The sequence below is a fragment of the Kitasatospora sp. NPDC089509 genome, assembly GCF_044749365.1.
Taxonomy (GTDB): domain Bacteria; phylum Actinomycetota; class Actinomycetes; order Streptomycetales; family Streptomycetaceae; genus Kitasatospora.
The window spans coordinates 83,519-140,138 of the sequence record NZ_JBIVHS010000027.1 but is presented as its reverse complement, the minus strand read 5'-3'; the positions used below and the strand labels follow the sequence as shown (position 1 = coordinate 140,138).

Annotated in this window: 49 protein-coding genes (1 of these 49 only partly in view); 20 read left to right on the top strand and 29 right to left on the bottom strand. The window is 74.5% G+C overall.

Annotated elements, in window-relative coordinates; translation table 11 throughout:
• A protein-coding gene (locus tag ACIP4P_RS37430) for a G1 family glutamic endopeptidase (protein ID WP_400926562.1) crosses the window boundary here: on the top strand, positions 1-305 show its final stretch. It extends 445 nt beyond the left edge of the window; only the last 305 of its 750 coding nucleotides appear in the window; its start codon lies beyond the left edge, outside the window; its stop codon occupies positions 303-305.
• A 34-nt stretch (positions 306-339) separates the two neighbouring features.
• On the opposite strand, the gene ACIP4P_RS37425 is transcribed toward ACIP4P_RS37430, so the two are convergent.
• Both ACIP4P_RS37425 and ACIP4P_RS37420 read right to left on the bottom strand, forming a co-directional pair.
• The gene (locus tag ACIP4P_RS37425) at positions 340-975 is read right to left on the bottom strand and encodes a hypothetical protein (RefSeq protein WP_400926559.1); all 636 of its coding nucleotides are present in this window, start codon (positions 973-975) and stop codon (positions 340-342) included.
• 60 nt (positions 976-1,035) lie between these two features.
• Positions 1,036-1,623 (bottom strand): TetR/AcrR family transcriptional regulator, encoded by a 588-nt coding sequence (locus ACIP4P_RS37420; protein ID WP_400926556.1) that lies wholly within the window; start codon positions 1,621-1,623, stop codon positions 1,036-1,038.
• A gap of 184 nt (positions 1,624-1,807) precedes the next feature.
• Between ACIP4P_RS37420 and ACIP4P_RS37415 the strand changes: the two genes are divergently transcribed.
• The 3 genes from ACIP4P_RS37415 to ACIP4P_RS37405 all read left to right on the top strand — a co-directional run bounded on the left by ACIP4P_RS37415 (position 1,808) and on the right by ACIP4P_RS37405 (position 6,626).
• Positions 1,808-2,902, top strand: a complete 1,095-nt coding sequence (locus ACIP4P_RS37415) for a MerR family transcriptional regulator (RefSeq protein ID WP_400926553.1) — start codon at positions 1,808-1,810, stop codon at positions 2,900-2,902.
• Between the two features lie 237 nt (positions 2,903-3,139).
• Positions 3,140-5,281, top strand: coding sequence for a trehalose-6-phosphate synthase (locus ACIP4P_RS37410; RefSeq protein ID WP_400926550.1), 2,142 nt, complete (start codon positions 3,140-3,142; stop codon positions 5,279-5,281).
• A 217-nt stretch (positions 5,282-5,498) separates the two neighbouring features.
• On the top strand, positions 5,499-6,626 hold the full coding sequence (locus ACIP4P_RS37405) for an NADH:flavin oxidoreductase (protein ID WP_400926547.1): 1,128 nt from the start codon (positions 5,499-5,501) through the stop codon (positions 6,624-6,626).
• A gap of 99 nt (positions 6,627-6,725) precedes the next feature.
• Here ACIP4P_RS37405 and ACIP4P_RS37400 read toward each other — a convergent pair whose 3' ends face one another.
• The 3 genes from ACIP4P_RS37400 to ACIP4P_RS37390 all read right to left on the bottom strand — a co-directional run bounded on the left by ACIP4P_RS37400 (position 6,726) and on the right by ACIP4P_RS37390 (position 11,421).
• Positions 6,726-7,178: a peptidoglycan-binding protein gene (locus ACIP4P_RS37400; RefSeq protein ID WP_400926544.1), complete on the bottom strand. Its 453-nt coding sequence runs from the start codon at positions 7,176-7,178 to the stop codon at positions 6,726-6,728.
• A 548-nt stretch (positions 7,179-7,726) separates the two neighbouring features.
• The gene (locus tag ACIP4P_RS37395; protein WP_400926541.1) at positions 7,727-9,505 is read right to left on the bottom strand and encodes an ABC transporter ATP-binding protein; all 1,779 of its coding nucleotides are present in this window, start codon (positions 9,503-9,505) and stop codon (positions 7,727-7,729) included.
• Positions 9,502-11,421, bottom strand: coding sequence for an ABC transporter transmembrane domain-containing protein (locus ACIP4P_RS37390; protein ID WP_400926538.1), 1,920 nt, complete (start codon positions 11,419-11,421; stop codon positions 9,502-9,504). The genes ACIP4P_RS37395 and ACIP4P_RS37390 overlap by 4 nt, the downstream gene beginning before the upstream one ends.
• A gap of 159 nt (positions 11,422-11,580) precedes the next feature.
• Between ACIP4P_RS37390 and ACIP4P_RS37385 the strand changes: the two genes are divergently transcribed.
• Positions 11,581-12,606, top strand: coding sequence for an NAD(P)-dependent oxidoreductase (locus ACIP4P_RS37385; protein ID WP_400926535.1), 1,026 nt, complete (start codon positions 11,581-11,583; stop codon positions 12,604-12,606).
• Between the two features lie 335 nt (positions 12,607-12,941).
• On the opposite strand, the gene ACIP4P_RS37380 is transcribed toward ACIP4P_RS37385, so the two are convergent.
• From ACIP4P_RS37380 to ACIP4P_RS37370, 3 genes are all read right to left on the bottom strand, one after another.
• Positions 12,942-14,075, bottom strand: coding sequence for an SPFH domain-containing protein (locus ACIP4P_RS37380; RefSeq protein WP_350518446.1), 1,134 nt, complete (start codon positions 14,073-14,075; stop codon positions 12,942-12,944).
• A 12-nt stretch (positions 14,076-14,087) separates the two neighbouring features.
• Positions 14,088-14,342 (bottom strand): hypothetical protein, encoded by a 255-nt coding sequence (locus ACIP4P_RS37375; protein ID WP_350518445.1) that lies wholly within the window; start codon positions 14,340-14,342, stop codon positions 14,088-14,090.
• A gap of 229 nt (positions 14,343-14,571) precedes the next feature.
• Entirely contained in the window at positions 14,572-15,912 is a 1,341-nt protein-coding gene (locus tag ACIP4P_RS37370) for a GH1 family beta-glucosidase (RefSeq protein WP_400926530.1), read from the bottom strand.
• Positions 15,913-16,192: 280 nt separating this feature from the next.
• On the opposite strand from ACIP4P_RS37370, the gene ACIP4P_RS37365 reads away from it, so the two are divergent.
• On the top strand, positions 16,193-17,239 hold the full coding sequence (locus ACIP4P_RS37365; protein ID WP_400926527.1) for an alcohol dehydrogenase catalytic domain-containing protein: 1,047 nt from the start codon (positions 16,193-16,195) through the stop codon (positions 17,237-17,239).
• 73 nt (positions 17,240-17,312) lie between these two features.
• Here the strand turns inward: ACIP4P_RS37365 and ACIP4P_RS37360 are convergent, their stop codons facing one another.
• A complete protein-coding gene (locus ACIP4P_RS37360; RefSeq protein WP_400926524.1) occupies positions 17,313-18,371 on the bottom strand; it encodes a LacI family DNA-binding transcriptional regulator in 1,059 nt (352 codons plus the stop codon).
• Positions 18,372-18,573: 202 nt separating this feature from the next.
• Here ACIP4P_RS37360 and ACIP4P_RS37355 point away from each other — a divergent pair, with 202 nt between their 5' ends.
• Together ACIP4P_RS37355 and ACIP4P_RS37350 are read left to right on the top strand one after the other, a co-directional pair.
• Positions 18,574-19,281, top strand: coding sequence for an alpha/beta fold hydrolase (locus ACIP4P_RS37355; RefSeq protein WP_400926521.1), 708 nt, complete (start codon positions 18,574-18,576; stop codon positions 19,279-19,281).
• A gap of 36 nt (positions 19,282-19,317) precedes the next feature.
• Positions 19,318-21,909 (top strand): beta-glucosidase, encoded by a 2,592-nt coding sequence (locus ACIP4P_RS37350; protein WP_400926518.1) that lies wholly within the window; start codon positions 19,318-19,320, stop codon positions 21,907-21,909.
• Between the two features lie 69 nt (positions 21,910-21,978).
• Here the strand turns inward: ACIP4P_RS37350 and ACIP4P_RS37345 are convergent, their stop codons facing one another.
• Entirely contained in the window at positions 21,979-23,190 is a 1,212-nt protein-coding gene (locus ACIP4P_RS37345; RefSeq protein WP_400926515.1) for a hypothetical protein, read from the bottom strand.
• Positions 23,191-23,260: 70 nt separating this feature from the next.
• Positions 23,261-23,902, bottom strand: coding sequence for an SMI1/KNR4 family protein (locus ACIP4P_RS37340; protein WP_400926512.1), 642 nt, complete (start codon positions 23,900-23,902; stop codon positions 23,261-23,263).
• 191 nt (positions 23,903-24,093) lie between these two features.
• Between ACIP4P_RS37340 and ACIP4P_RS37335 the strand changes: the two genes are divergently transcribed.
• The gene (locus tag ACIP4P_RS37335; RefSeq protein ID WP_400926509.1) at positions 24,094-24,528 is read left to right on the top strand and encodes a fic family toxin-antitoxin system, toxin component; all 435 of its coding nucleotides are present in this window, start codon (positions 24,094-24,096) and stop codon (positions 24,526-24,528) included.
• A 13-nt stretch (positions 24,529-24,541) separates the two neighbouring features.
• Here the strand turns inward: ACIP4P_RS37335 and ACIP4P_RS37330 are convergent, their stop codons facing one another.
• The gene (locus ACIP4P_RS37330; protein ID WP_400926506.1) at positions 24,542-24,748 is read right to left on the bottom strand and encodes a hypothetical protein; all 207 of its coding nucleotides are present in this window, start codon (positions 24,746-24,748) and stop codon (positions 24,542-24,544) included.
• A 475-nt stretch (positions 24,749-25,223) separates the two neighbouring features.
• On the opposite strand from ACIP4P_RS37330, the gene ACIP4P_RS37325 reads away from it, so the two are divergent.
• The gene (locus ACIP4P_RS37325; RefSeq protein WP_400926503.1) at positions 25,224-25,787 is read left to right on the top strand and encodes a restriction endonuclease; all 564 of its coding nucleotides are present in this window, start codon (positions 25,224-25,226) and stop codon (positions 25,785-25,787) included.
• A 51-nt stretch (positions 25,788-25,838) separates the two neighbouring features.
• On the opposite strand, the gene ACIP4P_RS37320 is transcribed toward ACIP4P_RS37325, so the two are convergent.
• The 8 genes from ACIP4P_RS37320 to ACIP4P_RS37285 form a co-directional block, all read right to left on the bottom strand.
• Positions 25,839-26,537: an alpha/beta fold hydrolase gene (locus tag ACIP4P_RS37320; protein WP_400926500.1), complete on the bottom strand. Its 699-nt coding sequence runs from the start codon at positions 26,535-26,537 to the stop codon at positions 25,839-25,841.
• A gap of 47 nt (positions 26,538-26,584) precedes the next feature.
• Entirely contained in the window at positions 26,585-27,352 is a 768-nt protein-coding gene (locus ACIP4P_RS37315) for a methyltransferase domain-containing protein (RefSeq protein WP_400926497.1), read from the bottom strand.
• Positions 27,353-27,355: 3 nt separating this feature from the next.
• Positions 27,356-28,123, bottom strand: coding sequence for an SDR family oxidoreductase (locus ACIP4P_RS37310; protein ID WP_400926494.1), 768 nt, complete (start codon positions 28,121-28,123; stop codon positions 27,356-27,358).
• On the bottom strand, positions 28,111-28,980 hold the full coding sequence (locus ACIP4P_RS37305) for a TauD/TfdA family dioxygenase (RefSeq protein WP_400926491.1): 870 nt from the start codon (positions 28,978-28,980) through the stop codon (positions 28,111-28,113). The genes ACIP4P_RS37310 and ACIP4P_RS37305 overlap by 13 nt, the downstream gene beginning before the upstream one ends.
• Entirely contained in the window at positions 28,977-30,278 is a 1,302-nt protein-coding gene (locus ACIP4P_RS37300) for an aspartate aminotransferase family protein (protein WP_400926488.1), read from the bottom strand. Before ACIP4P_RS37300 ends, ACIP4P_RS37305 begins: the two co-directional genes overlap by 4 nt.
• Positions 30,279-30,390: 112 nt before the next feature.
• Positions 30,391-34,653 carry an AMP-binding protein gene (locus tag ACIP4P_RS37295; RefSeq protein WP_400926485.1) on the bottom strand — a complete coding sequence of 1,421 codons (4,263 nt, stop codon included), beginning with the start codon at positions 34,651-34,653 and terminating at the stop codon, positions 30,391-30,393.
• Positions 34,650-35,225 carry a DUF6309 family protein gene (locus tag ACIP4P_RS37290; RefSeq protein ID WP_400926482.1) on the bottom strand — a complete coding sequence of 192 codons (576 nt, stop codon included), beginning with the start codon at positions 35,223-35,225 and terminating at the stop codon, positions 34,650-34,652. Before ACIP4P_RS37290 ends, ACIP4P_RS37295 begins: the two co-directional genes overlap by 4 nt.
• A 111-nt stretch (positions 35,226-35,336) precedes the next feature.
• Positions 35,337-36,137 (bottom strand): phytanoyl-CoA dioxygenase family protein, encoded by an 801-nt coding sequence (locus tag ACIP4P_RS37285; protein WP_400926479.1) that lies wholly within the window; start codon positions 36,135-36,137, stop codon positions 35,337-35,339.
• Positions 36,138-36,567: 430 nt separating this feature from the next.
• Here ACIP4P_RS37285 and ACIP4P_RS37280 point away from each other — a divergent pair, with 430 nt between their 5' ends.
• From ACIP4P_RS37280 to ACIP4P_RS37270, 3 genes are all read left to right on the top strand, one after another.
• Positions 36,568-37,239 (top strand): TetR/AcrR family transcriptional regulator, encoded by a 672-nt coding sequence (locus ACIP4P_RS37280; protein ID WP_400926476.1) that lies wholly within the window; start codon positions 36,568-36,570, stop codon positions 37,237-37,239.
• A 108-nt stretch (positions 37,240-37,347) separates the two neighbouring features.
• A complete protein-coding gene (locus ACIP4P_RS37275) occupies positions 37,348-37,542 on the top strand; it encodes a DUF1918 domain-containing protein (RefSeq protein WP_400926473.1) in 195 nt (64 codons plus the stop codon).
• A gap of 41 nt (positions 37,543-37,583) precedes the next feature.
• Positions 37,584-38,261: a DedA family protein gene (locus ACIP4P_RS37270; RefSeq protein WP_400926470.1), complete on the top strand. Its 678-nt coding sequence runs from the start codon at positions 37,584-37,586 to the stop codon at positions 38,259-38,261.
• On the opposite strand, the gene ACIP4P_RS37265 is transcribed toward ACIP4P_RS37270, so the two are convergent.
• Entirely contained in the window at positions 38,258-39,016 is a 759-nt protein-coding gene (locus tag ACIP4P_RS37265) for a PIG-L deacetylase family protein (protein WP_400926467.1), read from the bottom strand. The genes ACIP4P_RS37270 and ACIP4P_RS37265 overlap by 4 nt on opposite strands.
• Positions 39,017-39,251: 235 nt before the next feature.
• Between ACIP4P_RS37265 and ACIP4P_RS37260 the strand changes: the two genes are divergently transcribed.
• Together ACIP4P_RS37260 and ACIP4P_RS37255 are read left to right on the top strand one after the other, a co-directional pair.
• The gene (locus ACIP4P_RS37260) at positions 39,252-40,271 is read left to right on the top strand and encodes an MDR family NADP-dependent oxidoreductase (RefSeq protein ID WP_400926464.1); all 1,020 of its coding nucleotides are present in this window, start codon (positions 39,252-39,254) and stop codon (positions 40,269-40,271) included.
• Positions 40,272-40,326: 55 nt separating this feature from the next.
• The gene (locus ACIP4P_RS37255; RefSeq protein WP_400926461.1) at positions 40,327-40,719 is read left to right on the top strand and encodes a MerR family transcriptional regulator; all 393 of its coding nucleotides are present in this window, start codon (positions 40,327-40,329) and stop codon (positions 40,717-40,719) included.
• Positions 40,720-40,726: 7 nt separating this feature from the next.
• Here ACIP4P_RS37255 and ACIP4P_RS37250 read toward each other — a convergent pair whose 3' ends face one another.
• The 5 genes from ACIP4P_RS37250 to ACIP4P_RS37230 form a co-directional block, all read right to left on the bottom strand.
• The gene (locus ACIP4P_RS37250) at positions 40,727-41,980 is read right to left on the bottom strand and encodes an MFS transporter (protein ID WP_400926583.1); all 1,254 of its coding nucleotides are present in this window, start codon (positions 41,978-41,980) and stop codon (positions 40,727-40,729) included.
• Between the two features lie 5 nt (positions 41,981-41,985).
• A complete protein-coding gene (locus tag ACIP4P_RS37245) occupies positions 41,986-42,546 on the bottom strand; it encodes a GNAT family N-acetyltransferase (RefSeq protein WP_400926458.1) in 561 nt (186 codons plus the stop codon).
• The gene (locus ACIP4P_RS37240) at positions 42,543-43,763 is read right to left on the bottom strand and encodes a type III PLP-dependent enzyme (RefSeq protein WP_400926580.1); all 1,221 of its coding nucleotides are present in this window, start codon (positions 43,761-43,763) and stop codon (positions 42,543-42,545) included. Before ACIP4P_RS37240 ends, ACIP4P_RS37245 begins: the two co-directional genes overlap by 4 nt.
• A 140-nt stretch (positions 43,764-43,903) precedes the next feature.
• Complete coding sequence (locus tag ACIP4P_RS37235) at positions 43,904-45,217, bottom strand: DUF6271 family protein (RefSeq protein WP_400926455.1); 1,314 nt, start codon at positions 45,215-45,217, stop codon at positions 43,904-43,906.
• A complete protein-coding gene (locus ACIP4P_RS37230; RefSeq protein ID WP_350518275.1) occupies positions 45,199-46,275 on the bottom strand; it encodes a phytanoyl-CoA dioxygenase family protein in 1,077 nt (358 codons plus the stop codon). Before ACIP4P_RS37230 ends, ACIP4P_RS37235 begins: the two co-directional genes overlap by 19 nt.
• Positions 46,276-46,709: 434 nt before the next feature.
• Here ACIP4P_RS37230 and ACIP4P_RS37225 point away from each other — a divergent pair, with 434 nt between their 5' ends.
• Positions 46,710-48,692: an FUSC family protein gene (locus ACIP4P_RS37225; protein WP_400926451.1), complete on the top strand. Its 1,983-nt coding sequence runs from the start codon at positions 46,710-46,712 to the stop codon at positions 48,690-48,692.
• 59 nt (positions 48,693-48,751) lie between these two features.
• Here the strand turns inward: ACIP4P_RS37225 and ACIP4P_RS37220 are convergent, their stop codons facing one another.
• Complete coding sequence (locus ACIP4P_RS37220; RefSeq protein WP_400926448.1) at positions 48,752-50,155, bottom strand: amidase; 1,404 nt, start codon at positions 50,153-50,155, stop codon at positions 48,752-48,754.
• Positions 50,156-50,436: 281 nt separating this feature from the next.
• Here ACIP4P_RS37220 and ACIP4P_RS37215 point away from each other — a divergent pair, with 281 nt between their 5' ends.
• Complete coding sequence (locus ACIP4P_RS37215) at positions 50,437-51,786, top strand: cytochrome P450 (protein WP_400926445.1); 1,350 nt, start codon at positions 50,437-50,439, stop codon at positions 51,784-51,786.
• Positions 51,787-51,933: 147 nt separating this feature from the next.
• Positions 51,934-52,653, top strand: coding sequence for a rhomboid-like protein (locus ACIP4P_RS37210; RefSeq protein WP_350518279.1), 720 nt, complete (start codon positions 51,934-51,936; stop codon positions 52,651-52,653).
• 64 nt (positions 52,654-52,717) lie between these two features.
• Here the strand turns inward: ACIP4P_RS37210 and ACIP4P_RS37205 are convergent, their stop codons facing one another.
• Both ACIP4P_RS37205 and ACIP4P_RS37200 read right to left on the bottom strand, forming a co-directional pair.
• Positions 52,718-53,299 carry a DUF421 domain-containing protein gene (locus ACIP4P_RS37205; RefSeq protein ID WP_400926441.1) on the bottom strand — a complete coding sequence of 194 codons (582 nt, stop codon included), beginning with the start codon at positions 53,297-53,299 and terminating at the stop codon, positions 52,718-52,720.
• A 60-nt stretch (positions 53,300-53,359) separates the two neighbouring features.
• A complete protein-coding gene (locus tag ACIP4P_RS37200) occupies positions 53,360-54,196 on the bottom strand; it encodes a LysR family substrate-binding domain-containing protein (protein ID WP_400926438.1) in 837 nt (278 codons plus the stop codon).
• 57 nt (positions 54,197-54,253) lie between these two features.
• Here ACIP4P_RS37200 and ACIP4P_RS37195 point away from each other — a divergent pair, with 57 nt between their 5' ends.
• Together ACIP4P_RS37195 and ACIP4P_RS37190 are read left to right on the top strand one after the other, a co-directional pair.
• Entirely contained in the window at positions 54,254-54,673 is a 420-nt protein-coding gene (locus tag ACIP4P_RS37195; protein ID WP_350518686.1) for a DUF5997 family protein, read from the top strand.
• Positions 54,674-54,800: 127 nt separating this feature from the next.
• Positions 54,801-56,495, top strand: a complete 1,695-nt coding sequence (locus tag ACIP4P_RS37190; RefSeq protein ID WP_400926434.1) for a DUF885 domain-containing protein — start codon at positions 54,801-54,803, stop codon at positions 56,493-56,495.
• Positions 56,496-56,620 lie beyond the last annotated feature (125 nt).

The following is a 56,620-nucleotide window of genomic DNA, read 5'->3' as shown; positions in this document are numbered from 1 at the left end:
ACGGCTCCTTCACCCTCACCATCCGCAACACCACCGCGGGCTGGAGCCACAGCGTCAACAAGTCCCTGAGGAACGCGGCCCTGGCCTCCGCCGAAGTGATCGCCGAGGCTCCGTCCACCACCTCCGGTGTCCTTCCGCTGGCCGACTTCGGCACCGTCGGCTTCACCAACGCCTCGGTCAACGGCAAGGCCCTCAGCGCTTCGAACCCTTCGGTCATCGACATGGCCACCAGCAAGGTCACCAAGGCCACCACCTCGGAGATCACCGATGGCACCGACTTCTCGGTGACCTGGCACCACAGCTGACCGATCCCCCGGCGGCGCCCGACCGGCAGGACGGTCAGGCGCCGCCGGCCTGTCGGCGGCCCTGCTCCAGGAAGTCCAGCAGGGCCGCCACGCCGCCGAGTTCGCGGATCGTCCGGGCGGCGCCGAAGGGGGCGTTCCAGAACTCCCCCTGCCGCGGCGTGTGCGGGCCGACGTACGCGTAGGGCTCCGGCTGGTAGGCGTCGCCGGGCGAGACGCCGTAGTTCACCGCGCCGGCCGTCACCCCGAGGTCGAAGTGCTCCGGCCAGATCACCGGGGTCTCGGCCGGGAACAGCGCGTCGAGCGCGGCCTCGCCGAGCGCGAAGCAGTCCGCGATCCGGCCGGCCGCCTCCCGGTCCACCTCGATCGCGTGGTCGGCGGCGACGCCCGGCCCGTCCCGGTACAGCCCTTCCGGTGCGCCGACGGGGAACCCGAGGGCCTCGCCGAGGGCGGCGCAGCTGGTCCGTTCGAGGGACAGCACCCGCCCCGGTGCGACCAGCTCCGCACCGATCACCCGCAACCTCGGCTCAACCGTGGTCGCGAAGCCGCCGGGGCAGGGCCGCAGCCGGATCGTCCCGCTCGCCCGGTACTGCGGGCCGGCCAGAACCAGCTCGGCCACCGCGTGCAGGGAGCGGCGGGTCCGTACGAAGGTCTCGGTGGTCCGGCTGTCCATGGGGGCATGGTCCCCCAGGTGCCCGGTCCGCGCACGGTGTTCCGGGGAACCGCCCGGGGCTCAGGGGTCGATCAGGGTGCGGATCATCAGCTCCACCTGCTCGCGCAGCTCGTCCCTGGTCGGTGGGTGCGTCCGCCCGGCCCCCGCCGCCATGTGGAAGAGGACGCCGTCGCACCAGGCCATCAGGTACAGCGCGCGCCGCTCGCCGTCGGGGCTGCCCGCTGCGGTGAGCAGAGCTGCGGCGAACCCCCGGAACCCGCTGCCGAGTTCGTCGTAACGGGCGCGCAGTGCCTGGTCCCGGTTGGCTTCGAGGGCGAGCTCCAGGCGAGCCAGGGTGAGGTTGCGGCTCGCCTGGAGCCGTACGTGGAGGTCCTCGGCGAGCAGGTTGACGAGCACGTCGCGGGCCGCCTGGCGGCTCAGCGAGGCGCTGACCGCCTGCAGCGGGCGCAGCGGGTCGGCGTCCACCTCGGTGATCCGCTCCAGGGCGAGGGTCAGCAGCACGGCCCGGGTGCGGGCCAGGTTGGAGGTGGAGCCGAGCGGCAGGCCGGCCGCCTCGTCCACCGCACGGTGGGTCAGGCCCCGCACCCCGCGCTCGGCGAGCAGCGTGACGGCGGTGTCGGCGATCAGGACGGCGCGTGGCGAGGTCATGGTCCCAGCATGCCGTTTCGCCCTTCCTCTGTCACTACGCTGGTAGTACGCTGAACTACATTCGCAGTGCCCGATTCACTCACGCGCACGCTGCGCGAGGCCCCGACCGTGCCGGCCCGCGCCCACCACGCCTCCTCACCACGCCTCCTCCCACCGGCAGTTGCCCGAGTCGACAGGAACGCCCGTGACCGCCTTGCTGATCCTGAACTTCGCCGTGGCCGCCCCGCAGCGCGCGGCCACCCACCGCCGGACCGCGGCGCCCCTGCCCGGCCGGTCCGTGCCCGGCCAGCCCGGATCGGGCAGCGGCGAGCTGCTGGCCAGTACGAACGGGACCGTCCGCCTCCACCCGGGCGGGCGCCCAACGGGTGGCACCCACACCGTCGTGCTGCGCTTCCGCGACGCCCAACACGCCCGCGCCGACTACGAATCGGAGCGCTACCGGGAGTTACTGGAGAAACGGTTCACCGCCTCCGTGCCCTTCTCCGCCGTGATCGTGCCGGAGCTGCCGGCGGCACCGGGCCGGGCCCCCGCGGCGGGCCCGCGCGCCAAGTCGGCCGCCGGAGCGGCCGCACCCGGCCCGACCGCCCTCCGGATGGACATCGCCGATTTCACCGCCCGGGCCGGACTGTCGGCCCGGAGCGTCCGGGCCTACCACGCACGCGGGCTGCTGCCCCCGGCCGAACGCGTCGGCAAGCGGGTCTTCTACGGTCCGGAACACGTCCGGCGCATCGCCTCCATCCAGTACCTCCAGCGCCGCGGCCTCAACCTCGAAGCCATCCTGACCCTCGCCGAGCTCGACCCCCCGGCCGAGCACGGAGGCAGGCACGCCCTCCCGACCTCCCAGGACCCGTTCCAGATCGTCGCCGAGGTGCTCGACCGCCCCCACGGGAGCGCCGACGAACTCGCCCAGGACCTGGGGACGCGGATCGCCGAGTCCATCGAGGCGCTGACCCGGGGCGCGTGCCCACCGAGCGATGTCACGGGGGCTCCACGCCGGTTCGGCCCCGCGATGACGGCCCTCCTGAGGGAGGCCTTCCAGGCCGTGCTCACCGCCGACGGCGCGCACCGGTTCCACCCCGGCCCTGCGGATCCGGACGCGGCGAGGACCGCGCGCTGTCGGCAGCGCTCCCTCCCGCAACCGTCCACCGAGCCGCAGTTCGTCGCGGCAGCCGGTGCTGCCACGAGGTCTCCGGCACACTCCCGCGCTCCCGGCACTCCCGGCGGTGCGCAGCGCCGGTGCTCGCCGGATGCGGACGAGCGAGTCGGTACCTCCGTGTGAAGTCCTGGTGGCGGGACCGTACTTCACGGACCTGGTGTTCCACGGCCTGCCGCGGCCGGTGCGGCCGGGCCTGGCCAGTGCCGGCAGAAGGGGACACGCCCGCGACACTCGACGCCCCGGCCGTCCGGGCCGGGCTCCAGCGCGGCCCCGCACGCCGCGGAGCTCGGCCGAACCAGGTTGGTATCAGCTTGAGTTGAACGCTTCAGAACCCGTGGTGACCGTGTTAGCGTCCCCCGGATGTCGAGATATCTGGTCACCGATCTGGACGGCACTCTGCTCGGCGGCTCCCTGGACGACCGACGTCGGCTGCGGGACGCCCTGGCCCGTCATCCCGAGGTGATTGTGGTCTTCGCCACCGGACGCGGCTCGGCCTCGATCCGGGACGTGCTGCGCGACCCGCTCGTCCCGCGCCCCCGGTGGATCATCGCCGACGTCGGCGCCACCGTCCTGGACGGCACGGACTTCACCCCCGTCGACCCGATCCAGGAGCAGCTGCGGACCGGCTGGCCGGGACCGGAGCGGGTCCGCGCCGCGTTACGCCGCTTCCCGCAGCTCGGCTACCAGCACGACGTGGTCCAGGACGGGCGCTGCTCCTACCACCTCGCCCCCGACCGGCTCACCGCGGAACTCACCGCGGCCGTCGAGTCCCTCGGCTGCGCCTGGGTGTACTCGGCGGACCGCTACTTCGACGTCCTGCCGCCGCAGGCCTCCAAAGGCAACGCACTACGGGCGCTGACCGGGAAGCTGGGCTGGCGGCCCGAGGAGACGCTGGTCGCCGGCGACTCGCTCAACGACCTCTCGCTGTTCCGGCTCGGCACCCGTGCGGTGGTCGTCGGCGGGGCCGAGCCCGCCCTGCTCGCCGCCCTCGCCGGGGACCCACTGGTCCACCGCCCCGAGCACATCGGCGCGGCCGGCATCCACGCGGCGCTCAGGGACCTCGGGTGGGTCTCCCCCACGGCCGGGCCCGAGCACCCCGCCACCACCCCACGCGCCGCTGCCGGCCCGCACTCCGTCGTGGTCGCCTACCACCGTCCGCCGTTGCACTGGAACGGCGAGAGCTGGCAGCCCCCCACCAGTCCCAATGGCATCCTGCCGACCCTGACCAGCGCCTTCGCCGACGGCCTGCCCGGGATCTGGGTCACCGCCGGGACCGGGTCGGACGGACCGACCCCGCCCCCGGCCGGCCCCCCGCTCGCCGCCGTACCCGTGGACCGGGCCACCTGGAGCGGCTACTTCCACCGCACCTGCAAGGAGACCCTCTGGCCCGTCCTGATGTCCGAACCCGACCGCTCGGTCTTCGACCCGGCCGCCTGGAGCGACTACCGTACGGTCAACTCCCGCTTCGCGGAGCTGATCAGCGCCCAGGCCGCGCCCGGCGCGGCCGTCTGGCTCCACGACTACAACCTCTGGCTCGTCCCCGGACTGCTGCGCCGCCTCCGGCCCGACCTCAGGACCGGGCTCTTCCACCACACCCCGTTCCCCGCCCCGGAGACCTTCGCCACCCTCCCGGTCGCCGCCGAACTGCGCCGCTCGCTGGCCCGGCTGGACTGGGCCGGCTTCCACACCGAGGACTTCGCCGCCCGCTTCCGCGCCACCCTGGCCGGTACGGACGACCCGGTCGGCCGACCCGACCGGCCCCGCACGCGCACCGCCGTCCACCCGCTCGGCATCGACCGGTCGGCCGTCGAACGGCTCGCCCGCCTCCGCGCACCGCACCGCCGCCCGGCCCCCGGGCGCGTGGTGCTCTCGGTCGAACGCCTCGACTACGCCAAGGCCCCGGTCCAGAAGGTCGACGCCGTCGACCTCCTGCTCGCCCGCCGGCCCGACCTGCGCGGCTCGCTCACCTTCCGGCTCGTCTGTCCGCCGCCCGAGCCCGGCATCACCGCCTACGACACCACCCGCCGCCGACTCGAAAGGCGCATCCAGGAGGTCAACACCCGTTGGGGACAGCCGGGTTGGCGGCCCGTCGACTACCGGCCCGAACGCCTCGGCACCACCGGCGTGGTCGACGCCTACCTGGCGGCCGAGGTGCTCTGGGTCACCTCCCTCCAGGACGGGATGAACCTGACCGCCAAGGAGTTCGTCGCCGCCCGGGCCGCGCTGCCCCACCTCTCGGACCCCGGCGTCCTGGTGCTCTCCCGCCACGCCGGCGCCGCCGCCGAACTCGGTGCGGCCGCCCTGCTCACCGACCCCCGTACCCCCGGGGACCTCAGCACCGTCCTCGGCCGCGCCCTCGACCTCGCCCCGGCCGAGCGCCGGACCCGGATGGCCCTGCTCTCCCGACTCCTCGGCCACCGGCGGCCCGCGGACTGGGCGGCCCGCATCATCGACGAGATCCGCGGCGACGACGACACCGGCGCGCCGGGGCCCGTCCGGTAGCCCCTGCCACCACTGGCCCTGGCCCTGGCCCTGGCCCTGGCCCTGGCCCTGGCCCTGGCCCTGGCCCTGGCCCTGCCGGATGATCGCCACGGGGAGCACCGTGGCGCAGATCACAGCGGGTTCGGTGCGGGAGACGAAATGTGCGGACCACCGGGGTGGTTGGCACGGGCAACCGTTTCCGTCTCGGCGCACACCACCGCCACCCGCGAGGACTTCCATGACCGTCATCGAGAACCCGGCCTCCCGCGCGGCCGGGATCCTGTCCCGACCCGTCACGATCAACGGGCTGACCGTGCCCAACCGCATCGTGATGGCGCCGATGACCCGCCAGTTCTCCCCGGGCGGCGTGCCCGGCGAGGACGTGCGCTCGTACTACGCCCGGCGCGCCGCCGCCGGCGTCGGCCTGATCGTCACCGAGGGAACCTACGTCGGCCACGAGTCCGCGGGGCAGAGCGACAACATCCCGCGCTTCCACGGCGAGGAGCAGTTGGCCGGTTGGGGCCGGGTCGTCGAGGACGTCCACGCGGCGGGCGGCACCATCGTGCCGCAGCTCTGGCACATCGGCATGGTGCGCAAGCAGGGCGACCCGCCGTTCGCCGACGCCCCCGCCATCGGCCCGTCCGGCATCCGGCTGGACGGCACCGAGGGGACGGGCCGGGCGATGACCCCGGCCGACCTGGACGCCGTCATCGGCGCCTTCGCCGAGGCCGCCGCGGCCGCCGAGCGGATCGGCTTCGACGGCGTCGAACTGCACGGCGCCCACGGCTACCTGCTCGACCAGTTCCTCTGGGCGGGCACCAACCGCCGCACCGACGCCTACGGCGGCGACCTGCTCGCCCGGACCAGGTTCACGGCCGAGCTGGTCGGCGCGGTGCGTGCGGCGGTCTCCCCGGAGTTCCCGGTGATCTTCCGCTACTCGCAGTGGAAGTCGGAGAACTACGACGCCCGCCTCGCCGAGACCCCCCAGGAGCTGGAGGCGATCCTCACCCCGCTCGCCGAGGCCGGGGTGGACGCCTTCCACGCCTCGACCCGCCGCTACTGGGTGCCCGAGTTCGACGGCTCCGACCTCAACCTGGCCGGCTGGACCAGGAAGCTCACCGGCCGTCCCACCATCACCGTCGGCTCGGTCGGCCTGGACGGGGACTTCGTCGGCGCCTTCCGCGGCGAGGGCTCCGCGGTCCAGGGCATCGACAACCTGCTGGACCGGCTGGAGCGTGACGAGTTCGACCTGGTCGCCGTCGGCCGGGCCCTCCTCCAGGACCCGGAGTGGGCCGCCAAGGTCCTCGCCGGCCGCTTCACCGACCTCCACCCGTACGACGCCGCCTCGCTCCGCACCCTGAGCTGACCAGCGGGCACGGCGCCCCTGTCGCTCCGCTCCCGTCAGTCCGCCCCCGTCGCTCCACTCAGAGCGACGGGGGCGGTTTCGGAAGCGGTCCGGGGTGCCTCAGCAGCCCGTGTTGTTGTAGTTCCAGAACGCGCCCTTGGTCTGCGGGCCCGCGATCCCGTCGACGGTACCGGCGTTGAAGCCGACGGCGTTCAGGAACCGCTGCAGCGCGGCGATCGTGTTGGGTCCGACGGACCCGTCGACGGTACCGGCGTTGTAGCCGTTGGCGTTCAGGAACCGCTGCGCCGCCGACCAGCTGTTGGGGCCGAGGGACCCGTCGAAGGAACCGGGGTTGTAGCCGAAGGCGTTCAGGCAGCTCTGCCAGTTCTTGGCGTGGGCCGTGTCCAGGCCGAGGTTGTTCACCGCGAGGATGGAGATGCGCGGGCTGCTGACCGCGGCCTGCGCGGCGGGCTGGGTGGCCGCCAGGCTCGCGCTCGCGCCGGCGAGGCTTCCGGCGGCGATCCCGACCACGGCCGCCGCGCCGACGAACACCCTTGCCAGAGAAGATCGCATTGCTTCCCCCTTTTTCGAATATTTCGAACGGATTTCGCAGGGCTGACGGCGCGTCCTCCGTCACCGGCCGGCCGCGCCGGAACCAAGGTTTGCCGGACACCCCGGTCCGGCGCCAGTACGAACATCGTCCGCAGCCGTGTTTCCCCCGGATTCAGGCCAAGGACTCCCACCCGACGTGTCCCGGCCCATCCCGCCCCGGAACGAATTCCACCGCATCGATCCGCCCGCATTTCCGGAGAAACGGTTCCGGAAAACGGCGATCGGCTCCCGGTGCCGGTCGGACGAGGCCGCGGGCCCGCCGCACCGGCCGTCGGGGCCACCGCGACGGAGGCTCGGAGCTGGCGGCCGGGCCCTGCACCCCGTCCATCGATCCCGTCCATCGCGCGGCCGTGGTGACGAGGCCCCGGTCGCCCGATCACCATCGTTTCCCGAGGTGGCCGTCCGGCAGCAGGGTTGCGAGGTGCGATCGGACCGTCCCGCGCTTTGGCGGGAAAATGCGTACGGTTGCCGACAAGGGAATTCCTGAATCCGGCCTTCCGTAAAACGGTCTAACTCTGCCAGTCGCGCCAGAGCCCGGCATAAGCGCCGTTCTCGGAAAGGAGTTCCGCGTGGGTGCCGAACTCGGTGACCCGGCCGGCGTCGAGCACCGCGATCCGGTCGGCGTCCCGGGCGGTGTGCAGCCGGTGCACGACCGCGATCACGGTACGGCCGCGGGTGACGGCGGCCAGCGAGCGTTCCAGGTGCCGGGCGGCCCGGGGGTTCAGCAGCGAGGTCGCCTCGTCCAGGACGAGGACCTCCGGGTCGGCCAGGATGAGCCGGGCCAGGGCGAGTTGCTGCACCTTGGCCGGGTCGAGGGTCCGTCCGCCGGGGCCGACCGCACTGTCCACCCCCAGGGCCTCCGCCCACTCCCAGGCGTCGACGGCCCGCAGGGCGTCGGCGAGTTCCTCGTCCCCGGCGCCCGGGCGCGCGATGGTCAGGTTGTCGCGCAGCGAGCCCCGGAAGACGTGGTGCTCCTGGGTCACCAGGGCCACCGTGCCGCGCCGCTCGACGGGGGCCAGGTCCGCGATCTCCCGGCCGCCGACGGTGATGCCACCGCCGTGCGGGGTGTAGATCCCGGCCAGCAGCTTGGCCAGTGTCGACTTGCCCGCGCCGGACGGCCCGACCACGGCCAGCCACTCGCCCTGCCGGACGGTCAGGTCGATCCCGCGCAGCACGTCGTGGCCGGGCCGGTAGGCGTAGCGGAGTTCACGCACGACGATGTCCCGTGCCCCGGCGGTGTCGGCGGCCGCGGCTGGAACCGGGATGGGGGCCGGAGTGGGGACCGGAGTGGGGACCAGGTCCGGCGACGCCCCCGGGTCCCGGAACCGCGCCGGCCCCAGCAGCCGGGCCAGCGCCGCGCCCGCCGACTGCAGCGAGTCCAGCCAGAACATCAACTGGTCCAGCGGGTTGAGCAGTTGTGAGGCGTACAGGGTGCCGGCGGTGACGGCGGCGAGCGACACCACACCGTGCAGGTAGAGCGTGCCGCCGAAGACGAGCATCGCGGCCACCGGCAGGGCGTAGCCGGTGTCGCAGATCGGCAGGAAGACGTTGCGCAGCCGCAGGGTGTGGCGCTCGGCCGCGTAGGCGTCGGCGATGGACTCGTCGAGCCGGTCCATCCGGCGGGCGGCCAGCCGCAGCGAGGCCACGGTGCCGGCGCCCTCGACGGTCTCGGCCAGGCTCTCGGTCAGCCGGGAGTAGGAGGCGGCCTGGCGCAGGTAACCCTGGTGCGCCCGCCGCAGGTACCAGCGGGCGGCGAAGTGGAACACCGGGCCCACCAGCAGGACGGGCAGCAGCAGCACCGGGCCGACCAGCGCCAGGGCGCCCAGGGTGAAACCGATGACGCCGACCGAGGTCATGGTGGCCGGGATCGCGGAGCGGATGGCGCCGGAGAGCAGGTCGATGTCCCGGGTGGTGCGGGTGATCAGGTCGCCGGCGTCGGCGTCCTCGACGGTCTCCGGCGGCAGGGCCAGCAGGTCCGCGACGAACTCCTCGCGCAGGCCGGCCAGGATCCTCTCGCCGAGCCTGGCCGCGGCGTACTCGGCGAGCCGGACCAGCACGGCCTGGGCCGCCAGGCACCCGAGGATCAGCAGCACCAGGCGCAGCACGGTGTCGTGGCCCTGGGTGACATCGGCGACCAGGGTGCCGAGCAGCCAGGGCGCGAACAGTCCGGCGACGGCGGCGAGCGCCTGCACACCGACCACCAGGGCGAGTTCGCCACGGTGGTCGCGGAGGGCACGGCGCGCGTACGCGGCGAGCTCACGGTTGCTCGCGACGGGCAGCTCGCTCATGCGGCCTCCCCCTCGCTCGCCTCGCCCGGCTCCTCGCCCGACTCCTCGTCCGCCTCCCCTGGTACCGCCCTTCCCGTCCCTCCGGCTTCCTCCTCGCCGGTCCAGCGCAGGACCAGTTCGCGGTAGCGCTCGTCGGCCAGCAGCTCGTGGTGGGAGCCCTCGGCCACGACCGCGCCGTCCAGCACCAGGGCGACGCCGTCGGCCCGGTGCAGCAGCACGGTGCTGGTGGTGAACACGACGGTGGAGCGGCCGCGACGCAGGCGGGCGATCCCCTCGGCCATCCGGTTCTCCGTGGTGGCGTCGACGGCGCTGGTCGGGTCGATCAGGATCAGCACCTCCGGGTCGGCCAGCAACGCGCGGGCCAGTCGCAGGCGTTGCTGCTGGCCGCCCGAGAACTCCCGTCCTCCGGCGGCCATTTCGGCGTCGAGTCGGCCCGGCAGCGCTTCCACGACGTCCCGGGCGGCGGCCGCGTCGACGGCCGCCCAGAGCCGTCCGTCGGGATCGCCGCCGGGGCGGCGTTCGGTCTCCAACGCCCGCTCCGACGCCCGCACCGACGCCTTCTCCGACGGGTCGAGTTCGCGGCGCAGCGGCCCGGCGAAGAGGTGCTCCTCGGCCGTGGTGACCAGGATCCGCCGACGGACCCCGTCGAGTGGCAGCTCGGCGAGCCTCCGTCCGGCGTAGGTCGCGTCGGAGTCGGTCCGGCGCCCCAGTCGGTCGGCCAGGGTGACGGCGTCGGCGGGGGTGCAGACCACGGCGGTCAGTCCCTCGGCGGGCACCCGCAGGCCGGAGTCGGGGTCGGCGAGCGGCCCGTGGCCGGGCATGCCGTCGGGAGCGGCACCGAGCGCGGCACCGGACGAGGCACCGAGCGCGGCGCCGGACGGGGCACCGGGCGCCAGGTCCGGTGCGGTCCGCAGCAGCCGGACGACGTTCTCGGCGGCGACATGGCCCTGCATGGCCTTGGAGACGGCGAAGGTGATCTGGTTGGTGGGGATCACCAGGTAGCCGGCGTACCCGTAGAAGGCCACCATCTGCCCGGCACTGAGCCGTTGGTGCAGGACCAGTTCCCCGGCCAGTGCCACCACGCCGGCGAGCAGCAGGCTGGGCAGGAAGGTCCTGGACGCGCCGAGCACGGCCGAGGCCCGGCCCTGCCGGAGCGCGGTGGCCCGCAGCCGCTGGGAGTCCGCGCGGTAGCGGGCGGCGAACAGCTCCTCGCCGCCGATGCCGCGCAGCACCCGCAGCCCGCGCACGATGTCCACCGCCTGGTCGGCCAACTCCCGCTGGCGGGCCCGGAGTCGGCCCTGTCGGTCGCGCAGCACCCGGGCCAGCCGGGTGGTGACCACGAGCATCACCGGGACCGCGATCAGCACCAGCAGGCCGACCTGCCAGGAGGCGACCAGCATGAACACCGCGACGAGCACGAACCCGGCCAGTCCGCCGACCCCGCGGGCGCCGACCTCCAGCGTCTGACCGATCAGGTTGATGTCCGAGACGCCGACGGTGACGAGGTCCCCGGCCGACACCTTCCGGCCGACCGCGGGGCCCAGCTCGCACACCTTGCGGGTGACGAACTGCATCGTCTCGTAAGCGGGTTCGACCCGGAGCCGGGTGTCCAGGCGCTCCACGAACACGGCGGACAGCGCGCTGAGCGCCCCGACGCCGAGCACGGCGAGCCCCCAACCGACCAGCGCCGCCTGGTCCCTGGCCACCAGCCCCCGGTTGACCGCCTGCCCGATCACGGCGGGGGTCAGCCCGAGCCCGGCCGACCACATCATGCAGCACAGACAGTCCAGCAGCAGGGTCCGCCGGTGCCGGACGGCCATCCGGATCAAGTACCGCCAGGGGCCGCGGAGATCGGGCGTCCCGGGCTCCCGTTCGAAGAAGTCACCTAACCCGCTGCCCCACACGTACGCCTCCACCTCGGGTCGTCGGCACGGCCATCGACCCCCGGATCGTACGCACGTCCCCGCTCCCCCCGGCCGTCATTTTCGGATCATCCGGACGGGAAGCCGGCGACTCCCTCACCTGGCGCAGTCGCTCCTTGGCGATTCGGCCACCTTGACGCGGGCACATCGGACATGATGCGGAGCCGTGGAGGAAGCCGCCCGACACGGACGAGCCCGACTCCACGCAAAGTTGACGGAGACGTCATCGATCGGAGGGGAGACCGCATCATGGAACGGACCCAGCGCCGCCGCCTCGGCTGGCTCGGGACGGGGCGGATGGGCGTTTCGATGGCCGAGCGCCTGCTTGACGCCGGAGAAGAGCTCACCGTATGGAACCGGACGAAGGAGAAGACCAGGCCGCTGGCGGACCGGGGCTCCGGCGTCGCGGACACCATCGGTGAGTTGGCCGAACAGTGCGACATCGTCTTCGTCGTGGTCACCGCCTCCGCCGACCTCCTGGAAGTGGTCACCGGACCGGGCGGGCTGCTGCGGGGCGGCGCCGGCCGACCGGCCGTGATCATCGACTTCTCGACGGTTTCGGCCGAGGCGTCCGCCCAGGCCGCAGCGGCGGCGGCCGAGGCCGGTGTGCAGTTCCTCGCCACCCCGATCAGCGGCAACCCGAACATGGTGGCCGAAGGCACCGCCGCGATCGTCGCTTCGGGCCCCGCCGGGACCTTCGAGCAGGTCCGCCCCTACCTCGACCACATCGCCCCCACCGTGACGTACGCCGGACCGGGCCAGACCAGCCTCCTGGTCAAGCTGTGCCACAACCTGCTGCTCGGCATGGTCACCCAGTCGCTGGTCGAGGTGACGGCGCTCGCCGAGAAGGGCGGGGTGGACCGCGCCGACTTCCTCGCCTTCATCAACGGCTCGGTGCTCGGCTCGACCCTGACCCGGCACAAGGGCCGGGCGCTGGTGGCACACGACTACAGCCCGACCGTCACCACGACCATGCTGCGCAAGGACTACGACCTGGGGCTCGGAGCCGCCCGCGCCCTCGAAGTCCCCATGCCCGTCGCCGCGATGGTCCACCAACTGATCCAGACCGCCATCGGCCTGGGCTACGCCGAGGCCGACTACATCTCGCTCTTCGAGGTCGCCGCACGCGCAGCGGGCCTGGGGCGCAAGGACGAGGCCGCCACGGAGAAGGACACCTGACCGGCCCACCGAAGCACCAGCCGTCGACCTGTCCGTCACCCCCGAGCGGCCCGTCCCGCGGTTCCTCCCCCGGAGCCGCGAGGCGGGCCGTCCGGCTTCTGAACGACCGGTGACGGGCTCGGACGTGCCGAATACCCTGTCGTCGCTCCCGAACTCCGGTGCCGCTGTGCGGCCGTTCCGCCCCCAGAGCCCCGTGACACCGCCCAGGACCTCACCGAGGACGGCGCGAACTGGACGCCCGCAGTTGAACCGACCGGTCGGCCGTGCGGGTGCGCGGCGGGACCGGCGGGAGGTCGAGGCGGTTCGGACCGTTCGGTGCGGCCGGAGACCTCCGTCTACTGCCCCGGTTCGAGCCCGGCCCGCTCGTCGTTCTGGTCGACTCGACCCTGCTGCGTACCCAGGCCCCGGCGGACCGAGTCCAGGATCGTCAGGCCCTGGCTGACCAGACCCGCTGCGATCTCGCCCAAGCCGTCGGTGCCGTTGAGCACGTTCACGTTGGCGCCCGCGAGCCCGCCCGCCGCTTCCTTGACGATCTGCGGCAGCTGGTCGATCAGCATCCGGTCCAGCGCCACCCGGTCATGCGAGGCCGCCGCCTCGGCCTGGATCTTCATCCGCTCCGCCTCGGCCAGCGCCACGACCCGGATCCGCTCGGCCTCCGCCTCGGCCGGCTTCACGACCTCGGCGACCAGCTGCTGCTGGCGCAGCTCTGCCGCACGCTGGGCCAGCTCGGTCTGCGCCGCCAGCACCTCCTGCTGTGCGTGCGCCTGCGCCAGCGGGCCGGCCTGGGCGGCCTGCGCCTGGGCCTGGTCCACCTCGGCGTTGTACTGCGCCTTCACCACCGCCGTCTGCCGAGCGTACTCGGCCTGCTGTCGGGCGGACTGCTGCTCCGCCTCCGCTGCGGCCTGGGCGGCCTGAGCCTGGGCGATCTGGGCCTGCCGCTGGATGGCGGCCCGGTGCGGCGCCGACATCGCGACGATGTAACCGGTGTCTCCGTCGTCGATCGACTGGATCTGAAGCGAGTCCACGCTCAGTCCGATCTTCGCCATCTCGGCCTTCGAGGTGTCCAGGACCTCAGTGGCGAGCTTCTGCCGCTCGGTGACGATCTCCTCGACCGTCATCGAGCCGATGATGGCACGCAGGTGTCCGGCGAAGATCCGGCCGGTCAGCACGGACATCTGCTCCTGGTCGGACAGGAAGCGCTGGCCGGCGTTGACGATGCTCTCGCTGTCGTTGCCGACCTTGAACGCGATCACCGCCCGTACCGTCAGCGCAATGCCCTGCTTGGTGACGCAGGTCTCGGCGACCTCTGCCTCGCACATCGCCAGAGTCAGGAAGCGGACCTTGCGGAAGACCGGCAACACGAACGTGCCGTGCCCGGTCACCACGCGGAACGGCGCACCCGCAAGGCCCCGCTTTCCGCCTGAGATCAGCATCGCCTGGTCGGGAGCGGGAACGCGGTAGCCGAACATCCTGATTTCTCCTCAGCGAATGCCGTCGGCACGGTCGGCCCACGGCTCGTCGGTCGGGTCGGTCCACTCGATGACGTCGACCTGGCGAGTACCACGCGATTCGATCACCAGGACGGACGTCCCCTTCGGCAGGGGCTCCTCCGACCAGGCGAGGAAGGACTCCGAACCGCCCCTGATCCTGACCAGGACCTCACCAGGGCCGGCGGCTCCCCGGGTGCCGATCACCAGCACCCCCGGGCAACCGATCACGGCCTGGTCCGACACCATCGGTGACTCCTCTCTTGTCGATCGTCGCACGACCGCCCTGGCAGCAGCTCGCGCCGGCGGACGCAGAGGCACACGACCGGCCCACCCTATCGAGGCGACGCTGATTCCAGGGTGTCACGCGGCGCCGGCACTGTCGAAGGGATGTGCCGGAATGCGTGTGGCCGCGCCGGGGAGTCCGCCCTGCACACACCGATGACGCGATCGGAACCGAGTCGAAATCGGACCTCAACTAGCTTGTCCACTGTGCCCTGTGAGAGGAAATCAGGTCGCGGTACCAGGCGTAGGAGGCGCGCGGGGTGCGCTGCTGGGTCTCGAAGTCGACGTGGACGAGGCCGAAGCGTTGGTGGTAGCCCTCGGCCCATTCGAAGTTGTCGAGGAGGGACCAGGTGTAGTAGCCGCGGATGTCGATGCCTTCGGCGGTGGCGGCGGCGAGGGCGTCGAGGTGGGTGGCGAGGTAGTCGATGCGGGGCTGGTCGGGGGTGGTGGCGGCGTCGACGGAGCAGCCGTTCTCGGTGATGGTGATGGGTGGGAGGGCCTTGCCGTAGAAGTCCCGGAGCTGGAGGAGGAGTTGACGGAGGGTGTCGGGGACGACGGGCCAGCCGAAGGCGGTGTGGGGGACGTCGGGGATGGCGACCAGGTCGAAGGGGAGGTCCGGGTTACTGGGGGCGGCGACGCGGGTGGGGTTGTAGAAGTTGAGGCCGAGGCCGTCGAGGCCGGGGGTGTGGATGAGGTCGACGTCGCCGGGTCGGATCGCGCCGAAGATGTCGTCGGGGACGCCGAGGGCGGAGAGGTCGGGGTAGCGGCCGAGCAGGACGGGGTCGGTGAACAGGCGGTTGTGGAGGGCGTCGTAGGCCGTGGCGGCGGCCAGGTCGGCGGGGTCCTGGGTGGCGGGTTCGACCGGGGTGAGGTTGTTGGAGAGCATCACCTCCAGGCCGCGGTCGTGGAGCAGGGAGGCGGCCAACCCGTGGGCGAGGAGCTGGTGGTGGGCGGCCGGGAGGGCCTCGAACATCATGGTGTGGCCGGGGGCGTGGGTGCCCAGGGCGTAGCCGAAGACGGTGTGGACGAAGGGCTCGTTGAGGGTGATCCAGGTGGGGACGCGGTCGCCGAGGCGGTCGGTGACGACGTCGGCGTACTCGGCGAAGCGGTACGCGGTGTCGCGGTTGAGCCAGCCGCCGGCGTCTTCGAGGGCCTGGGGCAGGTCCCAGTGGAAGAGGGTGGGGAGGGGGGCGATGCCCGCCTCCAACAATGCGTCGACCAGCCGGTCGTAGAAGGCGAGGCCGGCGGGGTTCACCGGCCCGGCACCGGCGGGCAGGACCCGGGGCCAGGCGATGGAGAAGCGGTAGCCGTCCAGCCCGAGGCCCTTCATCAGGGCGATGTCCTCGGGGTAGCGGTGGTAGTGGTCGCAGGCGACCGCGCCGGTGTGCCCGTCGCGGACGGCGCCGGGCTGGGCGCAGAAGGTGTCCCAGACGGAGGGGCCGCGGCCGTCCTCGTCCACCGCCCCCTCGATCTGGTAGGCCGCGGTGGCGGCGCCCCAGCGGAACCCGGCCGGTAGGTCGAAACGATCCGGCATGGCAGCCTCCTGACGAGAATGTGAGGATGCCTCATGTTACCGGCGTCACGGCTGAGCGCCAGAGGGACTGGGTGTCGGCGGGGACGGGCGCCGGCAGAGCCGGACGCCGAAGGGGGCGGGAACCGAAAGGGCCGGACGCCGAAGGGGCCGGACGCCGAAGGGGCCGGATGCCGGGAAGGGGCCGGGCGCGTGGCCGGGCGGCCGCGGAGGCACCAAGCTGGTGGGGTCAGCGCGTGCGGGCTCCGCCCCGCGTCGACCCCCGAGCGAGAGGCTCTCCCCCATGGCTGCCACCAGCCCCACCCCCTCCGGCGGCGCGCTGCGCGCCGTCCAGGTCGCCGATCCGCAGGCCACGCCCGTCCTCGTCGCGGTACCGACCCGTGAACCGGGGCCCGGGACGGTCCGGATCACCGTCGAGGCGTGCGGCGTCTGCCACTCCGACCTGCTGATCGCGGCCGGACTGCTGCCCGGCACCACCTACCCGGTCACCCCCGGCCACGAGATCGCCGGCCGCATCGACGCCCTCGGCGAGGGCGTGACCGGCTGGAGCATCGGCGACCGGGTCGCGGTCGGCTGGTACGGCGGCAGCTGCGGGCGCTGCGACGCCTGCCGCACCGGTGACGCCGTCCACTGCGACCGGCTGGAGATCCCCGGCGCCGCCTACCCCGGCGGCTACGCCGACTCCGTCGTCGTCCCGGCCGTCGCCCTGGCCGCCGTGCCGGACGAGCTGACCGCCGCCGAGGCCGCGCCGCTGGCCTGCGCCGGGGTCACCGTCTACAACGCGCTGCGCCGCAGCGCCGCCCGCCCCGGCGACACGGTGGCGATCCTGGGCCTCGGCGGGCTCGGCCACCTGGGCGTCCAGTTCGCCCGTGCGATGGGTTTCCGCACCGTGGCGATCGCCCGCGGCCAGGAGAAGCAGCCGCTGGCGCACCAGCTGGGCGCCGACCGGTACATCGACAGCACCGCGGGCGACGTCGCCCAGGCCCTGCGGGCCCTCGGCGGGGCGAAGGTGGTGCTGGCCACGATCACCAACTCGGACGCCATGTCCGCCACCATCGACGGGCTCGGCCGCCGCGGCGAGCTGATCATCGTCGGGGCCTCGCCGGACCGGCTCGCGGTCAACCCGCTGCAGCTGCTGAACGGCGACCTGAAGGTGTACGCCCACTCCTCCGGCACCGCCGTCGACACCCAGGACACCCTGCGCTTCGCCGTCCAGTCCGGGGTGCGCGCGTGGATCGAGGAGGCCCCGTTGACGGAGGCGGCCGCCGCGGTCGCCAAGATGGCCGACGGGCGGGCCCGGTTCCGGATGGTCCTCACCACGGGCCGCTGACGGCGCGCGCCGCTCGGGACGATCCGCAGCAGCTCGACTCGGGGCAGCTCGACGTGAGCCGGGGCGCGTCGGGTCAGGACGATTCGCGGGCGACCAGTTCCACGGTCATCAGGTCCCGGCGGAGTGGGGGCACGTCCGGGTCGGCGATCACCCGGTCGACCAGCTCGGCCAGTTCCTCGCCGGCCGGCAGCCGCATCCGGACCGAGCTCAGCCGGGGGCGGAGCAGTCGGCCGAGCAGCAGGTCGTCGGCGCCGACCACGGCCACCGGATCGGGTGCGTCGGCGCCGGCGTCCTGGAGCGCGCGCAGGGCGAGCATGGCGTACTCGTCGTTGTAGCCGAACAGGCCGTCCAGGGCGAGTTCCCGGCAGCGGGCGGCCAGTCCGGCCGCGGACTCCTCGGTGTAGTCCAGCGGCAGCGGCTCGACCACGGCGCCCAGGCCCGCCGACTCGGCGGCCGCCCGGATGCCGGCCAGCCGGGGTTCGCTGAACAGGGCGAGCGCCGGGTCGGTCGGCATCACCACGCCGATCCGGCGCCGACCCCGCTCCAGCAGGTGCGCGGCGGCGACGGCGCCGACCTCCCGCTGGTCCATGAGCAGCGCGTGCGCGCCGGGCACCGGGGGCGTGCCGAGGGTGAGCACCGCCCGGGCGCCGGAGCGGCGCAGCAGCTGCACGCTGTCCGCGGTGAGCCCCCGGGCGAGGCAGAACACGGCGGTGGGCCGCAGTTCGGCCCAGGCCCGGACGGCCTCGTCCCCGTCGCCGACGGTCGGGCCCAGCAGTACGGGCGTGTGGCCGTGGCGGTGCAGCGCGTCCTGGAGGTCCCGGTAGAAGCCGCTGAACAGCGGGCCGATCGGTGCGGTGGAGCCGGCCAGCAGCACCAGGCCGGTCCGGCCGGCCCGCAGCGAGCGGGCGGCGGCGTGCGGGACGTAGCCGAGCCGGTCGGCGGCGGCCCGGACCTTGAGCCGGGTCTGCTCGCTGACCCGTCCGCCGGCGGTGTTGTTGAGCACGAAGGAGACCGTGGCCCGGGAGACGCCGGCCAGGCGGGCGACGTCGGCGCTGGTGGGTGCGCCGGCAGGACCGGGGGCGGGGGCAGAAACGGGGCCGGGGGCGGCGGGTTCGGTGCGGTCGCTGTCCATAACGGTGGGAATCTTTTCACGCCGGGCTCTGGCCGTGGGACGGAATGCCCTGATAGACACGTGGTTACACGAGTAACCGTTACACGTGTAACGTGCATCAGGTCGTACTTGGTCGTATCAGCTCGCACCTGGTCGCACCCCGGTCGGAATCCTGCCGGATCCGATCGAAACCGGCTGAACTCGGTCGAAAGGCTCCCCCACCATGAAGTTGCACACCCAGGAATGGGGCACCGGAGAGCGCGTCGCGCTGCTGGTGCACGGCATCATGTCCGACCACCGCACCTGGCGCCGGGTCGGACCGGCCCTGGCCGAGCGCGGCTACCGCGTCATCGCCGTCGACCAGCGCGGCCACGGGCAGAGCCCGCGCGGCACCGGCGCGACCCCGCGGGAGCGCTACCCGCTGGAGGCGTACGCCGAGGACCTGGTCGAGACCCTGCCCACCGGGGCCGACCTGGCCGTCGGGCACTCGCTCGGCGGCATCTCCCTGCTGCGCGCGGTCGAGCGGCTGCGCCCGGCCCGCGCCGTCTACGTCGACCCGGCCTGGCAGTTCGCCCAGGCCTCAGGGGTCGACCCGGCGCTGTTCGTGCAGTTCCGGGACGCCACCCGGGAGCAGATCCGCACCCTCAACCCGCGCTGGGAGAGCGCCGACCTCGACGTCGAGCTCGCCACCCTCGCCGCCTGGGACCCGGACTCCGCCCTGGCCATGTCCGGCCAGGAGTCCGGTCTGCCCGCCGCACCCGCCGTGCCCTCCCTGGTGGTGCTGGCCGACCGGAGCTTCCTGGTCGGCGCCCCGGACGCCGAGCTGCTGCGCGAGCGCGGCTTCGAGGTGCGCACCGTCCCGGGCGCCGGGCACACCGTGCACCGGGACGACCACCCCGGATTCATGACCGCGCTCGAAGGGTGGATCTGAGCCGTGGACGACCGTACGGAGCACGAGGAGAACAGCGTGAGCAGCACGAGCGGTACGAGCGGCACGAGCGGCGTGGGCCGCGTGAGCGACGGGAACAGCGCGACCGCCGACACCCGGAACGACGCCGACGCCCGCCGCGAGACCGCCGTCGAGGCCGCCCTCGCCCGGCTCGACCTGCCCGCCAAGGTCGCCCTGCTCGCCGGGGCCGACATGTGGTCGCTGCCCGCCGACGAGCGGATCGGCCTCGGCCGGCTGGTGATGTCCGACGGCCCGGCCGGCGTGCGCGGGGAGCAGTGGACCCCGGACGACCCGTCCGTCGCCCTGCCCTCGCCGACCGCCCTGGCCGCCACCTGGGACCTCGACCTGGTCCGCCGGGCCGGTCGACTGCTCGCCCAGGAGGCCCGGCGCAAGGGCGCCCACGTGGTGCTCGCCCCGACCGTGAACCTGCACCGCAGCCCGCGCGGCGGACGCCACTTCGAGTGCTTCTCCGAGGACCCGCTGCTCACCGGCGGGATCGGCGTCGCCCTGGTCTCCGGCGTCCAGGACGGCGGCGTCGCCACCACGCCCAAGCACTTCGTCGCCAACGACTCGGAGACCGAGCGCTACACCGTCGACGTCCGGGTGGACGAGCGCACCCTGCGCGAGCTGTACCTGGCACCGTTCGAGACGATCGTCCGAACGGCCCGCCCCTGGGGTCTGATGGCCGCCTACAACGCCGTCAACGGCCCGAGCATGAGCGAGCACGCCGAGCTCAACAACGCGGTGCTGCGCGAGGAGTGGGGCTTCGACGGCGTCCTGGTCTCGGACTGGACGGGCGCCCGCGACACCGTACGGGCAGCCCTCGGCGGCCTCGACATCGCGATGCCCGGCCCGGCCACCGTCTACGGCGACCACCTCGTACGGGCCGTCCGCGACGGTCTCGTCCCCGAGACCGTGGTGGATCAACTGGCCCGCCGGGTCCTCCGGTTGGCCGCCCGGGTCGGCCTGCTGGCCGGCGCGCCCGCCGCCGTCCCGGCGGAGGAACTGCCCGCGCCGATCGACGGCGAGGCGCTGGTCCGCGAACTGGCGGCCCGCTCCTTCGTCCTGCTGCGCAACGAGGGCGACGTGCTGCCGCTCGACCCGGCGCCCGCCTCGGTGGCGCTGATCGGTGCGGCCGCGGCCGAGCCCCGGATCGGCGGGGGCGGCAGCGCCCAGGTCTTCCCGACCCGGCTGGTCAGTCCGCTGGAGGGCCTGCGCGCGGCGCTGGGCGAGGGCACCCGGCTGGTGCACGCGCTCGGCGCCGACCCGCGCACCTTCCTCCCTCCGGCCGCCTTCCCGTGCACCGCCGAACTGCTCGGCGCCCAGGGCACTCTGGGCACCGCCGCGCTGCCCGGCGGCGACCTCCGGTGGCTCGGCGCGCTGCCCGGCGACGTCCCGTTCGCCCAGCTCACCGCGGTCCGGCTGACCGGCACCCTGAACACCGGGGCCACCGGCGGCACTGGGACCACCGACGCCGCCCGGACCACCGGCCGGCACCAGCTGGCCGTCCGCGGCGTCGGCCGGTTCCGGCTGGAGGCGGACGGCGAGGTGCTCTTCGACGGAACGCTGCTGCCGGAGGGCGAGGACCCGGCCGCCGCCTTCCTCAACCCCCCGGAGCACCGGGTCGAGCTGGAGCTCGCGGCCGACCGGGAGGTCGCGGTCTCGCTGACCTGCACGATGCCGGAGGCGGGCGGCTTCGCCGGCTTCGGCCTGGTCTCCTTCACCCTCGGCCACGCCGCACCCACCGTCTCCGCCGAGGAGTTGATCGAGCAGGCCGTCGCGGCGGCCACGGCGGCCGAGGTCGCGGTGGTCGTGGTCGGCACCACCGAGGAGGTGGAGAGCGAGGGCGTGGACCGGGCCGGCCTGCGTCTGCCCGGCCGTCAGGACGAGCTGGTCGCCCGGGTCGCGGCCGCCAACCCGCGCACCGTGGTGGTGGTCAACGCGGGCGCCCCGGTGCTGATGCCGTGGCGCGAGTCGGTGGCGGCGGTGCTGCTCGGCTGGTTCCCCGGCCAGCAGGCCGGCGAGGCGCTGGCCGACGTGCTCCTCGGCACGGTCGAACCGGGAGGCCGGCTGCCCACCACCTGGCCCGCCGAGGAGGCCGACTGCCCGGTCTGGGAGGTCACCCCGACCGACGGCCGACTCGACTACCCCGAAGGCCTGTTCATCGGCTACCGGGCCTGGCAGCGCCGGGCCGGCGCCGCCCCCGCCTACTGGTTCGGCGCCGGTCGCGGCTACACCCGCTGGTCCTACGAGGGCCTGGAGGCCCGGCTGACCGAGGGCGCTGCGGGCAGCACGGACACCCTGGCCGAGGTCTGCGTCCGGGTCCGCAACACCGGCGACCGGACCGGCCGCGAGGTGGTGCAGGTCTACCTCGCCACGGACGGATCCGACCGCAGCCGCCCCGACCGGCAACTGGCCGGCTTCGCCGTGGTCGAGGCCGCCCCGGGCGCGGTCGCCACCGCCCGGATCACCGTCCCGCGCCGGGCCGTCCAGACCTGGGACACCACGGCCCACGCCTGGCGCACCGCCCCGGGCGTCCACACCGTCGAGGCCGGCCCCGACGCCGGCTACCGCCCGCTCACCCTGGCCCTGGTGGTTCCGCAGGACTGAACCCCGTGGCGGGAGTCCGGGTTCAGGGCCTGGCCGTTGGGCCCGGACCCCCGCCCACGGGAGCGACGGTCAGCCCCTGGGCGGGGGCCACGGGCCGGCGAGCAGCCGGTCGGCCTCGGCGCGGATCGCGTCGGCGACCGTCTCTCGGGTGCCGTCCCGGCCCTGCTCCCGGTCCCCGGCCAGTTCGACCAGCGGCCGCAGGGCCTCGGGGCGGGCCAGCGCGCCCCAGCCCTCGTGGGCGATCACCTCGACGCCGGTCGCGGGGGCGGTACTTCCGTTCACGATCAGCCGGAGCCACCAGCGGACCAGCTCCCAACGGACCGACTCCCAGCGGGCCGCGTCCCAACGGACCGGCTCCCAGCGGGCCGACTCCTGCGGCAGACCGGAGTCGAGGCCCAGCTCGGTGAGCACCTGCCCGAACAGCGCACCGGCCCGGCCGTGTTCGGCGCGTGGCAGCCCGGCGAGCAGCGGGAGGGACGGCGACCCGACATCGAGGACCAGTGCCACCAGCCCGGCCTGGACCAGCTGTTCGTCCTCGACCCGGCGGCCGATCAGCCGTTCCAGCGCCAGCATCCGCAGGTGTTCGACCGCCTCCGCCGGCGTCGTGGCGTACGGATCGTGCGGCGTGCTGACCGCGGTCTCCGGGCAGCCCTCAAGCAGGTAGGACCAGAAACCGACGGTCGCCCGGGCCCGGGAGCGCCCGGCCGACCGGCCGGTGAACTCGTACCGGAGGTAGTCGGCGAGGTCGTTCCCGTAGTAGACGGCGTCGGTCTGGTGCACCGAGAGCACCGGATGGCCGAACTCCCCCGCCGTACCGGGCAGGTAGCGGTGGCCGTACACCGGCACCAGCTGCGGGACGTCCGCCAGTTCCGCCGCCGCGATCCGGAGCGCCTCCGGCCGCCCGGCGGGCTCCGGCCCCCAGTTCGGGTGCCAGAAGCCGTTGTGCTCGACGTCGAACAGCACGCCCTCGACCGGCCGGGCGAGCCACGCCCGCAGCTCCGCCGGGTCGCCGTGCCGCCAGTCCGGCCAGGAGGGCGAGCCGTACGGCAGGCCTGCGGCCAGGAAGACCCGGTGGTCCGCGGCGAAGCGGAAGCCGAACCGGGCCTCGACCTCGTCGAGTTCGCGCTCGCTGAGGCCCGGCCCGAGCTCGGCCGGGAGGAGCTGCTGGAGCCGGCGCAGCTCCTCGGCGACCGCCGCGGCCGGCGGTCCGGACGGTCCAGGCAGTCCGAACGGCCCAGGTGGTACGGAGGGTTCGGAGGGTACGGACGGCACGGAGGTCATCCCGGCAGCGTAGCCACCCGGCTCCGCACCGGTTCGGCGCAGGTCGCGGCCCTGCCGAGGTCCGCGCGCCTCAGCGGTCGTTCCACCAGCCGCGTCCGGTGTTCCACTGCCGGATCCAGTCGAGGAAGCCGAGCGGGGGCGCACCGTCCTCGTCCGCGTCCGGCCCGGTGTAGGGGAAGGCGGTGCCGTCCGCGAGCTGCCACACGGTTCCGCGCCGGGGCCCGGCGGTGATGAGGGCCCAGTAGCAGCCGTCCTCCTCGGCGCCGAGGATGACGGAACCGTCCCGGTAGAGCGAGGCCATCAGGCCGACGTGCTCGTCCGGGAAGAAGTCGTACTCCCACTGCCACTCCTCGGTCAGCGGGAAGGGCGCGGCCGGGTCGCGTGGGGCCGTGGGGTCGAAGCGGTCCGGGGAGAGCCAGTTCTCCGAGTCCCAGTGGTACCAGCTGTCGGGCAGCCGGCCCAGCGGCAGCAGCACCTCCTCCCCGGACGGCGCGGCGGAGAAGCCGTTGGCGACCCGGGTCAGGAAGGTCCGGTACGGCTCGGGCAGGGTCATACCGTGCCGGGCCTCCCAGGCCTCGAGTTCGTCGCGGGCCAACGGCGGTCGGGCGTGCGCGCCGACCAGGGCCGCCCGGAGGACGTCCAGTTCCTCGCCGTCCGGTCCCGGCGTGTCGGTCGCGTCGTCGGTCGTGCCGTCCGTCGTGCGGTCAGTCATGCGATCAGTCTTAGCAGCCGGGTACGACAGTCGGCGGACCGGTGAACAACGGCAAGGGCCCCAGGGCCCGTTCAGCGGCGCGCGTCGTGACGGAGGGCCATCCGGGCACCCTCCCCCGCACTTTGATAGCACCCGCTACACCTCGCTACGCTCGCGCCCATGAACCATCCGACCGGCCGACCGGGGAACGCGTGCGGAGCACACCCCCACGGCACCCCCCGCACCGGCGCCGCGGCACGTACGGCGGGCACCACGTGATCCTGCGGATCGACCGGGCCTGGCTGCTCGACATCGCCCACCGGTTCCTGCCCACCGACCCGGACGTCATCGACTACGGCACCCTGGCCGCCGCCGTCGCCCGGCACACCGACGAGGTCATGGACGTCCCCGTCTACGAGGCCGTGCACCAGCGCGCGGCGGCCCTGATGCACCAACTGATCCGCGTCCCCGCCCTGGAGTCCGGCAACGAGCACTTCGCCTCGGTGGTCGCCGCCGCCTACCTCAGCGCCTCCGGCGTCACCGTCACTGCCGACCCCGGCCAGGCCGTCGACCTGGCCGCCCGCATCCGCACCGGCAGCGTCGGCGTCCGCGAGGCGGCGGCCGTGATCCGCACCTGGTACCGCTGACGACGCCCGGGCCTCAGTGGGTGGCCCGGGCCGCGATGCCGGCGAGGCGGAGGATCGCGTGGCCCCACGGGGTGGCGGCGATCAGGACGCCGAAGGCGACGCAGAGGAAGGCGCTCAGCTTCTCGTCGAAGCGGCTCCGGGGCTCGGTCCGGCGCATCAGGCGGAGGACGATCACGATCCCGAGCACCGCGCTCACACTGATGCCCAACTGCATGTCCATCCACCCTTGGTGACGACTCGACCACGCTCCGTAGACGCCCTGTGAGCATGCCAGAGGTCGGCGGCCGAGGTGGCGGGTTGGGCGAAATCGGCACCTCCCGGGCCTCCGGGCAACGACACTCCGGTCCACGGGACCCGGCACCCGGCACCCGGTGCCCGCAGTTCGGCCGTCGGACGCCGGGATCCGGACAACTGCGGCACCGCGGGCCGCGGAGTCGGCCGGTTCCCCGGCGGCCGGGCGGCGCTTGCCCCTACGCTCGCACGACCACCGTGGCGCGAGGGGGATGTCCGTGGCCCGCAGGTCCGTCCGACCACGCCGGTCGACCGTCACCCGTCCGGACTGGCGGACCCCGCTGGACTGGCGGCCGCAACGGCCCCCGCAGCCCCGGCGTAACCGACCGACCCGACCGACCCGACGAAACCGGCCGACCCGGCGGAACCGACCGACCCGACGCACCCAAGGGGCCACGGCGCCGGTGCTGGGCGGGACGGCGGTGATCGCGCTCGCGGTGGTCGCGGTGCGGTGGCTGGGCCAGCACCTGTGGCTGGTCGCCGCCCTGGTGCTGGTGGCCGTGGGGGTGGCCGCCGCGGTGCTGCACCTCCGCGCGCGGCTGCGGCAAGGGGAGTTGGAGGCGCGCGCCGAACAGCTGCGGCACATCGATGCGTTCCTGAGGATGAGCCCGAAGGCCTTCGAGCACGCGCTGGCCGACCTCTGCCGACGGGACGGCTGTACGAACGTCACCGTGGTCGGCGGTCCCGGCGACCTCGCGGCGGACGTGCTGGCCACCACCCCCACCGGACAGCGGCTCCTGATCCAGGCGAAGCGGTACGGACCGCGGACCTTCGTCGGCTCGCAGGACGTCCAGCAGGTCAACGGCACCTACCGTGACGTGCACCGCTGCCAGCTGGCCGCCGTGGTGACCACCAACTCGTTCACCAAGGCCGCGGCCGCGTTCTGCGCCCAGGTCGGCATCCGCGCGGTCGACCGCCGGGCGCTCGCCCGCTGGGCGGAGGGCACCGGCCGGCCGCCCTGGGCCTGATGCCCCCCGATGGGCGGGAGACCGAGCGGGACCGGTGAGACCGCCGGGCCGTCAGTGCTCCACGGCGGCCAGCAGCAGCCGGGCCAGTTCGACCGGCCGGGAGAACATCGGCCAGTGCCCGGTGTCCAGTTCGGCCAGCCGCCAGTGCCCACCCTCCACCAGCCCCACCACGTCCTCGTCCGGCTCCTCCCCGGCAGCCAGGCACCTGATGTAGGTCGCGGGCAGCGCGGCGAGCGGGCCGGTCAGCACGGCGGGCTCGGTGAGGGTGGCGCCGGGGTGCGGGGTGGCGCCGGCGACGATCCGGGCGATCTGCTCCTCGGTGAGGCCGTGGCCGGTGAAGTGCTCGGGCCGGGCGCACGGCCAGTGGCCGCCGTTGGCGGCGATCGCGGCCCGCAACTCCGCTCCCCCGTCCGGCCAGCCGGCCGCGAAGGACTCGCCGTCGACGGGGAGGCCGGAGTCGACGAAGACCACCCGGGCCAGCCGGTCGCCGATCCGCTGCGCGGCCTGGCCGACCGGCACGCCCGCGTAGCTGTGGCCGACCAGGACCACCTCGCGCAGGTCGTGGCGCTCGACCTCGGTCACGATGTCCTGGACGTGGGTCTGCTGGCCGGCCGGGAGGCCGCGCTTCTCGGCCAGCCCGGACAGCGTCAGCGGGTGGACGGCGTGGCCGGCCGCACGCAGGTGCGGGACCACGTCGCCCCAGGCCCAGGCCCCGAGCCGGGCGCCGGCGACCAGTACGAAGTTCACCATGATCCGCACCGTAGCGGAGCGGGCCGGCCGCCGTCGTCCGGATATCGTCAGGCCGCCCCGGACCCCTCTCCGGTCGACTCCCGGTGCCGCCAGCGCACCGGGTCGACGGCGCCGGCCCGGGAGGGCGACCGGGCCGGGGCCCGGTAGCCCGCGCAGGTGAGCACCAGCATCTCGTCGCCGCCCGGCTGGAACTCGTACGCCACCTGCTCGACCCGGCTGCCGATCCCGGCGTCCGCCAGCTCCTCCCGCAGCCGCCCCAACCCCCGGTACCGCTCCCCGGTGTCGTACACCACCACCGGGAAGATCCGGACCTCCCACCGGGCCACCCGGGCGAGTTCGAGCAGGGCGGCCCGCTGGAACTGCTCGCCCATCCGGTTGCCGTAGGAGAAGACCAGGTGCGAGCTGAGCACCAGGTCGAAGGAGCCGTCCGTGAAGGGGAGTTCGGGCAGCGCCGCGGCGACGTAGCGCTCCGGGCGGGCGGCGATGTCGGCCCGGAACAGCTGGGCGTTGACACTCCACTGCCGGATCAGGTCGTCGGCGTCGGTGTACCAGGACCGCGCGAAGTCCGCCGTCTCCCGCACCAGCCGCTCGCGCTTGAAGCGGGTCTCCCGCTCCACCAGCATGCCCAACTCCGCACGGTGCACGGCGTATTCGCGGTCCGCCGCGACGGCGTCGATCCCGCGCAGCCCGGCCTCCGCGACGAAGCTCGCCGCGCCGGCCGGGCAGTCCAGGATCCGTCGGCCGGGGCCGAGGTCACGGTCGGTGAGCGCGAACATCGCTCGGTACTCCGCGAAGGAGCGGGCACTGACCAGCACGGTTCATCCCCTTCCGAGGAACGGCATGGTGGCCGGCAGCACCACCAGGGACTGGATGACGGTGTCCGGCGGTTGGGCCGCCATCAGCAGCAGGGCGTCGGTGAACCGCTCGACCGGGATGGTGGCCTCCACCGCCATGGTGCCGTCCGCCTGCATCGCGGCGGGCTGCGCAGCGCCGTCCACCGGGGTGACGTTTCCGACGTCGATCTGCCCGCAGGTGATGCCGTACGGGCGGCCGTCCAGCGCCAGCACCTTGGTGAGACCGAGCACGGCGTGCTTGGCGGCCGTGTACGCGAGGGAGTTCGGACGGGGGACGTACGCCGAGGGCGCGCCGTTGTTGATGATCCGACCGCCCTGCGGGGTCTGGGTGCTCATCAGCCGGAAGGCCTCCCGGGCGCAGAGGAAGCTGCCGGTCACGATGGTGTCCAGGACCCGGTTCCAGTCCTGGAACCGGGTCTCGGTGATCGGCCGGCGCGGGGCGGCGGCGCCCGCGTTGTTGAACAGCAGGTCGAGCCGGCCGTAGCGGTCGCGGACGGCGTCGAACAGCCGGGCGACCTCCTCCGGGCTGCGGATGTCGGTCGGCACCGCCAGCACCCGGTCCGCGTCGGCCTCGGCGAGGGCGGTGGTCTCCTCCAGCGCGTCCTTGCGGCGCCCGGCGACCGCCACCGTCCAGCCGGCCCCGAGCAGGGCCAGCGCGGAGGCCCGGCCGAGCCCGCTGCCGCCACCGGTGACCACGGCGACCCGCCGGTCCGACGGGGTCACCGCGCCCATTCCGCCCCCTCGTTGAGCCAGATCCGCAGCATCCGCCGGGAGTACCGGCCGGGTTCGTCCAGGAAGGCCGAACGCCCGTGCAGCACCCGGCTGTTGCGGATGATCAGCAGGTCGCCGGCGGCCATCGGCAGCCCGAAGGCGATCTCCGGCCGGTAGAGCACCTCGTCCAGCACGCCGAGCGCCTCCCACTGGCGGTCCGTCAGTTCCGGTCCGCCGCGGTCCGGCGAGGAGCGGACGGTGCGGGTCTGGTAGTAGCAGCCGGTCGTCCCGTCCGGCCGCGGGTACAGGATGGGGGTGACGACCAGCTGGGGGCCGGCCCGGCCGGTGCGGTCGAAGGTCCAGTCCTCGCAGAGGGTGGCCAGCGCGTCCGGCCGCTCCCGGCCGATCAGGTCGTGGACGTGCCGGGCGCTCGCCAGCTTGGTCAACCCGCCGCCGTCGTAGGCGGGTTGGATGCAGAGCAGGACCAGCAGGTCGCAGGTGTCGCAGTGGAAGCCGAGTTCGGTGTTGCCGTCGCCGTCCTGGTCGCGCAGCACCGAGGTGAGGTCGCCGCGCCCGTTCTGCGGGACGATCCGGCCGTAGTCGCGCAGCAGGAAGGACAGCGCCTCGGTGATCTCCTTCTCCGGCCGGGCCGGGTCGACCAGGTTGCCGATGTGGGTGAGCCCGACCGAGTCGGCGGCCTCCCGGACGAAGGACCGCAGCCGCTCGCGCACCGGCTCGGCCGCACCCCAGCGGCCGGCGCGCGCGTCGGCCCAGAGCAGCTGCCGCTCCAGGTCGCTCAGCGGCAGCGACCAGAGCTGCCGCCGGGCCTCCAACTCCAGGCTGCTCCAGCCGATCTCGGTCACCGTGTGCTCGCTCACCGCGCCCCCTCCGTTCCGGCCCCGACCGCCACGGCCTTGGACCACAGTGCCAGTGCCTCGTCGATCTGCGTGGCCGTGACGACCAGCGCGGGGATCATCCGGACCACGTTCAGGTGGATCCCGCAGAGCAGGAGCAGCAGCCCGAGTTCGGCCGCGGCCTGCTGGACCCGCCGGGCCGTCTCCGGGTCCGGCGAGCCGTCGGGCCGGCAGAACTCGCTCGCCGCCATCAGACCGAGGCCCCGGACGTCGCCGATGCCGGGCGCCCCGGCGGCGACCGTCCGCAGGCCGTCCAGCAGCCGGGCACCCTGCTCGGCCGCGTTCTCGACCAGCCGTTCCTCGCGCAGCACGTCCAGGGTGGCCAGTGCGGCGGCGCAGGCCACCGGGTTGCCGCCGTAGGTGCCGCCCTGCGAGCCGGGCCAGGCGCGACTCATCAGCGCGGTCGGCGCGGCGATGGCGGACAGCGGGAAGCCGCTGGCCAGGCCCTTGGCGGTGATCAGCACGTCGGGCCGGAAGACCTCCCCGCCCGGGCGGGCGGGCTCGTGCTGGTGGGCCCAGAACCGGCCGGTGCGGCCGAAGCCGGTCTGCACCTCGTCCACCACCAGCAGGAAGCCGTGCCGGTCGGCGCGCTCGCGCAGCCCGGTCAGGAACCCGGCCGGAGCGGGGACGTAGCCGCCCTCGCCGAGCACCGGTTCGACGAACAGCGCCGCCGTCTCGGCGGGTGAGGAGACGGTGGCCAGCACCTCGTCCAGCCCGCGCAGGGCGTGCGCCACCGCCTCCTCCTCGGACAGGCCCAACGAGAGGCGCAGCCGGAACGCGGCCGGGAAGGGCGCCACCGCGACGCCGGGCACCAGCGGGCCGGTGCCCGCCCGGAAGCGGGTCCCGGCGGTGGTGAGCGAGGCCGCGCCCATGGTGCGGCCGTGGAAGGAGCCCTCGAAGACGATCACGTTCTGCCGCCCGGTGGCCTGCCGGGCCAGCCGCAGCGCGGCCTCGACCGCCTCCGTCCCGGCGGTGGCGTAGAACAGCGAGTCCAGGCCGGGCGGCAGCACCTCGCCCAGCCGCTCGGTGAGGGTGAGCAGTCGGTCGTGCAGGACGGTGGTGTACTGGCCGTGCAGCAGTCGGCCGGCCTGTTCGCGGACGGCCGCGACCACCTTCGGGTGGCAGTGGCCGGTACTGGTCACCCCCACACCGGAGGTGAAGTCGAGGTAGCGGCGGCCGTCGGCGTCGTAGAGGTGGAGGCCTTCGCCGCGCACCGCGACGACGGGGGTGGCCTGCTTGAGCACTGGGGAGAGCTGGGACAACGGAGTCTGCCTTCTCTCGGGGGGCTTCCTTCTGGGGACCGTCCGAGCCGAGCGGGTCGGACAGCGGATCCGGTCGGCGGAGCAAGTCGGCGGAGCAAGTCAGCGGCGCAAGTCAGCGGCGCGGGTCCGGCGTTCGGGGCGGCAGGTAGCCCGCCTGGGCGGCCCAGCCGAGCGCGGCCGACCACCACTGCGGGGTCGGCGCGGTGAAGCGGACGCCCAGCCGCTCCAGTACGGAAGTGGTGTACCCGCTGTCCACCCGGATGTTGCGCTCCTCCTGCTGGGCCCAGGCGGCGGCCAGCCGGGCGGCCGTCGGGTGCCGCCGCTCGGCGCGGGCGAGCGCGGCCGCGAAGGCCGCCTCGTCGACGAGCCGGACGGCATGACCCAACGCGCCGAGCCAGCCCACGAGTTCGTCGTGCGGCGTCGAGTACGGGGTCTCGACGTGGTAGGCGCCCGGCGCGGTGTGACGGTCCAGGGCGATCGCGGCGATCCCGGCGGCCACGGTGTCCACGTGCGAGAACGCGAAGGCGGTGGCGGGCCGGCTGGGGGCGGCGCCCGCCACCAGGTAGCCGCGGACCAGCTGGTAGATCCGGTTGTCGCCGATGTTGGCCTGGAACGCGCCGGTGCGGCTGTGCGCGGCGATGTGGCCGCTGCGGTACAGGTAGGCGGCGTGCCCGCCGGCGGCCCAGGCCCGGACGGCCTGCTCGGCACGGTACTTGGAGCGCTCGTACGGGGTGCGGAAGTGCTGGCCGATCCACAGGTCGGCCTCGCTGAACCGGCGCGGCGGCCCGTCCACGCCACCGGAGACGGCCAGCGTGGAGACGTGGTGGAAGCGGGCCTCCGGGGTGTGCTCGTCGACCCAGCCGAGCAGCCGTCGCACCGCCGTGTGGTTGGCGCGCTCCAGTTCGTCGGGCGAGGCGACCAGCCGGACGTCGGCCGCCGCGTGCACCAGGATCCGGGCCTCCCGGGCCCGTTCCAGTCCGGTCGGGGACAGCCCGAGGCCGTCCCGGTCGAGGTCCCCGGCGACCACCCGGGCCCGCTCCCCGGCCAGCCGCCGGACGGCGTCGGCGTCGTCCGCGGCCCGCACCAGACAGGTGACCACCGCGCCGCGCCGCCGGAAGGCGTCCAGCAGGTGCCGCCCGAGGTAGCCGGTGGCGCCGGTGAGCAGCACCCGGGCGGGTTCGCGGACGGCCGCCCGCGCGGTGGGCGGCACCCGGGCGTGCAGCAGCTGCCCGGAGGTGGACAGCGGTGCGCGGACCGGCTGCTCGGCGGTGGGCCCGCCGATCGCCGTGGCGAAGCCGCCGAGGATCCGCCGGGCGGCCGGGTGCGCCACCGCGGGCCAGCCGTACACCAGGTCGGCGACCAGGCGTTGCTCCACCACCCGTGCGGTGAGCCGGAGTTGGTAGATCGGATCGCCGCCGGCGCAGCGCGCCACCCCGGCCTGCTCGTCGGCGACGGTCCAGTCCAGCGCGGGTTCCGCGGGCAGCCGGAAGGTGCCCAGGAAGTTGAAGCCGACGGCCGGCCGCGGCCCTGGCTCGTCCATCGGTCGGACGGGCGTCTCGCGCAACCGGCGTGCCGTCCCGGCCGGGCCGGCTCCGGTCGAGGGCCGCAGCCGGACCTGCTTGGCGGCGGTGAACCAGCCGACGGTGTCCAGGAATTCGCCGGGCTCGCCGGGCTCGCCGGGTTCGACGACCGTGTCCCGGCCGTGGGTCTCGACCTCCACCACGAGTTCGGCCTCGCCGCGCCAGCGGGCCACGGCCCCGGCGAAGGCGTCGAGCAGGACGGCCTCCAGTCCGGCGCCGCCGCCGTACCGCGCGACCAGTCGGGCGGTGGCCGGCTCGTCCAAGGTCCAGCTGAGCGTGGCGGGTCGGCCGGATGGCACGGGTTCCTGGGCGATCAGCGCCGGGGCCGGGGACGGCACAGCGGACGGCGCAGGGGCCGACGGGATGGCGGCGGCCCACTGGTAGAAGTCGGGCGTGGGCGGCAGGTCGGTCGGCTTGTGGTCGAGCGCGGCCCGGTAGACCTGGGCGAGGTCGTCCAGCAGGATCCGCCAGGACAGCCCGTCGACCACCAGGTGGTGGGCGATCAGGGCGAGTCGCTGGTCGGTGCCGGGCGGGCCGGTGAACAGGTGGGCGCGCAGCAGCCGCCCGGCGGCGGGGTCGAGGCTGCGGTGGAGTTCGGTGCAGACCCCGGCGACGGTGTCGGCGATCTCGCCCGACGCGCGCGGGAGGCGGGAGTGGGAGACCGGGTCGAGGTCGGCGACCGCCCGCGGGTCGCCGTACCCGGTCGGCGAGAGGGGCCGACGCAGCGCCGGGTGGCGTTCCAGCACGGCGGCGACCGCCGCCGAGAGTGCGGCCGGGTCGACGGCACGGCGGCAGCGCAGCAGGACGGACTGGTTCCAGTGCCGGAGGTCGTCGACCGCCCGCTGCTGGTACAACCAGCGCTGGGCGGGCGCGAGTCGACGGCCGGACCGGTCGCCGCGCGGCGCCGGTACGGCGGTCCGGCCGGCGGCCCGGACGGGCGCGGGGACGGCCGCAGCGGCCAGGCCGGCCGCCGTCGGGTGCCGGTAGAAGTCCTCGTAGTCGACCCGCAGTCCGGAGCGCCGCAGCAGGGCGATGGTGCGCATGGCGAGGATGGAGTCCCCGCCGATGGCGATCACGTCCGTCCGCGCGCCGACGACGGGCAGACCGAGCGCGCCGGCCCAGAACCGGGTGATCTCCCCGACCAGGCCGTCCCCGACCGGACCCTCCCCGCCGGAACCGCCCCCGACCGGGCCGTCCCCGGTCGTCCCGTCGGATCCGTCCGATCCAGCGCGGGCCTCGACCAGGCGGGACACCAGCTCCCCCAGCCGGACCCGGTCCAGCTTCCCGTTCGGCCCGACCGGGAACTCCGGCAGCACCAGGATCGGCTGCGGCACGGAGTAGCCGGGCAGCCGGTCGCGCAGGTGGGCGGCCAGGCCGTCGACGTCGTGCCCCGCCAACAGGCGGACCGCGCCCAGGAGTTGCCCGCCGACGGCGGTCTCGCGGAGCAGCGCCGCCGAACCCGCGACACCCGGGTGGCCGTCCATCGCCCGCTCGACCTCGGCGAGGTCGACCCGGTAGCCGCGGACCTTCACCTGGCGGTCCACCCGACCGAGGAAGACCAGACTCCCATCGGCCCGCCGACGGCACAGGTCGCCGGTGCGGTACATCAGCCGCCCGTCCCGCCGGACGAAGCTGCGGGCGGTCTCCTCCGGCCGTCCGAAGTACCCGGCGCTGACGCCCCGCCCGCCGATCAGCAGCTCGCCGGCGACGCCGTCCGCCGCGGGCCGCCCGGCGGCGTCCAGCACGGTGAGCAGCACCTCGCCGATGCCGCTGCCGATCGGCACGGTCGGTTCCCCGTCCGGGAGTCGGCGGGCGTCGGTGGCCAGGAAGCAGGTCGCTCCGACGGTGGTCTCGGTCGGACCGTAGTGGTTGACCAGCCGCTCGGTGACGCCGTCGTCGAGCAGGGCGGCGGCGAGCGGGCGCGGCAGGGCCTCGCCGCCGAGCAGCAGGGTGCGCAGCGGCGGGGTGTCGGCCGGGCGGCCCTCCAGCAGGGCGGTCAGGTGCGAGGGGGTGGTCTTCAGGGTGTCGACCCCGGCGCGGCGCAGGGTGGCCCAGAAGGCGGCGGGGTCGCGCACCTCGTGGTCGGGCACCAGGTGCACCGAGCCGCCGGTGGCCAGGGCGAGCAGCCAGGCGGTGTGGCCGAGGTCGGCGGCGAGCGTGGTGACATGGGCGAGTCTGGGGGCGTCGGCCTCGGTGAGTCCGAGCCGGGCGGCCAGCGCGTGGGCGTAGTGCACGGCGTTGGCGTGGGTGACGGTGACGGCCTTGGGTTCGCCGCTGGAGCCGGAGGTGAAGGACAGGTACGCCGGATCCGCCCCGACCGGCCCCACCAACCCCACCGGCCCGACCTCCCCGCGGTCCCCGTGGTCCCCGTGGTCCCCCGGAGCGAGGACGTCCACGAGTTCCGCCCCGGGCGCACCGCCCCCGCCCGCCCCGGGCTCGGTGGCGAGCACCCGCCCCACCCGGACGGCGGCCAGCCGTCGGGCCAGGTCGCCGGCGGTCCAGTCGGGGTCGGTCAGCACGGCGGCCGCGCCGGAGCGCAGCACTCCGTGCAGCAGCACCACCATCCGGGCGTCCCGGGGCCCGAGCAGGGCGACCCGGTCGCCGCGCCCGGTGCCGTCGGCGGCCAGCCGGGCGGCGATCCGCCCGGCGGCGTCGTCCAGGGTTCGGTGGTCGAGGGTGCGGCGGCCGTCGCTGACGGCCGGCCGGTCGGGGTGGGTGCGCGCGAGCCGGGACAGCAACGCGCTGAGCGAACCGGTGGCGGGTGTGGACCGGACGGGCCGGGTGGTGGCGGTCACGCCCGCTCCTCCCCCGTCCGTGCCGTCCCCGTTCCGCCCGGCCGGGCGAGGGCCGCCGGATCGCCGGCCAGGAAGCCGTCCAGGACGATGCCGCCGCCCAGGCGCCCGGCCAACTCCCAGGCCACCATGCGGTGCAGGCCGTCGAGGTGGATCAGCCCCGGCGGGAGCACCAGTTCCGCGTAGTCGGGGTGGTCGACCGGCGCGGTGCTGACGAAGAGCGGGGTGAACGGCGCCGCGCGCAGCATCCGCAGCTTCGCCGTGCAGACCGGGTTGGCCGCCGTCCAGTCGGCGCCGCCCGAGCGGACCCGTTCGGCCGCCCGGGCGACGGTCAGCCCGGTGGGCGGGACGAGTTCCCGCTCGCCGCCCTCGCTCTTGTGCCAGGGCAGCACGACGCCGAGGACGTCGGCCCGGGTGAGCCGGATCCGCCACCAGCCGCCGGGGATCGTGTCGGCGCGTTCCAGGTTCTCCTCGCCGTACAGGTTGGTGTTGGCCTCGTGCGCCCGTTCCACCGGGTGGTCCCGCAGGTAGGCCTCGTGGACCTCGGAGTAGGCGACGGCGGTGACGATCTCCACGCAGTGCTCCTCAGGCGGTTCGGACGGCTCGGACGGCTCGGACGGCTCGGACAGCTGGGACGACTCGGACGAGCGGGGCCGCCGGGGCAACCGGGGCGGCCCCGGACCGGCTCAGACGGTTCCGGTGTACTCGGTGAAGTGCTGCTCGGCGAACAGGTCGGGCCACTGCCCGTCGGCCAGGTCCAGTTCGCGGGCCCGGGCGAGCATCTGCCGCCAGTGCGGCTTCACCGGGCGCCAGCGCGCGCCGACCTGGCAGTAGGAGGCGTCGATGAAGTAGCGCGGCCGGCCCGGCCCGTCCGGTGCCGGTCTGCGGGTGTGGAACAGCGCCGAGTTGAGCACCACGGTGCTGCCGGGCGGCAGCCGGTCGATGACCGCCTCGCCGGGCAGGGGCCCGGTGCCGTGGTGGGCGTAGGCGTCCTTGTCGACGGCGCGCAGGTGCGAGCCGGGCAGCACGGCCAGGCTGCCGACCCGTTCGTCCAGTCCACCGAGGTAGTGCAGCGCGTGGACCATCAGCAGCGAGGGGTCGGCGCCGTCGTTGGGCTCGCAGTCGTGGTGCCAGGGCTTGCCGGGGATGCCCGGGGCCTGGCGGTCGCTGTGCAGGTGGTGGAAGACGAAGGACGGGCCGATCAGCCCGGTGAGCGCCCGCAGCAGTGGCGGGTGGGCGAGCAGTTCGCCGTGGGCGGGGAGCTCCAGTTCCAGCACCGGGGGCGGCCCGTGCCGGTCGGGGTCGGTGCAGGCGGCGATCGAACGGGCCCGCAGGCCCTCGTCCACCCATCGGTCCACCTCGGGGACGAGGCGTTCGCGCAGTGCTTCGGGGAGCAGCCCGGGCAGGACCAGGTACCCGGTCTCCAGGAACTGACGGCGGCGGTGCTGGGCGGTGCGGGCCTCAAGCCCGGTGGGGTACGGGGTCACCGATCCGGCCCCTCCTTCCGTTCGACGGGACGCGCGGCGGGACGTGCTTCGGGACGTACGGCGAAACGTGCTTCGAAACGTGCGGCGGGACGTGCGGCGGGACGTGCTTCGGCTCGGGAGGCTCATGGGTCGGTCCGGGCCTCGGGTGGCGGCGATGTCGCCCGTCGTCGCCACGGACCGCGGAAGTCGCGGGTGCCCCGGCGCTCGCGGGCACCACGAAGAGGAACGCAATGATCACGCAAAGTGATCCGCCCCAGGAGTATGAACCGGCCATCGCGTCCACGACAAGACCAAGCCAACCCATGGACACCTTCCCGCCACCGTGCCGTTCAGCTCCGGCCACCACTCGATTCCCGTCCCAGCGGAAACTCCGGCGCTCCCCCGCCCCGATGATTCGCCGTCGGAACAGCGGATGCGGCAGAGTTGCCGCATGAGCGTCGACGCGCGGAGTCTCCAGCACAGCCCCGGACCGGCTCGGCGGCGGCCGGTCCAGCAGCGCAGCCAGGAGCGCTACGGCCGCATCCTGGACGCCTGCGCGGGCCTGCTGGACGAGGTCGGGGCGACGGCGCTCACCACCAAGGAGGTCGCCCAGCGCGCCGAGGTGCCGATCGGCACCCTGTACCAGTTCTTCGCGGGCAAGGAGGACCTGCTGGCCGCGCTCGCCACCCGCAACCTCGACCGGTACCTCCAGCGCCTGGACGCCCGGATGGCCCGGTCCGCACCGATCGGTCCGGCCGGGTTCACCGACCTCGCGGTGGAGGAGTTCGTCGCGATGAAGCGCGCGGTGCCCGGTTTCGGCCAGGTGGACTTCGGGCTGGCCGACGCGGCGGTGCCCTCGGGGGTGCGCGACGAGACCCACCTGCTGGACTCGGGCGTGGACAACAACACCGCCGTGGCCCTGCGGCTGCAGGCGCTCGGCGGCGAGCTGTTCGCGGCCGGCGACCCGGCGGCCACCACGCTGGCCCTGCGGGTCGCCCTGGAGGCGGCCGACGCGGTGCTCAAACTGGCCTTCCGGGGGGACCCGCAGGGCGATCCGGCGCTGATCACCGAGTGTAAACGGCTGGTGCGCGGCTACCTCGCGCAACAACCGCCCACCGGCTGACCCGCTTCCCACCGGCCCCGCGCGGCCCGTCCCGCCGAGGCGTTGCGCAGCCGCCGCACCCGAAGCAGAGTGGATAGCGGAACGTCCGCACGACCCGAGGAGCAGACCATGCACGCAGCGGTAGGTGACCGGCTCCACATCCACAGCAGGTCGGTGGGCATGGTGGACCAGAAGGGCGAGATCGTCGAGGTGCGCGGCACCGACGGCCAACCGCCGTACGTGGTCCGCTTCGAGGACGGCCACGAGGGCCTGGTCTACCCCGGCCCCGACTGCAACGTCGAGCCCCGACTGGCGGAACGCTGACCGACTCCCCCGCCGCCCCGGGGTCGGGGCGGTGAGGAGCGGTGTCCGCCGCCACGACCCCGCTGCCCGGGGCGCTCGCCGGGCTCGCGCCACTGCTGGACCACTACGGGTACCTGGCGGTGGCGCTGCTCGTGCTGCTGGACAACTGCGGCATCCCGGTGCCGGGGCAGACCATCCTGATCCTCGCCTCGGTGTACGCGGGCAGCGGGCACCTGGACTTCGCCGCCGTGCTGGTGATCGCGGTCGCCGCCGCCACGCTCGGCAACAGCCTCGGCTACCTGATCGGCCACACCGGAGGGCGCGCCTTCGTCCACCGCTGGGGCCGCTACGTGCTGCTCACCCCGGCCCGGATGGAACGTGCGGACGCCTTCTTCGCCCGGCAGGGCGGCAAGGTGGTCGCCGTCGCCCGCTTCGTCGACGGGCTGCGCCAGTACAACGGCATCATCGCCGGGACCACCGAGATGCCCTGGCGCCGGTTCGCCGTCTTCAACCTGGTCGGCGCCGTGCTGTGGACGGCCGTCTGGGGCACCTTCGGGTACGTCGCCGGGGCCAACATCGGGACGGTGTACCGGACGGCGCTGCGCTACCAGCTGTGGTTCGCGGTCGGACTCGGGGTGCTGGTCGCGGCCCTGCTGCTGCGGCAGGTGCTGCGCTACCGGCGCCGCCGTCGCGCGGACGGCTCCGATACCGGCTCCCCGGCCGCCCAGGACAGGCCCTAGCGCAGCGGGAACACCTCGAACGACACCGCGAAGCGCGTCCCCAGCCGGGTGCCGGCACCGCGGCCGGCGCCCTCCAGGAACTCCCGGGGTTCCGCCATCGCCCCGCCCGGCCCGCCGAGCCCGGCCAGGTACGCCTTGTGCTCGGTCAGCGAGGCGACGCCGAGGTCGAAGGTGTCGGTGGTGTCCACGGCGTGCCGGGCCTGCGGCGAGGCGGCCGCCCAGATCTGCCGGACCCCGTTCCAGGGCTGGTGGCCCTCGTCCAGCAGCTCGCGGAACACCCAGCGGTTCCCGGCGTCGCGCACGCCGTCCAGGGTGGCCCGGCCGACCGCGATGTGGTCGGCCTGGTTGAGCAGCACCCCGCCGTAGGTGTCCCGGAAGTTGCCGGTGATCACGATGTCCGGGCGGTGCCGGCGGACCACCCGGGCGATGTCGCGGCGCAGCGGCAGCCCGTACTCGACCACACCGTCCGGGTGGCCGAGGAACTCGACGGTCTCCACCCCGACGACGCGGGCCGAGGCGATCTGCTCGGCCTCGCGCAGCGGACGGCACCGCTCGGGGCTGACCGCGTCGATGCCGGCCTCGCCGCTGGTGACCATCACGTACACCACCGTCTTGCCCTGGGCGGTCCAGCGGGCGACGGCCGCGGCGCCGCCGTACTCCATGTCGTCGGGGTGGGCCACGATCGCCACCGCGGTCCGCCAGTCCTCGTCGACGTGCTCGAAGGGCTCGAAGGTCTCGGGGGCCTGCTCGGTCATGCTGTCGTCCTTCGTTCGCGGTTCAGCGAGGGGCAGGGGCAGGGGCAGGGACAGAGTGGGGCAGTCCTACCGTCGTACCGCTGGTGACTCTAGGAGATCGCGCTCCCCACCCACCGTCAGACACCGCCGCCACTAGCGCACTTGCCCCTGACCCATGCGTCAGGGGTTACCGTCCGGGCACCCCGCGGCGGTCCCGCCCGCCGCACCTCCCATCCCCCGTACGAGGAGCGCCGCCATGGCCCTGCCCACCACCGCCCGCGTCGTCCGGCTGGCCGCCCGGCCGACGGGACTGCCCGGACCCGAGCACTTCACCGTCGCCGAGGAGCCGCTGCCCGCGCCCGGGCCCGGCGAAGTGCTGGTCCGCAACCGGGCCTTCCTGGTCTTCCCCGGCCTGCGCACCCTGATCGGCGGCGAGGGCGCCGGACTGCCGCTCCCCCGGATCGGCCCCGGCGACGCGCTGTTCGGCCCGGCCCTCGGCGAGGTGCTGGCCGCTCCGGACGACGGACCGCTGCGGCCCGGCGACCTGGTCACCCACCTGTCCGGCTGGCGGGACGGACTGGTCGCCGGGGCCGACCGGTTCACGCCCGTCCCGGCGGACTTCCCGGACCCGCCGGCACTGCTCTCGGTCGGCTCGGCCGGCTACGGGGCACTGACCCGCACCGCCGCGGTGCGCCCCGGGGACGTGGTGCTGGTGACCGGTGCGGCGGGCGCGGTCGGCACCCTGACCGGACAGCTCGCCCGGCTGCTCGGCGCCGCCCGGGTGATCGGCACCACCCGCTCGCCCGGCAAGGCCAAGCGGCTGACCGACGAACTCGGTTACGACGCCGTCCTGGTGCCCGGTGCCCGCCCGCTCGCCGAGCAGCTGGCCGAGGCCGCGCCGGAGGGCCTGGACGTGGTGGTGGACCTGGTCGGCGGTGAGCAGCTGACCGCCGCCGTGGACGCCGCCCGGCGCGGCGCCCGGATCGCCGTGGTCGGGGCGCTGTCCGGGCAGCTCGACCCGGCGCGGCCCGGCGGCAGCGGGCCCGCCGTGATCGACGGCTTCCGGGTCTGCACCCTCGGCCTGACCCTGCGCGGCTTCACCGGCGTCGACCACCCGGACCTGGACGCCGAGTGGCGCGAGCGGCTCGGCGGCTGGCTGCGCTCCGGGGAACTCTCCTTCCCCTGGACCCCGGTCGCGGGCATCGATCGGGCCCCGGAAGCGTTGGCCAGGCTGTACACCGGAGACACCTTCGGCGCGACCATCGTCGAACTCTGAGCACGGGGCGTGCCGTTGGGCCCCGGGCCGCGGGTTCCGAGCACGAGGAGACGGGATGCGGATCGGCGACGCGGCGGCCGCGGCGGGCACCACGCCCAGGGCCCTGCGCTTCTACGAGCAGCGCGGCCTGCTGCCCCCGCCGGCCCGCACCGCCTCCGGCCAGCGCGAGTACGGCCCGGGCGAGGTCGCCAAGGTCCGGCTGATCCGCCAACTGCTGGCCGCCGGGCTGACGGTGGACGATCTGGCCAGCCGGGCGCACCGGTTCGACCTGCTGGACGAGGACCCGCCACGGCGCTGCGGTACGAACCCCGGCCCGGAGACCTTCGCCCCGGTGGTCTTCGCCCGGCTGGCCGCCCTGGACGCCGAGATCGCCCGGCTCACCGGCCTGCGGAACAAGCTCGCCCGGCTCGCCGCCACGGGGGGAGCGGACGAGCCGGGCGAGGACTGAGGGCCGGTCAGCCGGCTTCCGGCACCAGCCGGGGCGCGGCGGCCTGCGGCTGCGGCCAGCTGATCCGGGTCGCGCAGAGCGAGACCACCGCGGCCGAGGCGGCCACGGCCGCCATGCCCCAGACCAGGCTGGTGCCGCCGGCGATGAAGCCGATCACGGCGGGGCCGGCCAGCAGGCCGGTGGTGCCCATGGCGGCGACCAGGGAGAGCGCGTCGGAGCCCTGCCGGGCGGCCGCGACGTAGACGCACGGGGTGACGGCGGCGACGCCCAGGCCGACGCAGGCGAAACCGAGCAGGGTCGGCACCACACCGCCGACCAGCAGGGCGAGGGCCAGGCCCAGACCGCCCAGCAGGCTGCCGGTGCGGACGATCCGGCCGTCGCCGAAGCGGGTGCGCCAGCCGTCGGCGAAGATCCGGGCGCACACCATCATCACCGAGACCACGGCGATGCCCAGCGGGGCGAGTCCGGCGCCCGCGTGCACCACGTCCTTGAGGTAGAGCGCCGACCAGTCGTTCATGGCACCCTCGGTGACGGTGCCGAAGACCATCGCCAGGCCCATCCAGAGGGTGGCCGCGACGGGCAGCGCGAAACGGCGGCGCGGCTTCTTCCCCTCGCCTGCGGCGCCCTCCCCGACGGCGCCCTCCCCGGGGACGGTCTGCTCCGGGGCGGTCTCCTCGGGAGCGGTCTCCGCCGGGCCGTCCGCCAACAGGCCCGGCCGGGCGGCCAGCACCAGCACCGCGAGCAGCACCGCGGCCAGCCCGAAGTGCACGGCGAGGGTGCCGGTGAAGGCGTTGACGCCGGAGGCCAGCAGGGCGGCCAGCAGCGAACCGGCGCTGAAGGTGGCGTGCAGCCTGGACATCGTGGTGCGCTCGAACCGGGCCTCCAGCGCCGCGCCCTGGGCGTTCATCGCCACGTTCAGACAGCCGACCGCGACGCCGTCGCAGAACAGCACCAGCAGGGTGAGCGGGTAGTTCGGCACCACCGACAGCGCGAGCAGGACCACGCCCAGGGCGAGCGCGGAGAGCACCGAGAGCAGGCGGGAGCCGAACCGCCGCATCAACACCGCGACCAGCGGGAAGGACACCGCCGCACCGATCCCACAGGTCATCAGCAGCAGGCCGATCTGGGCCTCGCCGAGGTCCAGCCGGGCCTTGAGCGCGGGCACCCGGGAGACCCAGGTCGCGTACTGGAACCCGAGGGCGAAGAACAGTGCGCCGATGGCCAGTTGGGACCGTCGGAACGGGTCGCGGGAGGGGGACATGTGCATCAGCCCACTTCGACTCTGGGTGCGGACCCGGGGGTCGGTTCCGCGGGGTTCGGGGCGCGGTCCAGCGACTTGGCCATGTAGACCGCCTCGGCGCCGTAACTCGCGGGCAGCCCGATCTCGGGCCGGGCGCGGTACCCGAGTCGGGACCACACCACCTGCGAGCCGCGCACGGCGACCAGCGAGAGGCTCCGGTGCCCGGCCGCCCGGCCGGCCTCCTCCAGGTGCCGCATCAGCCGGGGCGCCAGGCCCCGCCCGCGCGCCCGCTCGGCGATCACCAGGTCGTGGGCGTGCAGGTTGCCCTGCTCGCGGCCGCCGACCGCGCCCTCCTCGGAGGCGCTCAGGTCCGGGCAGCGGAACAGCGGGTACGGCAGGGCGAGCAGGTAGCCGGCGAAGCCGTCGGCGTCCTCCAGCACGAAGCAGGTCGACGGCGAGGCGCGGTGCCGGGAACGCAGCGCCGCCCCGCCCTCGGACAGGCCGCTGGCGGCGTAGGCGCGCTCCTCGGCGGCGATCACCTGCGGCCAGTCCTCCTCGCGGAGCAGCCGGATCCGGATGTCGGTCATGCGTCCCCTCCGTCCGGGGCCGGGCCGCCGACGACGGTGTACGGCAGCGGTGCGAAGCCGTTGAACCCCTGGGTGGCGTAGGCGGTGGCGTACGCGCCGCAGGAGTGGATCCACACCGGGTCGCCGGAGGCGATCGCGCGCGGCACCCGCACCGCGCCGCCGTCCTGGGCGAAGGCGTCGTCGCTGTCGCAGGTCGGGCCGGCCACCACGGCGTTGACGAACTGCCCGCCGGGGTGGCTGGGGAACTCCAGCCGGTACTGCAACTGGTCCATCTCGTACAGGCCGTTGAACTTGCCGCAGCTCAGGTAGAGCCAGTCCTCCCGGGTCCCGTCGAGGCGGTGGCGGGAGGTGAGCCGGGCGACGTGGGCGCGGATCGCGCCGTGGTCGGCGACCAGGTGGCGGCCGGGTTCCACGAGGAAGTCCAGCGGGGCGGCGTTGACGGCGCGCAACCGCTCCATGCCCTCGCGGATCACCGCGAACATCTTGTCCAGCGGCGGCTCCAGCGGCCGGCCGCGCCGGTCCAGCACGCCGAGGGCGGGCAGTCCGCCGCCGAGGTTGATCCGGTCCGGCACGATGCCACGCCAGTTGAGCGCCTCCAGCACGGCGGCCAGGGTCTCGATCGCCGCGCCCCAGGCCTCGGCGGTCATCTGCTGGGAGCCGACGTGCACGGACAGCCCGGAGGGGGTCAGCCCGGCGGTGCGGGCGGCGTCGAGCACCCGCACGGCGTCCTCGGGCGAGCAGCCGAACTTGTGGCTCAGGCCCCACAGGGCGCCGTCGCCGGTGGTCGCGATCCGGCAGAACACCCGCGCTCCGGGGGCGTGTTCGGCGATCGCCGCGACGTCCTCCAGGCTGTCGGTGGCGAAGTCGCGCACGCCCAGCCGGTAGGCCTCGGCGATGTGCCGGTCGGACTTGATGGTGTTGCCGTAGTGGATCAGCTCGGGCGGCACGCCGGTGCGCAGCGCCTGGGCGATCTCCTGCGGGCCGGCCGCGTCGAAGCCGGAGCCGAGCCGGGCGAGGTGGTCGAGCACCTCGTCGACCGGGCAGGCCTTCATCGCGAACCGGACGGCGACGCCGGGCAGTTCGGTGCCCAGGGCGGCGTACTGGCGGCCGATGCCGTCGAGGTCGTAGACGATGGTGTCCTCGGTGGCGGCGGCGAGTGCGGCGCGCAGGGCGCCGTGGTCGTGCGGGTCGGGGCCGGGCGCGCGGTCGGCGTGCACGGTCTCGGCCGCGGTCGGCGCGCGGTGGTTGGTTCTTCCGCGCGCCTCGGCGCAGTGGCGCGGTTCGGTGGTCTGGTGGGTCGTGCTCTGGGGTGTCACGGATGAACTCCCGGTGCGTGCGGCTGGGGGCCGGACAGGCCCTAGCTCGGGAGCCGGTCGGCGGGGGTGGCCTTGCTCGCCCGCACCAGCGGGCCCCACGCGTCGATCAGCAGGGCGAAGTCCTCGATGTCCGCCTGCGCCTCGTCGAGCAGGCGCGCCCGTCGGGACGCCAGGTGGTCGGCGAACGCGGCGTACCTGCCGCCCAGTCGCCGGTAGCAGCGGTCGAGTTCGGCGAGCCGCCGGTGGTTCTCCGCGCGGTCCGTCGCGGCGCTGCGGCGGGCGGAGTCGGCGATCGCCCCGGGGCGGACGTGGTGCTGCTCGTCGAGCAGGGCCTCGCCGGCCCGCTCCAGGTCGGCGTAGACGGGGTGGAGGTAGAGCATGGAGAGCAGGAACTTGGCGTAGCGCTCCTGGTAGGCGGTGAAGCCGGCGTCGCTGCGCCGGTCCGGGGTGTAGTAGTTGACGATGTGCCGGTTGTGGGTGACGCCGGGCAGGGTGGCGTCGTGCACCAGGTGGTGCAGGAAGTAGTCGCTGCCGATGGTGTCGGTGGCGGGCGGCAGCGGGACGCGCTCGTACACCTCGTGGTCGAGGGCGATGTTGCACATGTCGATCCGCCAGATGTCCGGCCGGTCGAGCACGACGCGGTCGGCGGTGAAGGGTTCGGTGCCGCCGCCGGTGAAGGAGTCGGCGACCAGGTCCCGTCGTTCCTGTTCGGTGGCCCCGGTGGGCGCCCAGAGCGCGACCACGTCGTGGTAGACGGCGGGGTCGAGGGCCTGGATCTCGCCGATGTCGACGGAGAGTTCGCCGATGAAGGAGGCGCCGACCAGGGCGACCGGCTTGTCGGCGTGCGCCGGGTCGAGGGTGTGCTCGGTGACGGCGGCGGCCGCGTCGGCGGCCTTGAGTCCGATGGTGGCGAGCTCGTGGTCGATCGGGAACACCGGTGCGCCGTCGAGCCACTGGTAGCGGCTGTCGGAGTCGCGGCGGTGCACCGAGGTGCAGCCGAGCGCGGCGGCCAGCAGGAAGGCCCGGTTGGTGCAGGCGCCGTAGGAGACGGCGTCGGGCAGCATCAGGTCGAGCAGCCGGTCCGGCCCGGGGAGGCCGGAGCGCTCGATCGCCCCGCGCAGGAAGGCGCGTTGGGCCTCCTCGTCGAGGTGGTGGACGACCACGCCCTCGGCGGCCGGCAGCGCGGCGAGGGCGGCGGCGTGCCGGGCGCGGGTGGCCGGGTCGGCGGAGTCCAGCACCAGCAGGTGCACCCGGACGCCGAACTCCCGCGCGGCGTGGGCGGCTTCGGCGCCGATCGCCGGGATGGTGTCCGCGCACTCGCGGTTGGTGGGCAGGGTCAGGCAGACGGCGCGCATGACCGCTCCTCCGCGGGCTGCTCGAAGTCGCGGCCGGTCCAGGACTTCAGGCCGAGCAACTTCTCCCCCAGTTCGGTCAGTTCGGCCGGTCCGTAGCGCAGCGCCTCGGGCCGGTCGGCGTCCCCGACCAGGGTGCGGTTCCAGTCCGGCGTGCTGAGGGTGCGCCAGGACTCGACCCGGGAGCGGCGCAGCGGCTCGGCCTCCTCCAGGGCGGGCATCATGGACAGGTACTGGACCGAGCGCACGCCGCCCGCGGAGGTGTTGGGGGCGACCCCGTGGGCCAGCAGGCCGTTCCAGATCAGCAGGTCGCCGGCCTTCAACTCGGGCCGCACCACCGGGTACTCCGCGCGGTCGACGGCCGGGCGGATCGGGTCGCGGTCGGCGGGCTGGGCGGCCTGCCACTCGTTGTAGCGGCGGAACAGCTCCGGGTCGCACTGGAAGCCGCCGTGGTCGGGGGCGGTGTCGTTGAGCGCGATGATGCCCTGGACGCGCTGCGGGAGCATGCCCTGGGTGGTGTCGACGTCCCAGTGCAGTTCGATGTCGAAGCCCTTGTCGGTGGGCTCGATCAGGGCGCGGTCGCGGTTGCGCACGTTCGGCGGGTTGAGGTTGAGCCGGTCGAGGGTGACCCAGAGCTCCTCGCAGTCCCAGACGTCCACGAAGGCGTCGTAGACCCGCTGTGCCTGGCGGCTGTCCCAGATGAGCTGGTGGTGGTAGGCCTCGACGAAGCCGTAGATGTGCAGGTGCTGGTCGAGTTCGTCGCGGTGGTCGCGCTCGCGGTACCACTCCTCCGGGCGGTCGGGCGACAGGCCCTGGAACTCCCAGGCGAAGTCGAGCAGTCGCTGCGCGGCCGCGGCCGGGACGGCCTGCCGCACCACGACGTAGCCGAAGGTCTGCCAGTGGGCGAAGTCCGCTTCGGAGAGCACCCGCAGCGGGTGCTTCTTGCGCAGTTCGCGCAGCGCGGTGCGGGCGAGGTAACTCTCGGTGTCGGCGCTGAAGTAGGGGCGTGACGAGGCGGCCCGGTACAGATATTCCTCGGCGGGTTCGGCAGGGCTCGGCATGGGCGGTCACTCCGTGGTTCGTGGTCGATGCAGCGGTTCCTCGGGCGCCCGGTGCGGGCACGGCGAGCCGGTGGCCGGTCGTCGGCCGACAGCGGAAATGGGTGCGCGGACCGGACACCGGTCCGCATGCGCTCCTTCTCACCCGGGCCCCCGAGCAGCGTCCAGCGCCACGTCAGGGGGCCAACTCACCCGTCCGGCAAGGTCACTCACCCCGCATCAGGCCCTGCCGAACCGCGCTTCCCCATACGTTGGACTAGACCAACTAATGGTGTCAACCCTTTCCCGCGGGTTACCGATTGGGAATCCGCGCAGTTCACGGCGCCCTCTCAGGGTTCGCTTTATGTTTCGGAGACTGACATAAGGCCCCGGGAATGTTTCGACAATTGACATAACGACGGAGGGTGAACCGGACCGCCCGGCCGTACGTTGGGTCTGTGGCACCCACCCGACGCGTCCGACCGGCCCGCACCCGGCTGGCCCCACCCGGCTGGCTGACCGAGGGCCTGCGGCCCCGCGCCGCCCCCGTCCCCTGGGCCGCGGCGGCCCGCGCCGCGGTCGCCCTCGCCGCCCCGCTCGCCGTCGGCACCGCCACCGGCCGGCCCGGGTACGGCGCACTGGTGTCGATGGGCGCGCTGTCCGGGGTGATCGGCGACACCGCCGACGCCTACCGGATGCGGGTGTACAACATCGCCGTGCCCCAGCTGTTCGGCGCCCTCGGGCTGCTGCTCGGCACGCTGGTGCACGGCTCCGGCTGGACGGCGGTCGCGGTGCTGACCGTGGTCGCGCTGGTCTCCGGCATGATCTCCTCGATCGGCGCGGTCGCCTCCGTCTCCGGCCTGCTCCTGCTGCTCGACGCCGTGGTCGGGGCCGGCCTGCCGATGCCCTCCCCGTGGTGGCTGCCGCCCGGCCTGCTGCTGCTCGGCGGCCTGCTGGTGCTCGCCCTCACCCTGCTCGCCTGGCCGCTGCGCCGCGGCACGCCCGAACGCGCCGTGGTCGCCGACAGCTACCGGGCGGTCGCCGGACTGCTGGAGGCCACCGGCACGCCCGACTACGAGGACCGGCGCCGGGCGCTCACCCAGTCGCTCAACCAGTCCTACGACCTGCTGCTGGCCCGCCGGGCCCGCCGGCACGGCCGCTCCGCCACCCTGGTCCGGCTGCTCGCCCAGCTCAACGCGCTGATCCCGGTGGTCGAGGGCACCGCCGCGGTCCACCTGCGCCCACCGGAGTTCGGCCCGCTGCCCGCCGCCTACCCGGCCGCCGTGCGCGAGCTCGCCCGGGCCGTCGAACGCGGCCGCCCCGGCCCGGCCCCCGCCCCGGCGCCGCCCGAACTGCCCGAACTGCCCGAGCCGCGCGGCCCGTCCACCCGCGCGCTGGCCGAGGCGATCGAGCACGCCGACCTCGTCGTCCGGGAGGCCGTACCGGACCCGTACGGCGCCGCCGACCGGCTCGGCCGGCCCGCCGGCCTCCGGGTCCGGGCCCGCCGGGCGACCCGGGCGCTGCTGCTGTCCGGCGCCTCCTGGCGGTACGGGCTGCGCCTGGCGCTGTGCATCGGGCTGGCCCAGGTGCTGGTGTCGGTGATCGCCGTCCCGCGCTCGTACTGGGTGTCGCTGACCGTCACCTTCGTGCTGAAGCCGGACTTCGGCTCGGTGTTCTCCCGCGCGGTGCTGCGCGCGTTCGGGACGGCCGCCGGGCTGCTGATCGCGATCCCGGTGCTGGCCGAGGTGCCGCACGGCTGGTGGGACGTACCGGTGATGGCGGCGCTCGCCACGCTGATCCCGGTGCTGTCCGCCAAGGGGTACGCCTTCCAGACCGCCGCGATCACCCCGGTCATCCTGATGCTCTCCGACCTGCTCAACCACCAGGGCTTCCACCTGGTCGCACCCCGGCTGTACGACTCGCTGATCGGCTGCGGCATCGCGCTGCTGGCCGGCTACCTGCTCTGGCCGGAGTCCTGGCACACCCGGATCGGCGACCGGCTCGCCGACGCCGTCCAGGCCACCGCCTCGTACGTGACGCTGGCCTTCACCACCGCGCCGGGACGGGACGAGCCCGCCCGGGCCCGCTACCGGCGGCGGCTCTACCGGGACCTCTCCACCGTGCGCAGCGAGTTCCAGCGGGCGCTCACCGAGCCGCCGCCGGTGGGCGCCCGGGCGGAGGCCTGGTGGCCGCTGGTGATCGCGGTGGAGCGGATCGTGGACACCACCACCGCGACCCGGGTGCGGGTCGAGCACGGCGCACCGGTGCCGAGCCCGGCCGAGGTCGCCCTGGTCACCCGGGAGCTGACCGACCTGGCCGAGGCGCTGCGCACCGGCACGCCTTCGACCCCGGGCGGCGGCCCGGACACCCTGGCGCCGGACTGCGCGCTCGCCCGGCTGCACCACGAGGTGCGGGCGGCGCGGTCGGTGGCCTACCACTGACCGGCCGGGCACACGGGGCGTGGCGGGTGCCGACCGGGCGCGGCGGGTGTCGGCCGCGCTCAGTCCTGGATGCGCCGCCAGGGCCGGTCGGCCTCCAGCTCGAAGGCCAGCTCCAGCAGCAGCCGTTCCTGCCCGTGGGCGGCCGACAGGTGCACCCCGATCGGCAGCCCGCTCGGCGCCGCCCCGGCGGGCAGCGCGATGCCCGGGCCGCCGGTGACGTTGTTGACCGGGGTGAAGGCGACGTAGCGCAGCAGCCGGTCGATCAGCTCGTCGAAGGCGACGTTCGGGCTGAGGTGCCCGATCGGCGGGGCGGTGTGGGCGAGCACCGGGGAGAGGATCGCGTCGTGCTCGCGGAAGATGCCCGCGTACACCGCCTCGGCCCGGCGCAGCCGGCGCAGCACGCCCGGGGTGCGCGGGAACTCGGCCCGGAAGCTGCGGCGCAGCCCGGTGGTCAGGCCGTCCAGCTTCGCCGCCCGGAAGCTCGGGTCGAGCAGGACCTTGCCGGTGAGCGCGATCACCCAGGCGATGTAGCCCCAGTAGGAGAGGAAGTCGCGGGAGAACTCCTCGCCGAACGGCAGGGTGGTCGGCACCACCCGGTGGCCCATCGCCTCCAGCCGGGCGGCGGTCTCCTCGACGGCCCGGCGGGTCGCCTCGTCGGTCTTGGCGGTCGGCGAGTCCACCACCAGCCCGATCCGCAGCCGACGCCCGCCGGGGCCCTCGACCAGGCCGATCGGGGGCAGGGCCGGGTTGCGGTGGTGGCGCTCGGCGGCGGCGTAGAAGGCGGCGGTGTCGCGCACCGAGCGGGTCACCACCCCGTCGGTGACCAGGTCGATCGGCAGCTTGCCGCCCTGGGCGTTGGTGACCAGCCGGCCCCGGGTGGGCTTGAGGCCGACCAGGCCGCAGCAGGCCGCCGGGATCCGGATCGAGCCGCCGCCGTCGTTGGCGTGGGCGATCGGCACCACCCCGGCGGCGACCAGGGCCGCCGAGCCGCCCGAGGAGGCGCCGGGCGAGTGGGAGGTCTTCCAGGGGTTGCGCACCGGCTGGGCGGTGGCGAACTCGGTGGAGGCGTTGAGGCCGAACTCGGGCAGCCGGGACTTGCCGAGCACGGCCAGGCCGGTGGACAGGAACTGATCGGTGAACGGCGCGTTGCGGCGGGCCGGGCGGGCCCGGTAGGCCTCGCTGCCGTTGGCGGTGGGCAGGCCGCGCAGGTCGACGTTGTCCTTGAGGAAGGTCGGCACGCCCCAGAGCGGGCCGCCGATGCCTTCGCGGCTGATCCGGGGCCGGTCGTAGCCGGGGTGGGCGACGGGCAGCAGTGCGGCGTCGATCCGCCCGGCGCGGGCGACGGCGGCCGCGACCAGCTCCCGGGGGTTCACCTCGCCGGCCCGGACCAGGGCGGCCAGCGCCACCGCGTCGTGCGTGCCGAGGGCGTCGTCGGTGAACGCGTGGGCGCGCTCGTCGGCCATCCCCACTCCCAATCGGTAGTACCAACGGGCGGTACCGGCCAGTAGTACCAGCCGGTAATCGTACGGAGCTCGCAGTGTAGGCGCGCGGCACCGCCCCCGGATACCCCTGCACCCCGCGACCCCCGGCGGGCCGTCAAGCCCGCTACGGCGCACGGGCGTTCGGCCTGCGCCCCCGCGTTCACCCCACCCGCCGGGCGCGGACCGTTCGTGGACCGTTTCACCGCCGGGCACCGGGAAAGATCCCGAAAGCCCGACGAACCGGCTCTCCCGAGGTGACGCCCGTGCCCACCCAGTCCCGCCCGACCGTCCGCTACACCTCGGTCACGGCCCCGCGCGCGCTCCCCCTGCTCGGCCACGCCCCCGCCCTGATCCGCAACCCGCTCGCCTTCGTGGCCGGCCTCGCCGCCCACGGCGACCTGGTCCGGCTGCGGCTCGGCCCGGTCGACGCGTACGTCGCCTGCCACCCCGACCTGGTGCGCCGACTGCTCACCGAGGACCGCACCTACGACAAGGGCGGGATCGTGGTCGAGAAGGCCCGCGAGGCCTTCGGCAACGGCCTCGCCACCTGCCCCGCCGCCGCCCACCGCCGCCAGCGCCGGATGCTCCAGCCCGCGTTCCACCGCGACCGGCTGCCCGGCTACGCCGCCCTGATGGCCGAGGAGATCGCCGGCACCACCGCCGGCTGGCGCGACGGCGACACCGTCGACGTGCCCGCCGCGATGTACCGCCTCTCCACCGCCGTCACCGCCCGCTGCCTGTTCGCCGCCCACGAACGGGCCGGCTCGCTGCCCGTCCACGCCTGCATGGACGAGGTCGCCCACGGCGTCGCCCGGCGGATGATGCTGCCGCTGCCCGGCGCCGACCGGATCCCCACCCCCGGCAACCGCCGCTTCGCCCGCGCCCGGCAGGACCTCCGGGAGATCACCCGCCGGCTGACCGCCGACTACCGGGCCGCCGGCACCGACCACCACGACCTGCTCTCCGTGCTGCTCGGCGCCCGCGACGAGGACGGGCAGGGCCTGACCGACGAGGAGATCCACGACCAGGTGGTCACCTTCCTGCTGGCCGGGATGGAGACCACCGCCGCCACCCTCTCCTGGGCCTGGACGCTGCTCGCCGCCAACCCGGCCGTCCGCGACCGCCTGCACGCCGAGCTCGACACCGTCCTGGACGGCCGCCCCGCCCGCCACCAGGACCTCCCCGCCCTGCCGCTCACCGCCCGGATCGTCAGCGAGACCCTGCGGCTCTACCCGCCCGCCTGGATCCTCAGCCGCACCGTCGCGACCGCCACCGAACTCGGCGGCCACCCGCTCCCGGCCGGCGCCACCCTGCTGTACAGCCCCTACCTGCTGCACCACCGCGCCGACCTCTTCCCCTGCCCCGACCGCTTCGACCCCGACCGCTGGCTCACCACCGCCCGCCCCGCCCCCGGCAACTACACCCCCTTCGGCCTCGGCGCCCGCCGCTGCATCGGCGACGCCTTCGGCACCACCGAGGCCGCCCTGGCGCTGGCCACCATCGCCGCCCGCTGGACCGTCACCCCCACCCGCGACCGGCCGATCCGCCCGCACCGCAGCGCCTCGCTGTCCCCCCGCCCCTTCACCGCGAGGCTCGGCCGACGGATCCGCTGAACGGCGGGCCGGCCCGGGGCGCCGTCGAGTGGGCCCGCCCGAGGGACGCGCCGAGCCGGAGTTCATCGGCATTCGGTACTGTCCCCAGGGTGGCCGACCGCATCCGGGCCGGCCCGACCAGCCGCTCGACCGGGACACCATCAGAACATGAACGCTCGAAGCCCGTTGGGGCTCCTCACCGGGCTGCTGCACGCCGTCCGCACGTACCCGCGGCGCTCGCCGCTGACGCTCTGCTACGTCGGGCTGCTGCTGCTCGGACACGCCTGGGTCGAGTACGGACTGTCCGAAGCCCGGGCCGACGACCTGCGCGGCTACCTCAGCACCAACCTGGACAACCTGCACGACCACCCGGTCCGCGCCCTGGTCGGCAGCGCCCTGCTGTACGACGGCACGCTCACCGACATCGCCTCCACCGGCTTCGGCGGCACCCTGATCACCCTCGGCCTGGGCATCGTGGTCGCGCTGTCCTGGGCCGAACGGCGCTTCGGCACCCCGCGCGCCGCCGCGGTCTTCCTGGCCGGGCACGTCGGCGCCACCCTGGTCACCGCCCTGGTGATCCTCTTCGCCCTGCACCAGGGCTGGTACCCGGAGGACGTGCGGGCGGCCTCCGACTACGGCATCAGCTACGGCGCCCAGGCCGCCCTGGCCTTCGCCACCCTGGCGCTGCCCCGCTGGGCCCGGCTGCCCTGGGGCGCCTTCGTGTTCGCCTGGCCACTGGCCGGCGACCACGAGTGGCCCGGCCCGCTGCCGGAGTTCACCACCGTCGGCCACCTGCTGGCCGCCGCGCTCGGCTTCGCCCTGGCCGCCGCCACCGCCCGCGGCCGACGGCGCGCCACCGCCCTCGCCACGGCGCGCAGCGGGGGGTGACCGCTTCCGCCGGGCCCGGGCCGGCGCCGTGGGGCCGCCGGCCCGACGGCCCCGGACGGACCCGTCAGCGGGGCGGGCGGCGGTCGGCGGCGAGGTCGGTCAGCAGCCGCTCGATCGACGCCAGCCGCTCCCGCAGCTCCTCGACGTCCCCCTTGGTGGCACTCTGCTCGGCCGCCCGGAGGGTGACCAGCAGCTGCCCGTCCGGCTCCAGCCGGGCCCGCGCGACATCGCCGACGTTGTCGCCGTTCTGCACCCGGATCGCGTGCTCCAGCTCGGACGGGCGCAGCGCCAGGTCGCGCAGCGCACCGGGCACCAGCTTGCCGTCGCGCACCACCGTGGTGGGTGAGCCCTCCAGGATCCGGGCGGCCCGCGGGTCACGGGCCAGCCAGCGGGTGATGCCCGCGTTCACCGCGATCAGGGTGGCCGCGCCGATCGTCCCGCCGAGCAGGCTGTTGTCGTTGCCGATGATCGCGTTCTGCACCACGTTGGAGAGCAGGAACACCACCACCATGTCGAAGGTGTTCAGCCCCGCCAGCCCGCGCTTCCCGGCGAGCCGGAACAGCACCAGGATCAGCACGTAGACGGCGATCGTCCGGAGGATCTTCTCCACGATCGGAATCTGGACGACCATCAGGTCATTCCACACGGCCCCGCTCCTCCCACCACGACTGTCCGGAACGGGGCCGACGCTACTCTCCGGGCGCAGCTAGCCGCGCCGCTTCGGCTTGCCCTTCCTGGCCGCGGCCGGGCCGCCCCGGCCCTTGGGTGCGCCGGACCGCTGGGCGCCCGGCTTCTGGCCGCCGCTCCGCTGTCCGCCGGCCTTCGACCCGCCGGCCCGCTGCCCGCCCGCCTGCTGCTGGGGCTTGCGCTGGGCCGCGGCCTTCTTGGGCTCGCCCTTCGGCTGGGCCTGGGCCGGCTGGGCGGCGCCGCGTCCGCGCGAGCTGTTCACGGTGCGCCCCCGGACGATCCCGATGATCTCCTCCACCAGGTCCGTGGTCCGCTCCTGCGGCCAGGCCAGCGCCACCTGGGACTGCGGCGCCTCCGCCACCGGCCGGTAGGTGAGGTCCCGCCGGTGGTGCAGCCGGGCCAGCGACTGGGGCACCAGCAGCACGCCGACGTTGGCCGCCACCAGCTCGACCGCGTCCTCCGTGGTGTCCGGGCGGGCGATCGCCGGGCGGCCGGGCAGGGTCTCGGCGGTGAGGCCGAGGGTGTCGTCCAGCGGGTGGAAGACCACCTCCTCGGCGAGGTCGTCGAGGGCGACCTCCTCGGCGGCGGCGAGCCAGTGGTCCTTGGGGAAGACCACCACGGTGGTCTCGGTGTACAGCGGGATGGCGCTGAGCACGTCCTTGTCGACCGGGAGCCGGACCAGCCCGGCGTCGGCCCCGCCCTCCCGGAGGGTCCGCTCGCCCTCGGTCGAGGGCACCGCGACCAGGTCGAGCGGGACGTCCGGGAGCCGCTCGCCCCAGACCCGGGCCCATTTGCCGGGGGTCACGCCCGGGACGTACGCGAGCCGGAAGGAGGGGTTCACCTGCATGTCTGTCACAGGGCAAGGCTACCGACCGTGACCGGAGGCGCCCGCGCACTCCCTTACCCTTGTCACATGACATCGCTCAAGCAGAAGACCAGCCAGACCATGAAGCCGGCCACGGCGGCCAAGAAGCTGGGGATCTACCTCGCCGCGACGCCGACCAGCTTCCAGGAGGGCGTGGTCTCCCGCGAGGAGCTCACCGCGCTGCAGGCCGAGCCGCCGCAGTGGCTCCAGGAGCTGCGCCAGAACGGCCCGCACCCGCGCCCGGTGGTCGCCGCCAAGCTCGGCACCTCGATCGCGGGCCTGGCCCGCGGCGGCGTGACCGAGGCGCTCACCACCGCCGAGATCGAGGCCATCAAGGCCGAGAACCCGCTCTGGCTCCAGCACGAGCGCGCCAACCAGGTGGACGTCCGCAAGGAGACCGCCCGGATCAAGGCGAAGCACGAGAAGGAGGCCGCCGAGCAGGCCGCCAAGGAGTCCCAGGGCAAGTGAGCCCCCCGCCGCCGGAACGGAATCCTGAATTCCGTTCCGGCGGCGGCGTGTTCCCGGCGAGCGGACGGAACTCCTTTCCGCCCGCCATGTATTGACCGCGCCGCCGCCGACTCCGAATAATCGCCGGATGAGCGCCCAGCCGAGCGACCGACCGAGCACCCCCCACCAGGCCGAACTCGCCGCCCTCGCCGATGAGTTCTTCGCCGCGAAGAACGCCCACAATCCGTTCGACGCGACCCTCGGCGGCGTCGAGGGCTACGCCCACGAGGTGCCCGACCCGTCCCGCGCGGCCGCCCTGCGCCACCGTGCGGAGATCCGGGGCCTCGGCACCCGGCTGGCCGCCGTCCCGGCGGAGGCGCTGACCGGCGAGGAGCGGATCACCCACCGGGTGCTCCAGCAGCTGATCGCCAACACCGACGGCGAGATCACCCACGGACTGTCCGAGTTCAGCATCTCGGCCACCATCGTCGCCCCGCAGAACGCGGCCTTCAGCGCCCTCGCGATGACCACCGTCGACCACGAGGGCGTCGACGCCTACCTGGAACGGCTGGCCGGACTGCCCGGCTACTTCGACGGCGTCCTGCAGCGCGGCCTGGACGCCGCCGCCGAGGGCCGCCACCCGCTGCGCAGCGGGGTCGACGCCGCCGTCACCCAGCTGGACACCTACCTGGCCGGGAATCCGGCCGAGGACCTGGTCCTCAAGCCGCTGCGCGGCCGCCCCGAGTTCGAGCGGGCCCGGAGCATCGTGCGCGACGGCGTCCGCCCCGCGGTGGCCCGCTACCGGGCCGGACTGGCCCAGCGGCTGGCGGAGCGGGCCCGGCCGGACAGCGCCGCCGGGGTCTGCCACGTGCCGGGCGGCACCGAGGGCTACGCCGACGCGGTGGGCCGCTTCACCCGGCCCGGGCTGTCCCCGGAGGAGGTCCACCGGATCGGGCTGGAGGCCGTGGCCGCCCTGCGCGAGGAGTTCTCCGAGCTCGGCGGCAAGGTGCTCGGCATCGCCCACCCGGACACCGTGCTGAGCACCCTGCGCGAGGACCGCTCGCTGCGCTTCGGCAGCGCGGCCGAGATCATCACGCTCGTCGACGACGCCCTGGAGCGGGCCCGCCGGGCCTCGGCCGACTGGTTCCGCGGGTACCCGATCGCCGACTGCGTGACCCGGGAGATCGATCCGATCGAGGCGGAGACCGCGCCGCTGGCCTACTACCAGCCGCCGGGCCCGGGCGGCCTGCCCGGCACCCACTGGATCAACACCCTGCACCCGGAGACCCGCTTCACCTACGAGTACGAGGCGATCGCCTTCCACGAGAGCATCCCCGGCCACCACTTCCAGATCGCGGTCGCCCAGACCCTGCACCACCTGCCGCTGTTCCGGCAGCGGGCGACCGCCGCGCTGACCGCCCACGTCGAGGGCTGGGGCCTGTACACCGAGCGGCTGGCGGACGAGATGGGCCTGTACAGCTCGGACCTCGCCCGCTTCGGCATGCTCTCGATGGACGCGCTGCGGGCGGTGCGCCTGGTGGTGGACACCGGCATGCACCACTACGGCTGGTCGCGGGAGCGGGCGATGGCCTACATGCGGGACAACACCGCGACCCAGGAGGCCAACGTCCGCAACGAGATCGACCGCTACCTCGCCTGGCCGGGCCAGGCCACCGCCTACCTGATCGGCCGCCGCGAACTGGTCCGGCACCGGGAGCGGGCGCAGGCCGAGCTCGGCGGGCGCTTCGACGTCCGGGAGTTCCACCACCAGCTGATCGGGCACGGCAGCCTGCCGCTCGCGGTGCTGGACGAGGTGGTCACCGACTGGATCGCGGCGCAGTAGGTGGTGCGGGTGGGGGTGGCCCGGGGGGGGCCCCCCCCCCCCCCCCCGCCCCCCCCGGGGGGGGTCCCCGCCCGGGTTAAGCCCCCCGTACAACCCCCGGCCCCCGGGGGGGTGAAAGGGGTTGC

Bases quoted from the DNA above. Each gene is read 5' to 3' on its own strand.
- ACIP4P_RS37425 (WP_400926559.1), bottom strand. From the start codon at position 975: ATGGACAGCCGGACCACCGAGACCTTCGTACGGACCCGCCGCTCCCTG.
- ACIP4P_RS37420 (WP_400926556.1), bottom strand. From the start codon at position 1,623: ATGACCTCGCCACGCGCCGTCCTGATCGCCGACACCGCCGTCACGCTG.
- ACIP4P_RS37410 (WP_400926550.1), top strand. From the start codon at position 3,140: ATGTCGAGATATCTGGTCACCGATCTGGACGGCACTCTGCTCGGCGGC.
- ACIP4P_RS37405 (WP_400926547.1), top strand. From the start codon at position 5,499: ATGACCGTCATCGAGAACCCGGCCTCCCGCGCGGCCGGGATCCTGTCC.
- ACIP4P_RS37400 (WP_400926544.1), bottom strand. From the start codon at position 7,178: ATGCGATCTTCTCTGGCAAGGGTGTTCGTCGGCGCGGCGGCCGTGGTC.
- ACIP4P_RS37395 (WP_400926541.1), bottom strand. From the start codon at position 9,505: ATGAGCGAGCTGCCCGTCGCGAGCAACCGTGAGCTCGCCGCGTACGCG.
- ACIP4P_RS37385 (WP_400926535.1), top strand. From the start codon at position 11,581: ATGATGCGGAGCCGTGGAGGAAGCCGCCCGACACGGACGAGCCCGACT.
- ACIP4P_RS37380 (WP_350518446.1), bottom strand. From the start codon at position 14,075: ATGTTCGGCTACCGCGTTCCCGCTCCCGACCAGGCGATGCTGATCTCA.
- ACIP4P_RS37375 (WP_350518445.1), bottom strand. From the start codon at position 14,342: ATGGTGTCGGACCAGGCCGTGATCGGTTGCCCGGGGGTGCTGGTGATC.
- ACIP4P_RS37370 (WP_400926530.1), bottom strand. From the start codon at position 15,912: ATGCCGGATCGTTTCGACCTACCGGCCGGGTTCCGCTGGGGCGCCGCC.
- ACIP4P_RS37365 (WP_400926527.1), top strand. From the start codon at position 16,193: ATGGCTGCCACCAGCCCCACCCCCTCCGGCGGCGCGCTGCGCGCCGTC.
- ACIP4P_RS37360 (WP_400926524.1), bottom strand. From the start codon at position 18,371: ATGGACAGCGACCGCACCGAACCCGCCGCCCCCGGCCCCGTTTCTGCC.
- ACIP4P_RS37355 (WP_400926521.1), top strand. From the start codon at position 18,574: ATGAAGTTGCACACCCAGGAATGGGGCACCGGAGAGCGCGTCGCGCTG.
- ACIP4P_RS37345 (WP_400926515.1), bottom strand. From the start codon at position 23,190: ATGACCTCCGTGCCGTCCGTACCCTCCGAACCCTCCGTACCACCTGGG.
- ACIP4P_RS37340 (WP_400926512.1), bottom strand. From the start codon at position 23,902: ATGACTGACCGCACGACGGACGGCACGACCGACGACGCGACCGACACG.
- ACIP4P_RS37330 (WP_400926506.1), bottom strand. From the start codon at position 24,748: ATGGACATGCAGTTGGGCATCAGTGTGAGCGCGGTGCTCGGGATCGTG.
- ACIP4P_RS37320 (WP_400926500.1), bottom strand. From the start codon at position 26,537: ATGGTGAACTTCGTACTGGTCGCCGGCGCCCGGCTCGGGGCCTGGGCC.
- ACIP4P_RS37310 (WP_400926494.1), bottom strand. From the start codon at position 28,123: ATGGGCGCGGTGACCCCGTCGGACCGGCGGGTCGCCGTGGTCACCGGT.
- ACIP4P_RS37280 (WP_400926476.1), top strand. From the start codon at position 36,568: ATGAGCGTCGACGCGCGGAGTCTCCAGCACAGCCCCGGACCGGCTCGG.
- ACIP4P_RS37275 (WP_400926473.1), top strand. From the start codon at position 37,348: ATGCACGCAGCGGTAGGTGACCGGCTCCACATCCACAGCAGGTCGGTG.
- ACIP4P_RS37265 (WP_400926467.1), bottom strand. From the start codon at position 39,016: ATGACCGAGCAGGCCCCCGAGACCTTCGAGCCCTTCGAGCACGTCGAC.
- ACIP4P_RS37260 (WP_400926464.1), top strand. From the start codon at position 39,252: ATGGCCCTGCCCACCACCGCCCGCGTCGTCCGGCTGGCCGCCCGGCCG.
- ACIP4P_RS37255 (WP_400926461.1), top strand. From the start codon at position 40,327: ATGCGGATCGGCGACGCGGCGGCCGCGGCGGGCACCACGCCCAGGGCC.
- ACIP4P_RS37250 (WP_400926583.1), bottom strand. From the start codon at position 41,980: ATGTCCCCCTCCCGCGACCCGTTCCGACGGTCCCAACTGGCCATCGGC.
- ACIP4P_RS37245 (WP_400926458.1), bottom strand. From the start codon at position 42,546: ATGACCGACATCCGGATCCGGCTGCTCCGCGAGGAGGACTGGCCGCAG.
- ACIP4P_RS37235 (WP_400926455.1), bottom strand. From the start codon at position 45,217: ATGCGCGCCGTCTGCCTGACCCTGCCCACCAACCGCGAGTGCGCGGAC.
- ACIP4P_RS37230 (WP_350518275.1), bottom strand. From the start codon at position 46,275: ATGCCGAGCCCTGCCGAACCCGCCGAGGAATATCTGTACCGGGCCGCC.
- ACIP4P_RS37220 (WP_400926448.1), bottom strand. From the start codon at position 50,155: ATGGCCGACGAGCGCGCCCACGCGTTCACCGACGACGCCCTCGGCACG.
- ACIP4P_RS37210 (WP_350518279.1), top strand. From the start codon at position 51,934: ATGAACGCTCGAAGCCCGTTGGGGCTCCTCACCGGGCTGCTGCACGCC.
- ACIP4P_RS37195 (WP_350518686.1), top strand. From the start codon at position 54,254: ATGACATCGCTCAAGCAGAAGACCAGCCAGACCATGAAGCCGGCCACG.
- ACIP4P_RS37190 (WP_400926434.1), top strand. From the start codon at position 54,801: ATGAGCGCCCAGCCGAGCGACCGACCGAGCACCCCCCACCAGGCCGAA.